This is a genomic window from Paenibacillus sp. FSL P4-0127, assembly GCF_038007325.1.
Lineage (GTDB): Bacteria > Bacillota > Bacilli > Paenibacillales > Paenibacillaceae > Fontibacillus > Fontibacillus macerans.
In genome coordinates, this window is sequence record NZ_JBBOWY010000001.1 from 5,219,375 (window position 1) to 5,277,045 (window position 57,671).

At 52.9% G+C, this 57,671-nt stretch carries 42 protein-coding genes (1 of these 42 cut by a window edge); 8 read left to right on the plus strand and 34 right to left on the minus strand.

The features are described from left to right. Positions 1-150: 150 nt before the first annotated feature. From pgmB to NYE74_RS23365, 4 genes are all read right to left on the minus strand, one after another. On the minus strand, positions 151-792 hold the full coding sequence (pgmB, locus tag NYE74_RS23350; protein WP_341005192.1) for a beta-phosphoglucomutase: 642 nt from the start codon (positions 790-792) through the stop codon (positions 151-153). 101 nt (positions 793-893) lie between these two features. Further along, positions 894-2,600, minus strand: coding sequence for a glycoside hydrolase family 3 protein (locus NYE74_RS23355; RefSeq protein WP_341005193.1), 1,707 nt, complete (start codon positions 2,598-2,600; stop codon positions 894-896). Positions 2,601-2,650: 50 nt separating this feature from the next. Then, positions 2,651-4,105: a sulfatase gene (locus NYE74_RS23360; RefSeq protein WP_213509998.1), complete on the minus strand. Its 1,455-nt coding sequence runs from the start codon at positions 4,103-4,105 to the stop codon at positions 2,651-2,653. Between the two features lie 69 nt (positions 4,106-4,174). Beyond that, on the minus strand, positions 4,175-5,542 hold the full coding sequence (locus NYE74_RS23365; protein ID WP_051985536.1) for an MFS transporter: 1,368 nt from the start codon (positions 5,540-5,542) through the stop codon (positions 4,175-4,177). 589 nt (positions 5,543-6,131) lie between these two features. Between NYE74_RS23365 and NYE74_RS23370 the strand changes: the two genes are divergently transcribed. Then, positions 6,132-7,169: a LacI family DNA-binding transcriptional regulator gene (locus NYE74_RS23370; RefSeq protein ID WP_170179956.1), complete on the plus strand. Its 1,038-nt coding sequence runs from the start codon at positions 6,132-6,134 to the stop codon at positions 7,167-7,169. A 16-nt stretch (positions 7,170-7,185) separates the two neighbouring features. Here the strand turns inward: NYE74_RS23370 and NYE74_RS23375 are convergent, their stop codons facing one another. The 7 genes from NYE74_RS23375 to NYE74_RS23405 all read right to left on the minus strand — a co-directional run bounded on the left by NYE74_RS23375 (position 7,186) and on the right by NYE74_RS23405 (position 17,289). Then, complete coding sequence (locus NYE74_RS23375) at positions 7,186-8,652, minus strand: sulfatase family protein (protein ID WP_036623976.1); 1,467 nt, start codon at positions 8,650-8,652, stop codon at positions 7,186-7,188. A 255-nt stretch (positions 8,653-8,907) separates the two neighbouring features. Beyond that, positions 8,908-10,371 carry a sulfatase gene (locus tag NYE74_RS23380; RefSeq protein WP_036623977.1) on the minus strand — a complete coding sequence of 488 codons (1,464 nt, stop codon included), beginning with the start codon at positions 10,369-10,371 and terminating at the stop codon, positions 8,908-8,910. Between the two features lie 27 nt (positions 10,372-10,398). Next, positions 10,399-11,250: a carbohydrate ABC transporter permease gene (locus NYE74_RS23385; protein ID WP_213509999.1), complete on the minus strand. Its 852-nt coding sequence runs from the start codon at positions 11,248-11,250 to the stop codon at positions 10,399-10,401. 37 nt (positions 11,251-11,287) lie between these two features. Further along, complete coding sequence (locus NYE74_RS23390; protein ID WP_051985538.1) at positions 11,288-12,178, minus strand: carbohydrate ABC transporter permease; 891 nt, start codon at positions 12,176-12,178, stop codon at positions 11,288-11,290. 51 nt (positions 12,179-12,229) lie between these two features. After that, positions 12,230-13,546, minus strand: a complete 1,317-nt coding sequence (locus NYE74_RS23395) for an ABC transporter substrate-binding protein (RefSeq protein WP_036623978.1) — start codon at positions 13,544-13,546, stop codon at positions 12,230-12,232. Positions 13,547-13,748: 202 nt separating this feature from the next. After that, on the minus strand, positions 13,749-16,067 hold the full coding sequence (locus NYE74_RS23400; RefSeq protein ID WP_316561211.1) for a helix-turn-helix transcriptional regulator: 2,319 nt from the start codon (positions 16,065-16,067) through the stop codon (positions 13,749-13,751). 190 nt (positions 16,068-16,257) lie between these two features. Then, a complete protein-coding gene (locus tag NYE74_RS23405) occupies positions 16,258-17,289 on the minus strand; it encodes a hypothetical protein (RefSeq protein WP_036623980.1) in 1,032 nt (343 codons plus the stop codon). A gap of 246 nt (positions 17,290-17,535) precedes the next feature. On the opposite strand from NYE74_RS23405, the gene NYE74_RS23410 reads away from it, so the two are divergent. Both NYE74_RS23410 and NYE74_RS23415 read left to right on the plus strand, forming a co-directional pair. Beyond that, on the plus strand, positions 17,536-18,075 hold the full coding sequence (locus NYE74_RS23410) for an RNA polymerase sigma factor (protein WP_155620183.1): 540 nt from the start codon (positions 17,536-17,538) through the stop codon (positions 18,073-18,075). Next, a complete protein-coding gene (locus NYE74_RS23415) occupies positions 18,062-19,165 on the plus strand; it encodes a DUF4179 domain-containing protein (protein WP_036623982.1) in 1,104 nt (367 codons plus the stop codon). Before NYE74_RS23410 ends, NYE74_RS23415 begins: the two co-directional genes overlap by 14 nt. A gap of 74 nt (positions 19,166-19,239) precedes the next feature. Here NYE74_RS23415 and NYE74_RS23420 read toward each other — a convergent pair whose 3' ends face one another. Both NYE74_RS23420 and NYE74_RS23425 read right to left on the minus strand, forming a co-directional pair. Continuing rightward, a complete protein-coding gene (locus NYE74_RS23420; protein WP_316561210.1) occupies positions 19,240-21,705 on the minus strand; it encodes a family 43 glycosylhydrolase in 2,466 nt (821 codons plus the stop codon). A gap of 451 nt (positions 21,706-22,156) precedes the next feature. Then, a complete protein-coding gene (locus NYE74_RS23425; protein ID WP_227872637.1) occupies positions 22,157-23,149 on the minus strand; it encodes a LacI family DNA-binding transcriptional regulator in 993 nt (330 codons plus the stop codon). A gap of 88 nt (positions 23,150-23,237) precedes the next feature. On the opposite strand from NYE74_RS23425, the gene NYE74_RS23430 reads away from it, so the two are divergent. Further along, a complete protein-coding gene (locus NYE74_RS23430) occupies positions 23,238-24,083 on the plus strand; it encodes an HAD-IIB family hydrolase (protein ID WP_036623983.1) in 846 nt (281 codons plus the stop codon). 6 nt (positions 24,084-24,089) lie between these two features. Here the strand turns inward: NYE74_RS23430 and NYE74_RS23435 are convergent, their stop codons facing one another. From NYE74_RS23435 to NYE74_RS23460, 6 genes are all read right to left on the minus strand, one after another. Further along, positions 24,090-25,355, minus strand: coding sequence for an Nramp family divalent metal transporter (locus NYE74_RS23435; protein ID WP_036628385.1), 1,266 nt, complete (start codon positions 25,353-25,355; stop codon positions 24,090-24,092). A gap of 235 nt (positions 25,356-25,590) precedes the next feature. Then, the gene (locus NYE74_RS23440) at positions 25,591-26,820 is read right to left on the minus strand and encodes an MFS transporter (protein WP_124331505.1); all 1,230 of its coding nucleotides are present in this window, start codon (positions 26,818-26,820) and stop codon (positions 25,591-25,593) included. A gap of 90 nt (positions 26,821-26,910) precedes the next feature. Continuing rightward, positions 26,911-27,504, minus strand: coding sequence for a TetR/AcrR family transcriptional regulator (locus NYE74_RS23445; RefSeq protein WP_036623985.1), 594 nt, complete (start codon positions 27,502-27,504; stop codon positions 26,911-26,913). 187 nt (positions 27,505-27,691) lie between these two features. After that, positions 27,692-30,919, minus strand: coding sequence for a cellobiose phosphorylase (locus NYE74_RS23450; protein WP_341005194.1), 3,228 nt, complete (start codon positions 30,917-30,919; stop codon positions 27,692-27,694). A gap of 27 nt (positions 30,920-30,946) precedes the next feature. Then, complete coding sequence (locus NYE74_RS23455) at positions 30,947-31,186, minus strand: glycoside hydrolase family 30 beta sandwich domain-containing protein (protein WP_316561043.1); 240 nt, start codon at positions 31,184-31,186, stop codon at positions 30,947-30,949. After that, positions 31,138-32,181 (minus strand): LacI family DNA-binding transcriptional regulator, encoded by a 1,044-nt coding sequence (locus tag NYE74_RS23460; RefSeq protein WP_316561044.1) that lies wholly within the window; start codon positions 32,179-32,181, stop codon positions 31,138-31,140. Before NYE74_RS23460 ends, NYE74_RS23455 begins: the two co-directional genes overlap by 49 nt. Before the next feature lie 115 nt (positions 32,182-32,296). On the opposite strand from NYE74_RS23460, the gene NYE74_RS23465 reads away from it, so the two are divergent. After that, positions 32,297-32,758: a hypothetical protein gene (locus NYE74_RS23465; protein WP_316561045.1), complete on the plus strand. Its 462-nt coding sequence runs from the start codon at positions 32,297-32,299 to the stop codon at positions 32,756-32,758. Positions 32,759-32,786: 28 nt separating this feature from the next. On the opposite strand, the gene NYE74_RS23470 is transcribed toward NYE74_RS23465, so the two are convergent. The 6 genes from NYE74_RS23470 to NYE74_RS23495 all read right to left on the minus strand — a co-directional run bounded on the left by NYE74_RS23470 (position 32,787) and on the right by NYE74_RS23495 (position 41,295). After that, positions 32,787-35,900: a X2-like carbohydrate binding domain-containing protein gene (locus NYE74_RS23470; RefSeq protein WP_341005195.1), complete on the minus strand. Its 3,114-nt coding sequence runs from the start codon at positions 35,898-35,900 to the stop codon at positions 32,787-32,789. A 340-nt stretch (positions 35,901-36,240) separates the two neighbouring features. Then, positions 36,241-37,203, minus strand: coding sequence for a DUF5643 domain-containing protein (locus tag NYE74_RS23475; RefSeq protein WP_341005196.1), 963 nt, complete (start codon positions 37,201-37,203; stop codon positions 36,241-36,243). 150 nt (positions 37,204-37,353) lie between these two features. After that, complete coding sequence (locus NYE74_RS23480; RefSeq protein WP_341005197.1) at positions 37,354-38,340, minus strand: DUF5643 domain-containing protein; 987 nt, start codon at positions 38,338-38,340, stop codon at positions 37,354-37,356. A 162-nt stretch (positions 38,341-38,502) separates the two neighbouring features. Then, entirely contained in the window at positions 38,503-39,498 is a 996-nt protein-coding gene (locus NYE74_RS23485; protein WP_341005198.1) for a DUF5643 domain-containing protein, read from the minus strand. 26 nt (positions 39,499-39,524) lie between these two features. After that, the gene (locus tag NYE74_RS23490; protein WP_124331511.1) at positions 39,525-40,751 is read right to left on the minus strand and encodes a DUF4179 domain-containing protein; all 1,227 of its coding nucleotides are present in this window, start codon (positions 40,749-40,751) and stop codon (positions 39,525-39,527) included. Beyond that, positions 40,738-41,295, minus strand: a complete 558-nt coding sequence (locus NYE74_RS23495; RefSeq protein ID WP_227872639.1) for a sigma-70 family RNA polymerase sigma factor — start codon at positions 41,293-41,295, stop codon at positions 40,738-40,740. Before NYE74_RS23495 ends, NYE74_RS23490 begins: the two co-directional genes overlap by 14 nt. A gap of 198 nt (positions 41,296-41,493) precedes the next feature. Here NYE74_RS23495 and hcp point away from each other — a divergent pair, with 198 nt between their 5' ends. Further along, positions 41,494-43,179 (plus strand): hydroxylamine reductase, encoded by a 1,686-nt coding sequence (gene hcp, locus NYE74_RS23500; RefSeq protein ID WP_082207839.1) that lies wholly within the window; start codon positions 41,494-41,496, stop codon positions 43,177-43,179. 434 nt (positions 43,180-43,613) lie between these two features. Here hcp and NYE74_RS23505 read toward each other — a convergent pair whose 3' ends face one another. Further along, complete coding sequence (locus tag NYE74_RS23505) at positions 43,614-45,140, minus strand: ABC-F family ATP-binding cassette domain-containing protein (RefSeq protein ID WP_036623995.1); 1,527 nt, start codon at positions 45,138-45,140, stop codon at positions 43,614-43,616. A gap of 714 nt (positions 45,141-45,854) precedes the next feature. Beyond that, positions 45,855-46,286 (minus strand): Lrp/AsnC family transcriptional regulator, encoded by a 432-nt coding sequence (locus NYE74_RS23510; RefSeq protein WP_036623996.1) that lies wholly within the window; start codon positions 46,284-46,286, stop codon positions 45,855-45,857. 156 nt (positions 46,287-46,442) lie between these two features. Between NYE74_RS23510 and NYE74_RS23515 the strand changes: the two genes are divergently transcribed. After that, on the plus strand, positions 46,443-46,898 hold the full coding sequence (locus NYE74_RS23515) for a VOC family protein (protein WP_036623997.1): 456 nt from the start codon (positions 46,443-46,445) through the stop codon (positions 46,896-46,898). Between the two features lie 5 nt (positions 46,899-46,903). On the opposite strand, the gene NYE74_RS23520 is transcribed toward NYE74_RS23515, so the two are convergent. Further along, the gene (locus NYE74_RS23520) at positions 46,904-47,779 is read right to left on the minus strand and encodes a helix-turn-helix transcriptional regulator (RefSeq protein ID WP_036623998.1); all 876 of its coding nucleotides are present in this window, start codon (positions 47,777-47,779) and stop codon (positions 46,904-46,906) included. 177 nt (positions 47,780-47,956) lie between these two features. On the opposite strand from NYE74_RS23520, the gene NYE74_RS23525 reads away from it, so the two are divergent. After that, complete coding sequence (locus tag NYE74_RS23525) at positions 47,957-49,255, plus strand: alpha-glucosidase/alpha-galactosidase (protein WP_341005199.1); 1,299 nt, start codon at positions 47,957-47,959, stop codon at positions 49,253-49,255. Positions 49,256-49,344: 89 nt separating this feature from the next. Here the strand turns inward: NYE74_RS23525 and NYE74_RS23530 are convergent, their stop codons facing one another. From NYE74_RS23530 to NYE74_RS23555, 6 genes are all read right to left on the minus strand, one after another. Next, positions 49,345-50,766: a hypothetical protein gene (locus NYE74_RS23530; RefSeq protein WP_170179957.1), complete on the minus strand. Its 1,422-nt coding sequence runs from the start codon at positions 50,764-50,766 to the stop codon at positions 49,345-49,347. Positions 50,767-50,782: 16 nt separating this feature from the next. Beyond that, positions 50,783-52,495, minus strand: a complete 1,713-nt coding sequence (locus tag NYE74_RS23535) for an extracellular solute-binding protein (protein ID WP_051985539.1) — start codon at positions 52,493-52,495, stop codon at positions 50,783-50,785. 50 nt (positions 52,496-52,545) lie between these two features. After that, positions 52,546-53,433 (minus strand): carbohydrate ABC transporter permease, encoded by an 888-nt coding sequence (locus NYE74_RS23540; RefSeq protein WP_036624001.1) that lies wholly within the window; start codon positions 53,431-53,433, stop codon positions 52,546-52,548. Positions 53,434-53,460: 27 nt separating this feature from the next. Continuing rightward, a complete protein-coding gene (locus NYE74_RS23545; protein ID WP_051985540.1) occupies positions 53,461-54,318 on the minus strand; it encodes an ABC transporter permease in 858 nt (285 codons plus the stop codon). Positions 54,319-54,515: 197 nt separating this feature from the next. Then, on the minus strand, positions 54,516-56,153 hold the full coding sequence (locus tag NYE74_RS23550) for a response regulator (protein WP_036624003.1): 1,638 nt from the start codon (positions 56,151-56,153) through the stop codon (positions 54,516-54,518). Further along, positions 56,150-57,671, minus strand: partial view of a sensor histidine kinase gene (locus NYE74_RS23555; RefSeq protein ID WP_124331514.1) — the 3' portion only. 221 nt of this gene lie beyond the right edge of the window; 1,522 of the gene's 1,743 nt are visible here — the last part of the coding sequence; the start codon falls outside the window, past its right edge — the gene reads right to left on this strand; its stop codon occupies positions 56,150-56,152. The genes NYE74_RS23550 and NYE74_RS23555 overlap by 4 nt, the downstream gene beginning before the upstream one ends.

The window sequence follows — 57,671 nt, forward strand, 5'->3', positions numbered from 1 at the left end:
AAATATGAAAATAATTTTCGTCAAGAAAAATATAAATCGCTTTCATGGCGTGTAATATATTACGTTACTTCTCAAACTATAGTCCAAAAAAACTAAAAGATGCCCGAGGCGCTGTACAAGCGTCCTCTGGCATCATTTTTTGCACTCTATTTACACGATCAGCAACAAATCTTCGATCTTCGTCAATGAATAATCCGCTTCGTGGCAGCTTCGCGCCTCGCCGATGGCCGCTGCCGCCATGCCGCCGCGTTTGGCCGCGATGATTCCTGCCTCCGCGTCCTCAACGACAAGGCATTCTGCGGGCGGAACGCCCAGCTTGCCGGCCGCCAGCAGGAACACCTCCGGGTCCGGTTTGCTGTTTTTGATCCCGTTTCCGTCCGCCACCGCGTCGAAATAACCGGACAAGCCGATCCGCTCCAAAATGATAGGCGTATTTTTGCTGGACGAACCGATGGCGATTTTGTATCCCCGCTCGCGGAGAACGGACAGAGTATCCGCCACCCCCGGCAGCATGTCACCATCGGTCAGGTTGCCCAGCAAACCGCGGTAAACCTCGTTTTTCCGCTCGGCCAGCTCCAGCTTCTCCACCGGCGTATAACGCTTGCTTGCTTTCTCTAAGATAATCTCCAAACTTTCCATGCGGCTGACGCCGCGCAGCCGGTGATTGATTTGCTCGTTGAATGCGATCCCCTCCTGCCGGGCCAGCTCGGACCACGCCTGAAAGTGATAATGATCCGTCGAGACGATCACCCCGTCCAAATCGAAAATGACCGCCTGATACCGCCGATTCATGCTTCTCCCTCCTCCTGCTCCGCTTTCTCTCTTGATTCCTGCAGCTCTATCATCTCCGCAGCGAATTGCGGCAGCTTCCTGTCGCGATAGCCTGATCCTGCTTACAATCTGGCGTCCCACAGGCCGCAAAACGCATCGACCGGGCTTGTCCCTTTGAACTCCGACCGGCCCATCAGCTTGTCGAGCAGCGCCTGCAGCACATTGTCGTTCGAATTGTAGGCGTTAATATAGGTTTTTACCCGCGGCACGTCCAACAGGTGGTACGGATTCTCGACCGAAAGGAATAGCGTCGGAATGGTGGTCATAAAGGTCGGGACGTTGGCGCCCATCGGCTGCTTCCATTCGATGCGGACCACCGTCTGATTGCTTTTGGTCACCATATTGGCCAAATAGATGATCAGATCGTATTTGCCGAGCACTTCGCTTTGCGCCGACATCATGCCTTCAAACCCGGGATTCACCTCGAACGTGGTCACCTCGAAGCCTTCGTTCTTCAGCTTCTCCTTGAACAGTTCGGCGGCCCCGACGCGCGCGCTGTACGCCACTCCCTGTTGGGATTCAATATCATAGAAAAGGACGCGTTTGTATTTGTCGGGATGAATCGGCAGCACTCCGGGTTCTTCTTTGACCAAGGTGACCGCCTTATCCGCGCACTCCACCGACCATTGCCGGTGTTCCTCCGCGCCCAGCACCTTGAGCGCTTCCTCCAGCTTGGGCGCGAGCGTCCCCTCCGCCTGCTTGCGGTGCAGCTTCAAGGCCGCTTTCAGCCCCAAAATCCGGGTCAGCGCTTCATTCAAGCGCTCTTCGGTGATGATCCCGTCCTCGATGCCCTGCTTCATATAGCTGAAATCCTCTTCCAGACTGCGGCAGAACAGGAACATATCGCAGCCCGCGGCGATTGCCCGCGGAACGGCTTGCGATCTTGGCATCGAAATCATCATTCCCGCCATCGTTGAAGCATCCGTCACCACCAGACCGTTAAAGCCGAGCCGTTCTTTCAGCAGCTTCGTCACCAATTCGTAGGATAAAGAGGCCGGCAAAATCTCCTCATCTTTTAGTGCCGGATTAAGCCTCCGGCTGTAGGCCGGCTGCAGGATATGACCGACCATCACCGTCATCGCGCCTTCCTCGATGCAGGCCTTGTACACGGCGCCGTAGGTGGCGTCCCATTCTTCGCAGGATAAGGAATTGATGCTTTCCACCAGATGCTGGTCGCGCTCGTCGACCCCGTCGCCCGGGAAGTGCTTGATGGAAGCCGCGACGCCGTTTTGCTGCACGCCTTTCACATACTGGATGCCCATGCGGCGGACCCGCTCCGGATCGGAGCCGAATGTGCGCGTATTGGTAATCGGATTGCGGAAATTGTAATCGATGTCGATGATCGGCGCAAATGCCCAGTTGCAGCCGACCGCCGCGCCTTCGCGGCCGCAGACAACGCCGAGCTTGTAGGCCATGTCGTCGTCATCGGTGGCGGCCACCTGCATCACCGATCCGACGGTGGTGCCCTCTTCGGCAATGCCGGAGCCGCCCTTCTCCAAATTGGCCGCGATCAGCATTGGAATTTTGGCGTTCCGCTGCAGCGTTTGCACCGTATTCAGAATATCCCGCGCCGGCATGGGCCGGCACATCAAACCCCCGGCCTTGTATTCCGCCGCCAGCCGCTTCAAATATTCTTCTTCATCGGAATAGCCAACCAGGCAAAACAGCTGCCCGACCTTCTCGTCCAGCGTCATGCCGGCAAGCGTCCGCTCCACCCAATCGATATCTTCAGCGGACAAATTAAACGGTTTGGCTTTCAAATCAACCATGTTTCTCAGCTCCTCAAGAAATAAAATTTTTCGTGCATCTGCCCACCGGGCTATATTCCTAACCGCACATACTGTTCGGCCGGCGCTTCGTTCGCCTCCATTCGCTCCTTGAGCAGGCCGATCATTTTTTGTTCCAACTCCGGATCCTGAATAGGCTGCTGCTGCAAAGGATCTGCCTCCGTATCGAACAGAAGCGTGCCGAAGGAATGCCAATGCCCGGAACCGGAAGCTTTTATTTTCAGCGTCTGCAGTCCTTTGGTAAACGAAAAAGGCTCCTGCAGGCTCAGCTCCTGCAGCTCCTCAACCGAAAACCGGCTGCGCATATGCGTCGGCATGAGCGTATAGTTGTACAGCGGCGAATTGTCCTTGGACACCGGCGCCCGCATATAAACGTAACGTCCATCGGTCACATTCACATGCCCGCCGTGGATCCCGTACAATGCCGCATTCCGGATCGGCCGGTCCTGATCGATCGTATCCTTCAGATCCTGTCCCTGCATATCCGGCGGAACATCCAGACCGAAGTACTTCAGCAGCGTCGGAGCCATGTCGATCATCTGCACCAGGCTGTTCCTCCGCTCCCCGCGCTTCCGGCTGCGCGGATCCCAAATAAACAACGGCATATGCGCGATCTCATGGTAAAAAGGCATGATCGATTTGGCCCACCAGTCATGTTCTCCCAGCAAATAGCCGTGATCGGTGTTGACGATCAGCATCGTGTCCTTCCACAAATCAAGTTCATCCATGGTATCCAGCACTTTGCCCAAATAATGATCGCACATGCTAAGCAAAGCCGCATACTCGTACCGTACGTGATCGATTTCTTCCTTCGTCTCCCGCACCGGGCCGTAAGGCGGCCAATCGAAATGCTTGCCGTTGTACTCGTGCGGATACAAATCACGGTACTTTTGCGGGGCGAAAAACGGCTCATGCGGGTCAAAGGTTTCGATTTGCAGGAACCAGCGATCCTGGCCGCAGTTTTGCCGGATAAACTCCAGACCTTTTTCCATCGTTTGCGCCTGCGGAAAATCCTTTTCTTCGCGCATGTACTTCCGGTTAACCCAGTCTTGCCGGACTAAACCGTGCTGCATCCCGAGCATATCCGGCATTTCCGGATCGGCCACCTCGCCTTTCCAGGGATCGCCTTCCTGCCCGCGAATCAGTTCGTACGAACTGTAACGGGGGTGGTATGTGCCTCCTCCGTCTTCCCAATAATGCTGATGATCGGTCACCATATGGGAATAAACACCGTTATTCTTCAGGAGTTCCGGCATCGAGTCGTCGAACGGCTCCATCGGCCCCCAACTGCGGTGAAGAAAATTGTGTCTTCCCGTGTGCAGTTCCCGGCGCGCCGGCATACAGGGCATACTGCCGACATAAGCGTGATCGAAAACTACGGTTTTCTCGGCCAATCTTTGGAAATTGGGGGCATGCACCCAATCGCACCCGTAAGGGGGAAGCATTCTCCGGTTTAACGTGTCAAACATAAGCATAATGGCTTTCATTGCAAAATCCTCTCCTTCCAAAATACATACGAGATATCTATATATTTAAGTTTGTAAGACCAATGGAACCTAAACGGTTACCCCGGAAGCTGGGTCCTCTGGTTGATCCGCTGAAGACGCTTGAAAAACCTCCGGCGGGATATGATAAAATTTCAGCACGATGATCGTGCCGATGTATGCGATCAGCGGTACGCCCGCAAACAGATAAAGAATCGTCCGCAGCACCTCGGGATTTTGCGCCTGCCCGGCCACGTATCCTACGGCGCCTAGAATGAACCCCGCCAGCACACCGCCGATCGCCGATCCCAGCTTATTTACGAATACGCAGGAAGAGGTTACGGTTCCGGCTCCCTGAATGCCCGTTTTCCAAATTCCATACTGAACGCAATCCGGAATCATCGCCCACACGATCGCTCCGGCGAAAGGTCCCAATACCGTCTTTACGACTGTGGCGATAAATAAAGCCGTGACGTTTTCATACGGAGTTATCAAGATGACTGCGGTCGGCACAATGGACGCGAGACTGCCGTACAGAAACACGTTTTTCTTGCCGATCTTTCTCGCGATATACGGTGTAAGGGCATACATAGGCACGGACAAAATTAGCCCCCATAAGGAGATCTGCGAGTACAAGCTGACGTCGTTTACGTTATACTGCCAGAAATACACGGCGACTGAAGCGTTCGTCGTCGTGGCAACCAGGTTCAGGAACATAGAGAACATTAAAATCTGCAGCGGTCTGTTTTTGGCGACAAGGCTTAGCTGTGTTTTGAGCGGTGGATGCAAATGTCCGCTATCCCCGTCCAGGGTATCATAACGTTTGGTACCGCTCGCGCAAATCCAATAGGAAAATAGAGAGATCACCCCAAGGAGGATCGCCGTGATCAGCCAGCCCTGTTGTCCTTTTCCGAAAAAAGCGACCATCGGCAGCACCGCCGCGTTAACGAGGATCTGAGCCGGCAGCGCCATAAATTGCTTGGCGGTGGAAATCGTCGTCGTTTGATTCGGATCCTTGCTCATGACCGCCGTTAAGGAGTGGAACGGAACATTCACAAGGGAGGATACTAACGAGTAGCAGAGATAAGTAAATGCCGCGTAGACGATTTTGCCCGACGGGCTCAAATCCGGAGCCGTAAATAGCAGTATGGTTACGGTCGCCAGCAAAGGAGAACCAAAAATCAGATAAGGGCGATATTTCCCCCATTTCGTTCTCGTACGGTCGGACAGTATTCCTATCATCGGATCGAATATGGCATCAAGCAGCCTGACTCCCAAAAACAGCGACCCGACGGCGGCCGGGGAAACACCGAAGACATCGGTGTAAAAATACATCAAGAAAGACAACTGAAGAAAAAACAGAATATTGGAACCAAACCCGCCCAATGAATATTGAAAAATATTCCCTTTGCTGGCTGTTTGCGGTTTTGTTGCATTCATCGTTTCAACCCCCAAATTTTGGATAGGAATACATTCGTTTCAGTGTTGCCGATTATCCGCTTTGCAATGCGCTTTATGTCGAATCCGGTTTATAGAAGCGCTTCCACATTGGGCTGAACACCTCCTTTCTTTCACACCTGCTATACCATTAATTTTTCCAAACACCTCCTTAAAGCAGGCGTTTCGCGACCTGATCTCAATATAGAAGCGCTTCCACATCAGAAATAACAAAGCGCTTGACAAATAAACATTTCGCTTGTTTCCGAGTTTCCGCTTTCAGGCCATGGCCATGCCTCATTTCAGCCGACAGACAATATAGAAGCGCTTCCACATTTAACGAACCTCATTAGGGTTAATCCGGCTGCCGGATTAATCTATACCCTTTGGTAAAGCGCTTTCCCAGATTATACATGGGAACCGCCTTCTTTTCAATCCAAAAATGATTGCCAAAATATGGTTCACTTGAAAAGACAGCGAATTGACTTAGCTTCGCCCATTATGCTAACTTAAATTCGAGAAGCGCTACCACATCTTTAGTACGGCTCCATTTCTCAAATACATGCAGATTTGCACCTGCGGGGATTTAATGATGAAAGTATCAATATACGATGTAGCCCATTTAGCCGGAGTTTCCATCTCCACGGTCTCCCGCGTATTGAACCGAAGCGGTTATGTGAGCAAAAAAACCGAAAAAAAAGTCATCGACGCGATGAACAAACTGAACTTCGTTCCCAATGTCGTCGCCCAAAATTTGGCCAACAGCGAAACCAAATTAATCGGCCTGTATTTTTCCATGCCCCTTGACTCTACCCGGTCCTTATACAGCACCTATCTGCTGGAGTTCATCAATGGAGTTAACTCCGTCCTGGTTCAGCACGGTTTTCACCTTCTTTTAATCAATGAAACGAACGAAGCCGACCGGATTTTAGCGAATCAAACTCCCCCGCAATATTATGCTTTTATCAAGCAGAAACGGATTGACGGGCTCATTTTGGGAAGCGCCCCTATTGCATGTTCTTCCTTGTTTGAGCTGCTTACCATGCAACTGCCCGTCGTCTATATCGGGGAGAAGCTGTTTGACCAGGCCGGAATGAACGTTTATGCGCGTTATAAGCAGTATCATCGCGAGATACTGGACTATTTTTACGAACGCAACCATAGGAGAATTGCCGTGCTTACGGCGGAAACGGCCCCGATTAAGCCGGTAATCCGCGAGTTTGAAGCAGAGCACAGCGGTGATGATTTGATCGTTAAACACTTTACTTATGCCGGTGATTTGAAATCCTATCTGGAATTAATAGGAACGGTTTTTTCGCAACAAGGCGACAAACCGACCGCTCTACTTCTCGACGATATATCCAAAGCTCAGCAAACGATTAATTTCCTCAATAATTTGGGTCTTGATGTGCCGAACGACGTTTCCCTCATCACCATCGAGCACAGCAAAAACGACGGGAACCAATGCGTTCCCGCCGTGACCAGCGTTTATGTGCCCGTTTATCGGATGGCTGTCGAAGCGGCCACCCTGCTATTCGAATATTTTCAAGGCAATCAGGCGGCCAACCGAGAGGTTATTGTCAACCCTACGATCATCGAACGAAATTCCGTAAAGACATTGACTCTATGAAAGCGGGCTCTCCAGCCTACCCCTGCCGAAATTCCCGCGGATGCCGCTTCTTCAGTTCGGGTATGGCGTCGGCGCGGCCCGTTTGTTCCAAATGCTTGACATAATACGGAAGGTGGCCTTTCGCATGATAAGGGCCGCCTTCTTGAATGACGGTCCATAACGGATCGACGTCGTAAGTCATGGATGCCATCATCTCGTCATGCCAATCGTTTAGCCGATAGACGGCCTGCATGCAGACATCCGAATGCTCAGCTGCCACGTCCTGCTGCTCGAACGGATCCGACTTCAGGTTATACAGCATTTCTTTTGGGAACAAATGATAACCGTCGTGATACGTCCTCATGTACAGCCAATCCCCGAAGCGCACGCTGCGTTGGCAGACATGAACGCATTGGGACAAGACCAGATAATCCCTTCCGCAGTCCGTTCCCGCGGTTAAAGCGGGCGCATAACTCCGGCCGTCCCAGGTCGGGGAAGGTTTCTTGCCAAGCAGTTCGGCTATGGTCGGCAAAAAGTCCAGATGATAGTGCAGTCCTTCGTCGACGTTCGGCCGGGTAACGCCCGGCCAGCAAATGATCATCGGGATTCGGCATGTGCCTTGATCCGCCGTGGCATGTTCGCCGTAAATGCCGAGTTGTCCCTGATTTTCGCCGTGATCCGCGGAGATGATGATAACTAGTTCCTCCAGCACGCCCTTGCGGCCGAGCGCGTCGATAAGCTGGCCGATGTGTGAATCCACGTAGCGGATTCCGCAGTCATAGCCGTCGATCATTTGCCGCAAGCCTTCCATGTCGAGAAACTCGCCGGGTTGGCGCGGCCATTTGGGGTTCGTCCGATTGTCGAACATGTTGATTTCCCGCGGGCTATGCGGACCGACTTTCCTCAGGTGACGTTCCAGCATCTCCTCCGTCATCCACTCGGGCAGCGGTTCACCGGCGAACGGGTTCCCAAATTCCTCCGGTGCCCGGTAAGGGGTATGGGGGTCCCAATAATTTACATACAGAAACCAATTGTCGTCCTGCGAATTGCGGTCGATCCAATCCAGTACGCTTGGCGTTACTTCCTCCGCCGATTCCATGCCGCTTTGGCCCGAATTGTGGATTTCCGAGAAACCCGCATAGAAGGTCCATTGCGAATGTCTTTCTCCGAAAGGGCTGAACAGCACGGTCTTCATGCCCGCTGACCGCAGGAATCCCGGAAGGCTTTCGGTCGTCAGCAAATCGCGGAATTGCCGGGGCTCCCCTTCTCGCCGGAAGTCCGCCGCCGTTCCCCCATGGCCCACGAGTCCCGAATGGATACCGAAACGGCCGGACATGAACGCGGCGCGGGAAGGCGCACACGGAGCGTCGGACGTGTAATAATTGGTGAACCGGACGCCTTGTTTCGCGATGCGGTCGATATTCGGGGATGTATTTCTGGGGTACCCGTAGCATCCCAAATGGTCGGGCGACGTCGAATCGAGATCCAAAAACAAGATGCGCATCTTTTAGCTCGCTCCTTCATCCATGGATTTTATATATGTTGAACTAATCATTGTACGGAATGGGGCAGCCGTGTGAAATGTTCTTACGATCGCTGTTGTTCGCGGATTTCTTTTATTAAGTAGATTCAGATACTGTAGAAATCCGCTCACAAAGGCGACCACTGCCGTTTCTTCAGAATCATTTCACACTTTTGCCTAACCCCCGACTTTTTTTAGTTCAACTTATTTAGATAATAAATGATGGTGGCGCTTGATCTATAAACCTAGCCGTACATACTGCTCGGGCGGGGCTTCGTTCGCTTCCATGTTCCGCTTCAACAACTGAATCATCGCTCGTTCCAAAGCCTCGTCCTGAATCGTGTGCTCCTGCCGGGGGTCCTGCTGCAAATCGAACAACAGAGTGCCGAACGCATGGGCCCGATTGTAGAGACCGACACCTTGGACTTTCAGCGTTGGGACGCCCTTCGTGAACGTAAACGGCGGATGGAGTTCCGAGCCGCGAAGTTCCTCCACGGAGAAGCGGCTGCGCATATGTGTGGGCATCAACGTATAGTTGTATAGCGGCATGTTCGATTCGGTCATCGGCGCGCGCATATAGACATAACGCCCGTCCGTCACGTTCACATGCCCGCCGTGCATGCCGAAGATCGCGGAATCGCGGACAGGCCGATCGCTGGCGATCGTGGCTTCGAGGTCTTTCCCTTGCATGTCCTTCGGCACGTGGGCCCCGAAGTAGCGGAGCAGCGTCGGCGCCAAATCGATCGTCTGCACAAGACTTTGCCTGCGCTCGCCCTGCTTCCCGCTGCGGGGATCCCAGATGAACATCGGCATATGCGCGATCTCATCGTAATAAGGCATCACCGATTTGGCCCACCAATCGTGCTCGCCCAGCAGAAACCCGTGATCAGTATTCACGATCAGCAAGGTGTCCTGCCACATGTCAAACTCATCCATGACATCCAGCACTTTCCCCAAGTAGTGGTCGCACATGCTGAGCAGCGCCGCGTATTCGTACCGCAGATGCTCCACTTCCTCCCTTGTCTCGGTAACCGGCCCGTACGGCGGCCAATCGAAATGCTTGCCCGCGTAATCGTGGGGATAGAGGTCGCGGTATTTTTGCGGAGCATAAAACGGCTCGTGCGGATCGAACGTTTCGATCTGCAGGAACCAGCGATCCTCGTTCCGGTTCGTCCGTATGAATTCCAACCCGTTTTCCATCGTACGCGCTTGCGGAAAATCCTGCTCTTCGCGAATGTATTTACGGTTGATCCAGTCATGGCGGACGAGCCGGCCCATCGCCTTCATCCCGATCGATTCGGGGTGTTCCGGGTCGGCGACCTCCCCTTTCCAGGGATCGCCTTCCTGGCCGCGAATCAACTCGCACGAGCTATACCGGGTATGATAAGTCGCGCCGCCGTCCTCCCAGTAATGCTGGTGATCGGTGACGAGATGGGTGTATACGCCGTTTTCGCTCAATAGTTCGGGCATCGAGTCGTCGAAAGGCTCGATCGGCCCCCAGCTGCGATGCAGGAAATTATGACGTCCCGTATGGAGTTCCCGCCGCGCGGGCATGCAAGGCATGCTCCCCACGTAGGCATGATCGAAAACGACGGTTTTCTCGGCCAACCTTTTGAAGTTTGGCGCGTGGACCCAATCGCATCCATAAGGGGGCAGCATGTGCCGATTTAACGTATCGAACATCAGCATGATTGCTTTCATCACATTTACCTCGCTTTCTTTCGTAATTTAACCTTTGACGCCGGACGAGACGATGCTGCCGACGAACTGTTTCTGGAACAACAGGAAGGCGACGAGCATCGGCAACGACACCAGCACGGTGGCGGCCATCAGCAAGTTGTATTGGATCGTAAACTCTCCTTTGAACAGCGATAACGCCAATTGGATGGTCCGCATCGATTCCGTGTTCGTGAAGATCAGCGGCTGGAAGAATTCATTCCAGACGGAAACGATTTTCAAAATGCCGAGTGTCGCCATCAATGGACCGCTTAACGGCAAGAAAATTCTCAGATAAGTTCCGAAATAACCCAACCCGTCCATATAACCCGCCTCATCCAAGTCTTTTGGAAACCCCGAGAAAAATTGTCTGGCCATAAAGATGCCGATCGACCCGGACAAAGCGGGAATGATCAAAGCGTAATACGTGTTCAGCCAGCCCGTTCCGCCCTGGCCCCAAATGTCGTTATGGCCGAACAGCGGAATGCTTTTCATAATGATGAACTGCGGAACCACAATCGACTGCGCGGGCACCATCATCCCGGCCAGCAAGCACACGAAGATGATCGTGCTGCCCCGAAAGCGGATTCTGGCAAACGTATACCCCGCTAGCGTGTTGAATAAGAGACTGCCGGCCGTCACGACCAGGGTGACGATCAAGGAATTTTTGAAATAAAGCCCCCATTTCCCGCTCTCCATCGCTTTCAGATAATTTTCGAAATGCCAATCGCGGGGCAGCAGGGAGAACGCTCCCGAAATGAGTTCATCGTTCCCCTTCAGCGAAGTAAAAATCATGACCACAACGGGAAATAAATTGAGCAGTGTAATCACGATCAAAAATACGTAGACTAGAATCTTTGCCATGCCGAGCTTCTTCAACGGTCTCTCTCCCTTCTTCCGTTCAGCTATCCAGCGTTTTCGTTCCGACTCGGTAGTTGATCAAAGTAATGACCAGCGTAATGACGAGCAAGAAAATGGAGAGCGCCGAAGCATATCCCATTTCATACTGCGCGAAAGAGGTATCCACAATGCTGTTGACGATCGTATTCGTCGCGTTCAGCGGCCCGCCTTTGGTCATCACGTAAACGTAATCGAAGACTTGGAACGAGCGGATCGTCGCGGTCACGAAAATGAAAAACGTCATCGGATTCAAGAGCGGCACGGTGATCCGGAAAAAAATGCGCAGTTTCGAAGCCCCGTCGATGCTGGCCGCCTCGTACAATTCCTGCGAGATCGATTGCAGACCCGCCAAGTATACGATCAACGCGTATCCGGTCCCGACCCAGATGCCGAGAATACTGATCGACATCAAGGCGTACTGCGCATCCCCCAGCCAATTGACCGGATTCAGATGCAGCCCCTTTAGCACCGCATTAAACGGACCGCTCTGAAAGTCATACAAGTAGAGCCATGTCATGGATACCGCGACCCCGGAGATGACGCTCGGCAAATACAACCCCGCACGGAAAAAAGAAAGCCCTTTAATTTTCGAATTCAACAAAACGGCCAGAACCAAACCGAGCGCCATCTGCGGCAGGACCGACACGATCCAAAACACAAACGTATTTTTGACGGCGCCCATAAACAATTGATCTTCCAGCATCCGTTCGTAATTGGACAACCCCACCCAATGGCCGGGGGACAAGATGCTGTAGTTGGTGAAACTTAAATAGATGACGCATAAAAGGGGAACAAAAATAAAAATGAAGTAGATAAGCACGTTTGGCAATATCAATAGATAGGGCGTTAGTTTTCTTCTCCAGGTCGCGTTCATGCGTTTTCCCCTTTCCATAAAGGCCCCCTGAGCATAACAGCAGCACATAGGGGCCCCGGAATTCGCTTTTTACTTTTTGGCGCTTTCTTGCCGGGCCGCTTCCGCGGCATCCTCCATCGCTTGCTCCGGCGATTTTTTCCCGAAGTAGGCTTCTTCCAAGCCGATCCGCAGGTACTTGACGATCGTATTCCAGTTGGCCGAAGGCAAATAGCTGCTGGCGTCGTTCATCGATTCAAAAATAACTTCATTAGCTGGATCCAGTTTCACGAACTCGTCTTGGAGCGATTTCAGCGGCGGGATGTAGCCGGATGCTTTGGAGAACGGCAGCATTTCTTCCGGCGAGAACATAAATTTCAGGAATTCCCAAGCTTCTTGCGGGTGTTCGGTTTTCTTGGCCATGGTCATGAACGTTCCCAGCATCAGCGAGGTTTGCTCGCCGTTTGGCCCTTTCGGCGGCAGGGAATACCCGAGATTCTCCGCGCCGATCGACTTGCTTAACTGCGTCAATGAATAGGAGCTGGCAAAAGACATGGCCGCCAAATTGTTTTGGAACAAGGTTCCCGTTACGTTCACATCCGTCTGAAACACGATATCTTTATCTTTCACGAGATCCATGACCTGCTCCAGAACCTTAATCGACTCCGGCGAATCGAATGTCGGATTGCCTTTCTCGTCATACAAGTTCAAACCGTTAAGCAGCAGCAGGCTTAAGTACGATTGTTCCGAGTTCGCGTTGTTGACGGTGCTCGTCGTAATATCGAGTCCGGAGCGCACGGCTTTTCCGTTCTCTTTCTTGGCCAGCTTCTTGGCGAATTCAAACAATTCGGCATAAGTCTTTGGCGGTTGTTCGGGATCAAGTCCTGCTTCCCGGAAATAGTCCTTTCTCCAAACAAACGGACGGATCTCGGGAATCAGCAGGCCGTACAGTCCGCCGTTCCATTCCCCGGCTTTCAGGATGTCCGGAAAGAAATCGTCTTTGCCGGACCAACTGTCATTTTGGATCAAGGTGTTCAAATCCATATAATTGCCCTGGTCGACCGTCGAGATCAATTGGCCGAATCCGAGCCCGTGGACGTCCGGCTGAATGCCGCCGGCGTAGGCCACCGATAATTTTTGGAAGTAATCGGAGAAAGGGATGGTCGTGATTTCCACCTTAATGTTCTCGTGCGTTTTCTCGAAGTCGGCGCCGATTTGCTTATACACCGCGTCGAGTTCCGGCGTATTGATCGGTACCCATACCTTTAGCGTCACCTGCTCCCCCGCGGTGTTTCCCCCTTTGCTTCCGCTTGTTTCCGCGTTTCCGCCGCCAGACGAACACGCGGAAACCAACAGGACGAGCGTGGCCATGAATAACGATAGAAAAGCTTTTCCCCTTTTTTGCAACATCGGATCTTCCCCCCGATTTTAAATTTGATCCGCCGATCGAAGCGGCTGATCTTGGCTTTGAATATAATCTGCCCGAATCAAAAAAAATAGCGTGCATTTTTGATCCGATGATCATCATTTGCACGCCAGCCCAAATGGTCTTTTTTCGGCGGATGAACCTTTTTTGAACGATGAATGATTTTTGCTAGTAGAGGTTGTCTCACTAGTAGACCTTGCCCGCATCCAAGCGCTTTACGGTCTCGCGGGTTTTGCTTTCCCGGTATTGGCCCGGCGTTACGCCGACGTTTTTTTTGAAGATGCGAATGAAACTTTGGGTGTTTATATACCCGACTTTCTCTCCGATCCGCTGTACCGTCTCCGGCGAATCCGTCAACATTTGTTTGGCCCGTTCGATCCGTAAATCAATCAAATAGTCCATGAAATTTTTGCCCGTGCTTTTTTTGAACAGCCGGCTTAAATACGCGATACTCAGCTGCAATTCGGCAGCGATGCCGCCAAGCGAAATCTCCCGGTCGTAATTGGCGTTCACGTATTCAAGCACATGCGGCATTAATCCGGTGTGATCGGCACGCTCCTCTTCCATGGTTTCAAGCCAATAGGACAGTTTGCTCCTGAACCAGGCCACGGCTTCCTCAATGCTTTCGATGCGCTGCATGGCCAAATGCATCTCCGCGAATACTTTTTCGACCTGCAGCTTCGAGCCCATCTCCATTAACGCATAGGCGGCCGACATCACGAAATCGATCAATAACTGTTGAACAAACATCATCGGATAACCGTCCAAAGACTCCAAAAACAACTTCGTCCGCTCCAGCTCTTCATCGATTTGCCGGATATCGTTGCTTTTGACGGCTTGAAGCAAGGCGTCTTTCCGCCCCCGCGAGACTTCGAGCATATCCGCAAAAAACGGGGTTTCATCGTCTTGATCCCAGCACTTCAGCACGTGACAGCCGCCGCCATATCTTTTACTTTCCATAAAATTGCCGACCCGATTCCAGCTATCCGGAATATGCCGAACATCTTGGACCGGATGGCCGATAACGGCGGTAATGGTAATTTTCAAGTAACTGTTGATTTGGTCGACGATTGAATGGATTGCGCTTTCAAGTTGGGCTTTGAAAACTTCTTCCTCCATAGGAACGAAGGCGTTGGCGATCATGACGATATCCCGGCTTTCGGTATTCCACATCAAAACTTTGAAGGACTGACCGCCCATCTCTTCAGCCATTTTATAAGCAAAAAAGCGCAGCAAGCTTTGATCCGCCTTGTTATAAGTCTGCAGAAAGTCGTAATATTTATCGATGCGAAACAAAATAACCGAGAACAGGGAAGTGGAAAACGTGAATCCGAGTTGCGCCATCTGTTCTTGAATATCCGGCCATTCCCCCCGATCGTGATGAAGCAGCCGATAACAAAGGGCTTTTTTCAAGATCGGGATGTTTTTCTGATACATCCATTCGATATTTTCCCGGTGATCCTTCAAAGCGGCTACGCTGTTAATCAGCACGTTAAGGGAGAAACTTCTGCCGTTCTTGACGCCCGTAACGTTCGAGCTCCCAACGACTTCTTGAATCGTGCGTATTTTTCCGAAGACACTGCGCATCAGGGTGAACGTATAGAAAATTAACAGGATAAACAGAAGGAAAAACGCGAGCCACAGGGCGGAACCGAAATAGATCCCATTCGTTACGCTTCCCTCGGGAACCGCATAAACAAAATTCCATCCCGATAACCGGGCAGGCAAAACATCGTAAAAGTAATTTTTGCCGTCCAAAGAAATGGAGTCGGAAGCGCCTGGCTCGAACCGGGGGACGCTGGCCATGGCCTCCTGATCGAGTTGCCCCGTACTTAACGAAAATAATAAATGCGAGGGCGACTCCAGCCACATCTTTTCCTGCTGGCCGCTCTGAAACGGATTTTGGAACAGTGACTGGCTGTTTAAATTGATTTTGATAAAACCGATCGGCTCCGCCGCAATATTGGGAATGCTGCGCAGGATATGCACAGCCGGAGGAGACGAGGAGGCAGCCGCAGCAGTGTCATCTATTCTCCAATTAGCGCCCTTTATGATGTCCGCTCTGCTCGCCGACCATTCCTCATCGCTCATCAGCGGGATATTGACGATTTGGCCATGGTTGTAACGAAACGCCTGATCGCGCGTGTAGATATCGATGGAGATCATACAGCAAAAATCGGCGCCGCTATTGATGATGTCGGTGAGGCTGATGTCCCCGCCTCGTTCCGTACCCTTTAATATATTCATCAATTTCTTGTTATTGGATAGATCGACGGACTTCTTGTCCACATCTTGAAATAAATTATTATAGTAATTCTTGAAAAGTGTCTCCGATTTTTTGCTTAAATCCTCCAGCCTGGCCTTTTGCTGAAGGTGATTGTAAGCGCTGTTAAAAATGACAAAACCTAAAGCGGCCAGCACAACCAACAGGCCCAGCGCGGCGGATAAACGATAGAACAAAGACCGGTATTTATCGTTAAAAAGAAGCTCCATCAAACTTTTCATGATCCCGTGCCCCCCGTTGTCGATGGATAATGTGACAAATCTGTGTCTTTACTTTATTCATCATACCACATTTGTACCGGACGGGAAGGTGAGTGGCGCCATATCTATGGAAAAAGCCTGCAATTTATTTGCAGGCTCAAATTGATCGAGAAAAAATGAGAATTCAATGCGGCGGTCGGCGCTAGCTAGTCTAGTCCACCCAGTACAGTTCTCCCTTGGAATTATACGAAACCTTGACCGACGGCGCGCCGCTTTTGGTAAAGACCGCATTGCCTGGCTCATTCGCAACCTTGGTCAGCTTGTAGCCGGATAGATCCATCCCCAGCCATTTTTTAATTTGGGGAACGGCTGTCTTTTTAAGTTTATCCATGTTTGCATTTTTCAGAGTTTGCATGACTTTATTGATTTGCGCCTCGCTCTTGTTGGCAGGTTTGTCCTCAAGAAACCCCAAATAAAGTCCTGTTGGTTTATTGGTCTTTTTGTCGATATTCACACTAACCGGGTATTTGGAGGTCGGTGTCCCAAAACGCAGTTCATATTGGACGGCATTCGGTTCGGTAATCAGGAATGCTTGGGTCAGCGCCTCCGTTTTTTTGACGTGATCCACCTTCGCGATGACGGCTTTGGCGGATTTGACCGCTGCCTCAGGGACATCTTGTATCTTCAGGATTTCCAGAGCCATACTCAATTTTCCGTCCAGCACATTTATTGTGGTGTTCTGAACCTCCGCCGTCATTTGAAGCTTATTTTTGAGCTTCGGATCGGTATCATTGTAGTCCATTCTCAGCCTCACGTGTTCCGCCTGTGCCGAGCCTCCGGAAATTACGGTATCCAGCGCTTTTTGCATAGCTTCCTGATGGGAAGCGCTCAGGTCGCTCCATTTCATTTTTACACTGATACTATCGATCTCTCCGTTCTTGTTGAAGGTCACCTCGCCTCCTTCCGCTCCCTGAACATCCAGGATCCAACCGGCAGGGAAGCTCACGGCCTTACCCAATGTAAGTGATTTCCCCGTCAGTTCCTCCAGCTTCTTTTCAGCCTTTTGAATAGAGGGCGAACTCAATGATGTACCTGCGGCGAAAGCCGGGTTGCTTGAAGAATCCATCCGTGCGCTCGCCTGAACTTCCGCTTGCTGCACGCATGCAGCAAGCGTCCCTGCCAATACCGTTATTCCCACGGCTTTCATGATAGTGCTATACTTAGATGCTCCAGTTCTGTTCATACAATGCTCCTCCTAAATCGTAAGTAAGGTGTCGAATTAATGTTACATAGAGTTAGATCACCTTTTTTCCGGGAACGTTACATCCTTATTCAATTTATTTTCATAAGTCCGTCAATATCTTGGCCCTCTTTAGTTTATTGCTTCCTTATATGTACTTGATAGTACGGCATTTTTAAAAATTTAGTATGTAACGTTTATCTTCCGCAATGTCATCTAACTAATATAAACCGAAAGGAGGTTGCCGTTTTGAAACTCGAATCCGATGTCATCAAGGCCCAGGCCGGAGACCGGCATGCTTTCGTTCTGCTCATGCGCAGCATCGAGACGGACATGTACGGAATGGCTTACAGCATTCTTCAAAATGACGACGATTGTGCCGACGCCTTGCAAGAGACGATGATCCAGGCCTACCAATCCTTATCTTCATTGCGCGAGCCCAAATTTTTTAAAACCTGGATTTTTCGGATATTGATTAACAAGTGCAATCAGATGCACCGCAAAAGAAAAGCAACCGTAGATATGGCTTCCTTACATTACGAGCCTTCCGTATCAGGGGATGAATATGGGCAGGTTGAATTGCGGCAAGTTGTGGACCAGCTCGATGAGTCTATGAGGGTTGTAGTAACGTTGCGTTACTTCCAGGACATGCAGATCAGAGAAATCTCGGACTGTCTCGACATTTCCGAGAGTGCGGTCAAAACCCGGCTGCACCGTGCACGTAAGGCATTGATCAATATGCTCCAATATTCCGGGGAAGGGAAGGCGAAGTTAAATGAAAGCTATTGATTTGAACAAGCAATTGGCTATGGAAATGTCGAAAATGGGGGGGGAACGTAAAATACCCGAGCAAGTGAGACAACGACTGGAAGAGACCTACACCAGTATAGAGTTGGGTTTACCGTTGATGGAAACAACCGCTGATTTGAAACGCCGGAAAAACACGAATCATCCGTGGCGCAGATTTTCGGTCGCGGCCGCCTCAGCAGTTGTATTAAGTGCCAGTATCCTTGGAACGGCCTTTGTTTCACCCGCCATGGCCCAATCGCTGAAGCAAGTGCCGGGAATGGGACACGTATTTAACCTGATCGGTGATTTAGGGCTTCAAACGGCCGACGAGAAAGGCATCCTGCAAGCCTCACGAGCCGAAGCGAGTCAGGATCGTCTGAAATTGAAAATCTCCGGAATTGTCTTTGACGGTGCGCGTTTGTCCATGGCCTTGGAGCGTGAAGGAGATGCCGGTGCCAGCGAGCCGCTGAGTGCCCAGCTTGCAAAAACCGAGTTGTTTGTTGACGGGAAACCGTTGGAAGCCGAACCCGGGAGTTTAGGAGGACCTATTGGTTCAGCGAACGCTACCGTGATGAATTTCACCGATATGAAGGACTTACCCGATCAATTTGAACTGACAGTCAACCTGTATTTGCAGGGGAATGAAAAACCGTTTCAACTGGTTACGCCCGTTGTCAAAACAGCCGGCCAGAACGTCGTACTGAAGCCGGAAGCCCAATCCGAAAATAAGATCCTTCGCTTCCGCGTCGATCAAGTGGAGATCACTCCATCCACCGTTGCCGTTGAAACGACCTATACCCAGCTGGTTGACAAGCTGCCGGATAAGTACTTGGACCCCGCCACATCCGCTCAAACCTTTGACTATGACGTAACGGATGGCCAGGGACATGCGCTGGAGTTCATCAGCGGCAAAGGAGAGACCCTGGAAGCCAACCAACCGAAGGGCCTTAGGACTTTGTTTACTCCTTTTGAGAAAGTTCCGGACACGATTGTCATCAAACCTTACGTTTTTCAGTACAGTTCGGATGGAGGAATTCAAAAGGAATACCTGCCTGAGCTTGAGTTAAGCCTTCCGGTGGATAGGAAGTAATCTGGCGCCAGCAGTAAAAAAGGACTGCCCGTCTGTGGGCAGTCCTCTGCAGTTTATTTGCAGGCTCTTTGTCATCATTGTGACACCGAAATGTTATCGAAATGCGCATGCTTGTTTAAGGTTCTAACCCCGATTTTACCGTGCGTGAACGGATTCAAGCTGGTGTCGGTGTAGTCGATCTTTGGACTTGCCATATCTCCCGCAAACACTTTGATGTTCGTGCCGCTAACGACAACTTTTATATGATGCCAGGTATTCGTGGAATACGACTGCGCGGAGCCGGCGAGGAACTTCCAGTTATAATTCATTTTGCCCAGGTTTACTCCGCTTGTCGTTAAATAGACGTAGTATCCTTGAAGGGCATCCAAATTATTCTGGCCTCTTTCGGTGCCATGCGAAGGATTGGACACTCGAACGAGCAGCCCTGCGTCGCCCCCGGAATCGATCATCTTGAGATCGGCCTCCACCGTATAATCCGCCCATCCCGCGTCTCCGAACACGGCTTTGGCCGGCCCCGATCCGCCTGAACTGTACTCCCCGTTCTCCACCGCCCATGTGCCTTCGAAGCGGGTCCACCCGTTGTCATTGCCATCATCGAAATGATCGCTTGTCGCCGGGACGGTAGCACGTTTATGGAACGTCATCCGCGAAAAATCCGCTTCCCCGGTGACAAACTCCACTTTCAGCTCCCGCTCTCCGGCGTTAAGATACACCCTTTTCTTCGTGACGATCCGCCAGTTCTCCCAGTCTCCCGTATTCGGCACACCGATCAGGCCTGTTAAATCCGTGGCACCGTCCCACACGCGGATTTGCACGCCGTCCATCGTCGTGGCCATGCGGAAGTCGATATCATAATATCCGCTCGCCGCCACATTCACTTTATATTTGTACCATTCTCCGGTTTGATTCCAGCCTAAATTGAACAGCCCTTCGCTGTTCAGGCGGATGTCGCCGGCATCGGACCGGTAAGCGCCGCCTATGTTATTGCCCGTCGTGTCGTGATAGGCGATTCCCTCGCCGCCTTTCATATAATGCACCGCTTCGATTGTGCCTGGAACCGGTTTATAAGCGTCCCAGGCGCTGCTACCGTTGACGTCGTTGCTAAAAGCGACAAAGCCGAAATCCGCATGCGTATCTTCCGTCATCACGCCGATTTTGCCTGCTCCCAAATTAGCGGTTCGCGTCCCTTTATGCATGCCGTCCACAAAATACTTAAACGTGGATCCGGACTTTTCGACACGAATGCTGTGCCATTTTGAATAATCGAAGCCGGCCGGCAGAGAGAACGTCTGCCAAGCTTGATCCACACCGCCGATGCGGAAAAACGTCTCCAGCCGGTTATTTTTCGAGCTGAGCAGCGCGACGCCGTAATTGTTCTCATCCGTATAGGAAAAGACAGCGCCGAATTTCGGATTGGCGGAGGTCCCCCGGTTCATTTCCTTCATGTTGAATTCGGCCGTATAATCCGCCGCGCTGGCCGCCGCTGTCACTTGTTTGTACCAGGTTGTATTGCCGAGCGCATTTTGCCACATTAACTGCTGATTATAAATGCCCCAATTGCCGCCGCCCACATTGGTCCAATTGCTCCCGATCGCGGAGCGGTCAAAATAGTCGTAGAAATCCGGCATTTCCGGATCGCGCTGCGGCGTCGTCGTGGGGCCAAGCACCATCATCCTGTCATTGTTCCAAACGATCCGGTCCATGTTCAAATGGCGCAGCGGTCCGACAATGCCCGGCCCCTCCAAATTATGATAAAGCATATAATGCGTATCCAAATCCGGGCCGACGGTCACCGTATTATGGCCGAGCCCCACCGTCAGTCCCTCCGTGCTGATTAAAGCGGGATTGAGGCCGTCAGCAACATAACCTGATCTCGGCCCCGACGTGCTCACCGCGTAGTCCACCCGGTACCCTTTGCTGAACACATGGTTTCCGGTATAAGTCATATAGTATTTTCCGTTGCGTTTAAAAACCGTTGCTCCCTCCGTCCATCCCCCCATCCCGACCCTTGTTGACGCACTTGCCCCGATCGTGGTCGGACTGCTCATCGGCGCGGCGTCGATACGGCCTGGAGCGGCATGGTAAAAACTGAACGAACCGTCATCATCAATAAAGACATGGCCGTCGATCGATTTCCCGAGATTGCCGGTGACAACTTGAAACGGTCCGGTAGGACTTGTGCTGCTCAGCACATAATGGCCGTTCCCGGCGGGCGAGGTGTACATATAAAACGTTCCGTTCCAGTAAATGACCTCAGGCGCGTATGCCCCGTGCGTAATCGGGTCCGTCGCAGCCAGTCCGCGATAGTTCCAGTTCACCAGGTCCCGGGAGCTCCAAACTTTTACCCCGTCGTCCGTATCTCTCGTACTCACATACAAGTAGTAATAGCCGTTAAATTTCAGAACATAGGGATCCCCCAGCCCATACTGCCCCCATTCATCCGGCAAGGTTCGCGGATTTTGATAGGCTGATGCCGCGAACGGAACCGCCGCAAGAGACAGGATGACGATCAGCGTGAACAGCCATCGATACGTTCTCACCACATGATAACCTCCTCATCTTCGCAAATGAATGCCTGACATTGCAGAGTGGCCTTGTGCTGTAAACGCTTAATTATATGAAGCAGGAGGAGCCCTTAATCCTCATGAGCAGAAGCACCGAGGACTTCTGCTCTTTCTAAACTTTGGACGCTGCTCTAACGGACTCCAGCGACCTTATTCGCCTATTTCCCGGGTATTTCCCAGCCTAACGGACCACATTGGATATAATCCAATAGATTAGGGGAAATCGAATGCGATTTGCAGCTCCCATTGGAAAAGTCCAATAGAATTCGCTCAATTCGCCCGTTTTGAACCCTGCAGAGCTCGATCTATTGGAAAATATTCAATCTAACCACTACATTTTCCACCCAATTTCCAATTCTATTGGATAAATCCAATGACAATGCCGATAATGGCCAGCCAAGGGAGGCAAAGCCGCAGCTTAAGTGCTTTACGACGAACCGCGCTCAATCAGCACGGCCTTATAAGATCGCAACATCGGCGCGAACGCTTCTCCCCGCAGCCGCCGGTTCAAGCAGTCCGTAACATCCCGGACCATGTCGGCAATCCGGTTTTGAACGGTCGTTAATTCCGGCGTGGTCACCAGGCAGATCGGATGGTCGTCGAAGCCGATGACGGCCGTTTCCTCCGGAACGATGACGCCGCAAGTTTTCGCCGCGCGCAGGAAACCGGCCGCCGCCTCATCGCTTCCGGCCACGATTCCGTCCGGCTTTTGCTCAGAAGCAAACAACTCAAGTCCGAGTGCAAAGCCGTCCTGAACTTGATGGATGCCGCCGAATCTCTGCGCCTCCGTACACGGAAGTCCAAAATGGCGATGGGCGCTTTTAAACCCTTCCCACCTTTTATCCTGCAACGGCGTGCGGTGATCCATACAGAAAATCAAGTTCCGCCGCCCCTTGGCCAACAAATGGGCTGCGGCTTGATAAATGGCGTCTGCTTCATCCAAGGCGAACACATCCAGCCATTTCCCCGGAAATGGTTCATTGCAAACCAGGGCAACGCTGGATCCCGCCAGTTCTCTGACCTCTTGCTCCGTAAAAAGAGAATGCGTAATAATCACCGCGTCCATTTCCTGGCGGACCAATTTGCCGTACACTTCCCATTCCAGTTCGCGTGAAAAATACGTCTGATGGACAACCACCTTCAAGCCGTGCTCACTGAAAGATTTGCCCAGCGCGCTCACCAGTTCGCTGAAATAGGGGCGGTTCAAATCGGGGACAATCACGCCGATCATACGATTCGACTGCAGCCGCAGCTGAACCCCGTGCGCATTTCTGACATAGGCGAGCTCCCGCACCGCCCGCAGCACTTTATCCCTGCTTTCTTTCGAAACGTGAGGATGATCGTTCAAGACGCGGGATACGGTCGATTTGGAGACCCCGCTACGGCGGGAAATATCGTGAATGGTTGGAATAAAAACCACTCCTTATTTAAGCTATTGACCTGGGAACGTTCCCGGCATGTATCCTAAGTCTAACCCAATTACTTACCGGGAGGAAGCATATAGAATCATGCGTACATTTCAAACCTCACAGGAAACGTTTCATCTTATTTTGTTCGACTTCGACGAAACCTATTTTCCCCATGAACGGACACCGGAGCAGCTTCGGATGCTGCATGAGCTAGAGGAATATCTGCAGTTGCTTGCCTGGCGTCACCTTGTCAAAATCGGCTTTGTAACCGGAAGCAGCCTCTCGCATATCGAACACAAGATGTCCTTGGCCGGTCTGTCATACCTTCCCCATTTCATCGGCAGCAACCTGGGCACGGAGCTTTGGCAGGCGGAGCCTGACGGGCAGTTCCGGCATAGCCCTGCGTGGGAGAAGATCATCCGGCTGTCAGGCTTTTCCCGCCGCGGCGTGGAAGACCTGATCAGTGAACTGAAGTCGGTATACGGCATCCTGCTGCATGAACAAACCCAGTTTGGCCAAGCCAGGTACAAAATGAACTATTATTACTATTCCGAGTCGCAAGCGAAAACGGCATACGACTTGAATATCATTAGACAATTGGCCTTTAACCTGGGCGTCGGGCTCAACGTCAACGCGTGCAATCCGAAAGCGGGCGACCCCGAAGGGGCTTACGACGTTGATTTTATCCCGAAAGGAACGGGGAAAAAAGCGGTTGCGGACTTTCTGATATCTTCCACAAAAGTTCCCTTCGACAGAACGATCGCTTTCGGCGACAGCGGGAACGATCTTGAGATGTTAAAAGCGGTAAAGCACGGGTACCTGCTGCAAAACGCAACCCGGGAAGCGAAGTCGCTTTATTCCCGGGTTGCTCCATATCCGTATGCGCAGGGAATCCTGCATGTATTAAGCGAGCTTTTTTCGCAGGAAACAAACAATAACTCGTAGCCGAACTCACAACAGCATTTGCGCCAACAGGAACAGATTCAGGCCGACGACCAGGGCGGAGATCAGCCATCCCAATATGCTGGTGAAACGCCGGTTGACCAGACCGCCCATAATGTCCCGGTTTGAAGTAAACATAATAAGCGGAATCAGGGCAAAAGCGATGCCGAACGAGAGAACGACCTGGCTCAACACAAGCGCGTTGGTAGGATTAATCCCCGAAATAATGATCGCCAGCGGCGGTACGATGGTAATGGCCCGGCGGAGATACAGATTGATCCGCTTGTTGATGAATCCCTGCATCACCACGTCCCCGGCCATCGTGCCCACCGAAGAGCTGGACAGGCCGGCGATCAGCAGGCCAAGCCCGAAGGAAATGGCGGTAACCGGTCCGGACAAGCGCGCGAACTCGCGAAAAGCCACGTCCAGGTCCTCGACCACCAGTCCATTTTTGAAAAACAGCCCCGCGGAGACGATAACCATCGCCATATTAACCGCTCCGGCGATAATCATCGCCAGCACGATATCTATGAACTCCAGCTTGAAAATCTTCTTCTTCTCCGCTTCGTTGCGGCCGACGATCCGGTTTTGCGTCAGCGAAGAATGCAAATAAATCGCATGAGGCATTACGGTGGCGCCCAGGATGCCCGCGGCTAGGAGTACGCTGTCCACGCCCTCGAAGCGGGGAGTGACGATGCCCGCGGCGACCGCGCCGAGATCCGGTTTGGCGGCGACCACCTGGAAAGCGAACGCCAATACGACGATCATCACCATGCCGGCGATCCCGGCTTCCAGCGTCCGGTAGCCCCGGCGCTGCAGTTCCAGTATCGCGAACGAACCGATCGCGGTAATGATGGCGGCCGGCAGCATCGGGATGCCGAACAGCAGGTAAAGCCCCAGCGCCGCTCCGATAAATTCGGCCAAATCGGTGGCGATGATGACCAGTTCGCTTTGAATCCACAAAAAGATCGAAACGCCTTTGGGGAACCGGGCATGCGCGACCTCGGGCAAATTTTTGCCGGTGGCGATGCCCAGCTTGGCGGACAACGTCTGGATCAGCACCGCCATCAGGTTGGAAGCGGCGATCACCCATAACAGAAGATATCCGTATTTGGAACCCGCGGTAATATTGGTCGCAAAATTCCCGGGATCAAGATAGGCCACTGCGGCGATAAACGCCGGGCCCAGAAAGGGCAGCAGACGCTTCAGCCCCTTAACCTTCCCGTCCAGTGCGGCATGCGCGGATGCATTAGTCTTTTTCGCTCTATGGTCCATTTTAGCCGGTTGTTGCTGTACAACACCTTGCTCTATCATGTCAATCCCTCCTTAAATGCACATGGGATTTGCCTCTATACATTAAAGTTTCCTCAGTGCAACTTTCTGATTAGAGTATAGTCCTCTTTTTGAAAAATGTAAATACACATTCATGAAATAAAAAAAGCCGGCGGACTGTTTCCTAGTCCACACCGGCTTTTTTAGCCAAATGACATATCAATCGCAGGGCGCTATTTTAATGTTCGAAATCCGCCTGCCGCCCCGCAGTACCGGCGGTCCGCCCCGAAACGGGCCTTAGCGCCAAGAAAAAGCAGATAATCAGGACGATTGCGGCGGAGACGTACGGATAATTGATATTGATATCGAACAAGTAACCGGCGACCAGCGGACCCGCGATATTGCCGAGGCTGGTATACGCCGAGTTAAGACCGGCGACATATCCCTGCTGATCCTCGGCCATTTTGGATAATTGCGTGCCGACCGCCGGCCGCACAATATCGATGGACAAAAACACCAGGAACGTCACCAGGAAAATCAGCCAATATTTGTGGACAAACAGGGTCAGCAAGATGCACAGCCCGCACGTTATCAAGCTGACGGCGATCACCCGCTTCTCCCCGAACCGGTTGAGAATCGCACTGAACACGGTCGCTTGCACGACAGCGCCGGAGATGGAGCCGAACGTGATGATCAGGGCGATATCCCGCGGCGTGAAGCCGAATTTATGATCAACGAACAAGCCGAACACTGTTTCGTAATTGGATACGCCGAACGATAGCACGAAAACGATAATCAGGCTGATAAAATAGGGCTGCCGGTACGAACGAAGCAGTTGCACGAGCAGACTCTCCCGCTTCGGCTGCGGCAAATTTTCCGCCGTTTCCCGCCGCTGCTTGGCGATGTTAAGCGATTCGGGCAGCAAAATAGTCGTAACCACGGCGGCGATAAGCCCGGCAACGGCAGCGGCATAAAAGGGCACGCGGATCCCGAACTCGGCGATAAAGCCGCCGATCCCCGGGCCGATAATAAAGCCCGTCGTAATGGCCGCGTTGATCAGTCCCAACCCTTTGGCTCTTTCTTCGCCCGTCGTGACATCCGCCGCATAGGCCATAACGGCCGGCATAATGAGCGCCGCCCCGATGCCTCCCAGCATTCGCGCCGCAAACAGCAGCACCGGGGAGCTGACCGCCCCGAAGAGCCATTCCGACACGGCGAAAACAAGCATCCCGGCGATGATGATTTTTTTGCGGCCAAGCGAGTCGGACAACCGGCCGGCAAACGGCGAGAACACCAGCTGAGTCAGCGAAAACGCGGCAACCAGCATCCCAACGATGCTGCCGCTGATATGAAGCTCGTTCATGTAAGTCGGCATGATCGGAACGACGAGCCCGATTCCCGTAAAAACCAGGAAAATGTTGATCATCAGCAGCAGAATCGCCCCGTTATTTCGAATCAACAAAGACATACAGTTTTCCTCCAATGATGAATGATAATGCAGGTTTATCTTTTCAATATACTGAACGTTCGGTCTGTATTCCGACAAAAAAACTTAAGTTTATCTCGGGGTTATGCCGCGAAGAAACACGGTCACCGCATCATGATACAACCGTTGCACATCCGCGAATTTAACGACCCGGGTCATCTCGCTTAATCCTGCCAAAAGACTTTCCAGAACAACGCTGAGGGTTTCCGTGTCGCCAGGCGCAAATTCACCGGCAGCGATGCCCTGCTGAAGCAGTTGCTTATTGAAAGCAAAATGGCTTGCGAAAATCTCCGCCATTTTGGTTTTTACATCTTCAGCCAAATCTTCGCTGTTCATAAATTCATCGATCGCTTTCGAAATCGGGTGGTTCAACTCGTCTAGCGCCAGTTGGTCGGCCATCCCGTACAGTTTATCCATCGCCGTAGGATACAAATGCTCCTTCTCTCCCCAGCGCTGCTCCCATTCCTCGTCCCATTCCTTTATTATATGCAGGAATAGGCCTTCCTTACTCTTAAAATGGTAATAGATATTCCCTTTGCTGCTGCCGGAGGCCTCCACGATATCCTCAATGGAAGTCGCCTTGTACCCTTTATTAAAAATGAGCGTTTTGGCCGCGTCGGCAATCCGCTTTTTGGTTTCAAGGGTCTGCTGCAGCTTTTTGTTCATCAGGAACACCCCCTTCTATACTGAACGTTCGTTCTATATCTTAGCAAAAGCAGGCCTGAAATTCAAACATCGCCGGAGGCTCTTTAGGCTTCACTTTTGCCGCTCTGCTTGCCGTTCGCCTTCCCTCATCTCTGCCGGAAAAACGGAAAGGGCCGGGATTCCCCAGCCCCTTCCCATTATTAAACCGCTAGCCCAGCTCAATTTCGATGCGTTGAACCTGGCCGCTGCGGACCGCTTCAGCCAGCGGACCGGCAAGGACCGGACCGTCGACCACAGTCCGGGTCCCGCCCTGTTCTAGCACGGTCAGCCGCCGGATTTCCGCGCGATCGGCTCCGTACGTATTCTTCTTCTGCGGATTGACGTACGTTACGTCCGTCGTGCCGAGGAACCGGAACGAGAGCTCGCCCCGCTCATCGAACAGCCAGCCCGGCAGCTGCGGATTAAACGCCAGGACAAGTTCGTTTCCGTTCATGCGGAAGACGCGTTTTCCGGCCATCATCGCCGTCCACATGCTGAGGAATTCGGCGGTAGAGCCGCTGAGCCGTGCGACATAGCCGCGGCCGTGGGTCTGCGGGTCCGGGTTGACGCTCGTCGCGATAAACGACGAATTTTCCAGCGTGCTGCGCCCGTAGACGGCCGGATCGAGAAACGGAATCAACGACGTGCGCAGCTCGGCGAAAAACTGCTCCGTCAGGCCGCTTTTGAGCAGCGCCAGCAGGTATTTGTAGCTCATGTGCAAAAATACCGACTCCCGCTCCAGCCAGCCCGGCGTAAAGGCGCGAATCCGCCCGATCTCATGGGATTCGCCGTCAAGGCTGACCGAGGTTTTGTACATGCCCAGCCGTTCGTCGAACAAATCGCTTGCGCGGATTTTTTCATAGGCCTGCTTGGCTTCGTTTACGTCCTCCACCGTTTTCAGCCAGCGGGCCGGGCCCTCTAGAAAATGCGGCAAAGCCCGGACCGCGAACTTGTTCACGCGCGCCTTCGGCAGGCCGTAGCCGCTGATGACCGGCTCGCCCTGCCCGTTCAGCACCGGCTCGTACTCCGCGGCTTCAAAAGCAAAATACGTCGGCGTCAGCCCGCCGCCAAGCCGAATGGCCTCGCGGATGCCGCGCTCGATTTTCCCGAGCATCGACCGCAGCGTTCCGCCAAGACCGCCCAGCCGCACCTTGCGCTCGCTGCCCGCAATGCCAAAGCGGATCGCCTCCCGGTAGCGCTCGCGGGCCGCGGCGACCCGGTCCCAGTAATCGAACTGGGCCAGCGTCCCGTTCAGATGCTCCGCCAGCAGCCGCTCCACCTCTTCAAGCAGGTCCGCGATCTCCTCAGGCACGGCGATTTCGCGATCCGCCGCCCCCTCCTCCGCGCACGCCGCTTCGATAAACCGCAACAGCCGTTTCAGCTCGAACGTTTCGCTCATCCCCGAGCCGAACAAGCCCGGCAGGCCGTTCATCGCGTCGTTCCAGCCCGGCTTGTTGGCTTCCATCTCCACGCCCATCCCGAACGGATCAAGCGTGGCGAACTTAATCAGCCCAAGCGACAACAGCTTCACGAACAAGTTGGTGCGGTAAATTTCACCGGTTCCATGGCCAGTTCTCAGCCAGTTCGTGTCTTTTAAGGTCAGCCCGAACTTTTCCATCTTCTCCTCGTCATGCACCAGCGCGCCGTACTGGCGAACGCCGCCCGCGGCGATGACATATTTCTCGCTTCGCGGCAGCACGCGGGCCGGGCTGTCGAAGAAGGCGTACTCTTGCTCCTCAAACAGCAGCCACTCCTTGCGGTCCGGAAAAATATCCAGATAGCTGTCGACCAAATCCATATTGTACGTCCAGTGATCCGACCAGTATCCTTCTCCAAAGGAAGCTTCGATATGCTGATCGGCCAAGGTTAAAATTCCGCTAAGAAATTCGTTTTCAGTCACGTTTAAAGCAATGCCGCGCCCGTTCACGAACGAGCTCAGCTTGCCCGGCGTAAATTTGCCCAGGCACAACTCAGCCAACTCCTCCCGGCTGCCGGTTGCGGCCGTGTCCAGGTAGGCGGTCAGCGCGTCCTTGTTAGCGGCCGGAACCCGGAAGCTGGTGCCTTCCACGCCGAGCGGGTTGTAACCGTCCGCTTGAATCAGGCTGAAAAACATACGGATATTAAACGTCCCGACGCGCGGATTGAAATAGATGTCGCTGCGGCGGTTCTGGTTGGCGTCGCGGAAGTTGCCGTTTCCCTGCGAATAATATTCCGGGGCGATCGAGAAAAAGTTGTAATCCCGCTCCAGATCCCCGTGTTTTCGGGAATACAGATGAATCACGAAGCCTTCCCGGCCGTTTTCGAAAATAAACGGATACCCGCCGCGCAGGAAATTGTCCAGATAGCTTTGCCGGCAGTAAGCGTCGAATAGCGGCAAGGCGGTTTTGGTGGCGATATCCGCGGTCAGGCTCTCCGTAAGCGCGCCGGCTTCGCCGTATTTTTGCGCGAAGTAGGCCGGGCTGGCGATCGCGGGAGCCTTGGCGTTCAGCCGCTCGACGCTGTCGATATGCCCGATCAGCGTATAAACGCAGCGGCTTTCCCCCGGAGCAAGCTCGGCGGATAGGGCCGAAAACGCGCACGGCACCTTGTTCGTGCAGTACTGCGGCTGCGCGGTCAGCGCCGCGAGCGGCTCCGCCGCAAAGCGGTCGGGGTGGGCGAGCGACGTGTTGCCGCCAAAGATGAGCTCGAAGTCGGCAATCGCCGGCAGCTTCCCGCCGTCATCGCCAAAGGACAAATAGAAATGGCCGCTTTGCACCTCGCTGACCTCCGCCTCGTCATGCGTGCTGGAGCGGACGCGGTAATAAGGGATGCCCCGGTCCAGGTTGCCGACCTCCATCCAGCTGCGCAGCAGATTGCCGATCTCCTTGTAGCCCGCGTTCTCCACGCCGTACGGCAGAATCTCCGGCATCCCGTCCAGCAGTTCCAGTTTCAGCGGCGAGCCGGATATATTCGTAATTTCCACCTTGCGCGCCAGCGCGGCGTAATCGTCATTCGGAATGTGAAAATAAGTCACTTTTACCTTGAGCCCCTGCGCTTCATGCGCTTCTTCGATCACAAGCTCATTGGGCAGAATCCGCATGCTCCGTTTGGCCGCCGTATCGGGGAACGCGCTTTGAAACGGCTCGTAGACCCCTTTTTTTTCATCGATTTTCACAAAGGTCCGGAACCCCTTCATCGCCACCGACTGGTAAGTAATGCTCGCCGGGGAAAACTCCATGATCGGGCTGTTTTTGTCCCGGATGCCGAAGCTGCACACCGCCTGACCGCGGTTGACGTAAAACGTCCACATCGGAATCCCCTTCAGGCCGGCCAGGCCGGGCAAAAAACTGGAAAATGGCTTGGCCTGATCAAACTGTTCAATCACAAACGCATTTTGCTCAAAAGAATATATAGACATATGGCATATCCCTCCATGTTGGCCGATTTAGCCTTTGATGATGTAAGTAGCGATCGAGTGCGCCGGCAAAGTTTCCGTGACGTTTTCCCCGCCCAGCTCCAGGACGAAGGACTGCGCCGTTTCGGTTTCGTTCTGCACAACTACGGCCATACCGCCGTAGGAATTGCGAAAAGGAACGAAACCGGTTTCGATTTTTTCGAAAAAAAATGGAGCTGGCTTTAAAGCGCACGGCAGGAATCGCGAACGACCAGCTCCACCGGAACACAATCGCTTTGGATACCGGCCCCGCCTTCTATCGTATAGATTAACATGTCGGCGGCCCTGCTGCCAAGCAAATATGTATTTTGCCTTACCGTGGTCAAAGCGGGCGTTAAGTATTTCGCCATTTGGATATCGTCGAAGCCAACGATGGAAATATGCTCCGGTACGCTAAGCCCATGCGCCTTGATCGCGATCATGGCGCCTACGGCCAAATTGTCGCCGGCAGCAAACACCGCGGTCGGCAGTTCCTCGGCCTGAAGCAGTTCCTCCATCGCTTTTTTGCCGCTTTCGACCGTAAAATCGTAGCTTCCTTGCACGACATACCCGGGATGAACCGGCAGCCCCAGCCGTTCCATCGCCTGCAGATAGCCCGCCAGCCGCTGCTTCCCGGCAAACGTCGGCCCGCCGCCGATATGCGCGATCTTCCGGTGCCCGAGCGAATGCAAATATTCCACCGCCAGCCGGGTTCCCTCCGCGTTATCGGAGCAGATCGTGCTTTTTTGGGCGGTTTCCTGATCCAGCAGAAGGCACGGGAGGCTCGAATCCAGCAGCTCCTGGTAATAGGGATCAGCCGCGTCCGGCAAAATCACGACAACCCCGTCGATGCCGCGAATCTTGCAGTGCTCCAGGTACCCGCTTTTTTTGCCGCCGATGTCCTTGGAAATAAACATCAAATCGTAGCCCCTTGAAGTCGCCACTTGCTTAAAGCTCTCGATCACCCCGCCAAAATACGGATGCAGAATCCCCGCACCGGAAGGCTCGATAAACAGCATGCCGATCGTCCATGAGCGTTTGGTCGTGAGGGAGCGCGCATGCGCATTCGGCACATAACCAAGCTGCTCGGCCGTATCCAGAATTTTGCGGCGTGTCTTCTCGCTAACATCGGAATACCCATTAAACACCTTCGATACGGTCGTAGGCGACAACCCGGTTTTCCGGGCAATATCATATATCGTGATCATGGCTTCGCCCCTCCTTGTCGAAATGCTTGCAAGACTCATGGAAATTGTAGCCGTCCTGTCCCCGGAAAGTCAACCTTGGATCATGTCGTAACTTTATGAAAGAAGCCGATCATAATAGTCCCGAGTAACGACAAAACCGCAGCTTCTCACAACGATGAACAACCGGTTCGCAAAAATAACGGTAATTTATGGCGCTATTATTGTAGTTTTACCCCTCGCTCAAAAAATAGCGGAACTTTTAGTACCTATTTGGGAACCATACTTGGAAAAAGCGTCTCTTTCCCCTCATATGCCAACAATAGCGGTAAAAAATTCCTTTATTTTGGCGGTACCCCTTATTTTTGGAGAAAATAACGCCCTTTTTTCCGTTATTCCACGGCTTTGGGAAGCCTTGACCATCTGTGGGCTCCACAACTTAACCGGGTCAACTCCTCTTCTCAAAAAACAGGCCGGCAAGTGGGCGTTTTTTTCCCATGCCGGCCTGCCTCTATATGACTGCAACCATTGGTTGTGGAGTAAAAAGCGGATCGGCTGCTGCCCATACTCCATTTTTCAGGCATCAACTTCTTGCCTCATGCTCCACTTTTCACGTTTCACTCAATATGCTTCATACTGATTATCCCTTGCCTCTTACCTCTTGCCGCTTAAGGCTCAAGCCCCCATTGCAGGGCCCCGCCAACGTATCCGGTAATTTTGAGCGTTTCCGCATAAGACGTGGAATCAGGGTTGAAGGAATAGTCGTCGCTTTGGTTGTAATTGCTCCAATCTTCCTTGGAGATGCGAATATGCAGGTCGATGGTCTGGCCTGGAGCCAGCGTGCCGGATGCCTCCGCAAAACCGATCTCCGCATAATAGTCGGCCCCATTAGCGGCTTCCGGCAATTTGACAAAGCTTCCGGTTACATTGCCGCTGCCAACTTGAGTCCAGTCGCAGAACAAGTTTTGCCCCTTTTCTCCGTCAACCGTGTAATAATAACGCAAAGTAACGTCTTTCAGCGCGAGCTCCTCCGTCCCGGTGTTGGTTAGCCTGATGCGCGGATTCAGCGTGTTGGCCGTAGACTGCAGCGTTCCGTTGACCGCTTCAATCCGCAGGCTGCCACTTGGCGCCTTAGTTGAATCCACGATCGCAATATTTAGCTGGGCATCGGCCCCGGCGCTGAAGCGGAAGGTCAGCTTCAATGCGCCTGTCGGCTGCGCAGCCAAAAATTCTTGAAGAATCGTCACCTTCGAATCGGTGACGGTGTAGTCTTCGCCTTCCTTCAACTGAGTCGTCCCGTTATAAATGCCGGCAAACGTCTTCTCGTTGAGCGTCAACGCCACAGAGATATCAGCCTGGTTGCCTGGCTTAAGATCGAAAGTGGCCGAGGTTGGCGAAATCGTAGCATTTTGCCCTGGTTCTTCCGGCTCCTGCGGTTCTTCTGGTTCCTCCGGTTCCTGCGGCGTCACCGTCGAATCGCCATAGACGATACCGTAGCCATTGGTTCCAACATAGACGCGCCCGAAAATGCGCGGATCGCCGGTAATGGCCGAATTGGTGGTGCCGTACTGGTGCTGGTCGTCGTTAATGCGCACCCAGCTATCGCCGCCGTCATCGGACCGGAAAAAGCCGCGTTCACCGCCGATTTTCCCGCTTGTATACAGCGCCATGACGTTACGTCCCGGGGCGGGCTTACCAAACCCGATAACGCTCGCTTCTTCCACGCTCGTTAACTTTGTGAAAGTAGCGCCGGCATCGCTGGAATGCCAGAGACCCGAGTTGCCGTCAAATGCTCTGCCGCCGGCCACCCAAACATCCCCTTCCCGACCAGGCATCGCTTTCAGATCGAGATCGCCGGATGCCGGAAGTCCTGTGGCGCTTGTTTTCGTAAAGCTGGCGCCGCCGTCACGGCTGACGTATAGGCTCCCTCCGGACAAAGCGTAAAATAGATTGGAATTGACGCGGTCGGAGGCGACAAGCGCTCCGGCAGGCACGCCGCTGCTGGCGGTCCAGGAATTGCCGCCCTTCGAATAGTGTACGCCGACGTCGGAGGTGCTCCAGACGAGGCTCTCTCCGCGAGCGGCCAGGGCAATCGTGCCTCCGCCGGAAGTGCCGGACGGCTCGCCGCCGGTGTACCAATTCCCGCCGCCGTCGCGGGAGAAGCCGATCGCTTTATCGTTTGGTTTTTCCGACCGGTTTACCGTGGCGACGCGGACGATGAAGCCCGGGTCGAGTTCGGCGTAATCCATATCCACGGTCCCGGCCGGATTCGTAAACATTTTTGCCGGCGCTTGGGTAAGGTCGTCATGCCGGAAGCCGGTCACATCAAGGTTTCCGCTGAGCAGATGAGCGCCCGATGGCGGACTGATCAGGGCGGTGACCGAGGTTTCTTCGATTCCCTCGGCCTTCACTTCCAGGTCGATTTTGCCGCCTTTATCCCATTCCGTTAAATTGTCGGTCCCGTAAATGGTCGCCCCGGTTCCGTACATCATGCGGTCGGAATTAAACGGATCGATCTCCAGATCGCCGATCATCCAGCCGAGTTTCGGGGTGATTTCCGGAGGAATCGGATAGTTCCCGAAGTCAAGCCAAGGAGCGGCGGAAATATCATGGTTGTAACGCAAGGTGCGGCTCGGATAGCCGTTCCAGTCCCAAATGCGGCTCCAGGTCGCTCCGCCGTCAGTGCTGCGGAAAATAATCGCGTCCGGCCACCAGGAATTGAGCGTAGCTACCATGACGGTACCCGGATTCTGCGCGTCGACGGCGAGACCGCCGTATCCGTAATAGTTATCGTCGCTGCTGCTCGGTACCGGGCTGATATTGGTCCATTCGCCAGTGGATGTATTCAGCTTCCACACCTCGCCCTTGGTGCCGTCGTACGGTCCTGCGCCGTTGCTATAGGTAATATACAAGAAGCCATCGGACGATAGGACGCCGTGATGCGGCAAATACCCGCTCGGCTGCCCCGGAACCGCTTCCCAGGTCTCCCCTCCGTCCGTGGAGCGGTATACGCTTTCATTCTTATCCGCTACCCCGACGTAAATCGTCTGCGTCGCTTGTCCGCGCGAGCCCGTTGCAGGATCAAAAGTGATCCAGGCCAATCCGGTGATATCGCTTTGATATTCGTTGTCGGGATTTTCCACATAAGTGCCGGGATTCGGGAACTGGCTTACTTTGCTCCAGGTTTCCCCGTAGTCGGTGCTCTTCCATAAACCGTTTCCGCTGCGGGCGCCAAAATAAAGAACGTTGTTCTGGTTCGGATCAATGACCAGCCGTTCTCCCAACGACCGGCCCGGCATATTGCCGCCGACCTTGAACGGCAGCTCCGTCTCCTCCCACGTTTCGCCGCGGTCGGTGGAGCGCAGGATGCGCCCGTTATGGGGATCCCAGCTGTTCGTATACGTCCCGACCGCCAAATAGAGCCGATCCGGGTCGACCGGGTCCGTGGCGAGCGCGTCGACGCCGCTCTTGCTCCAATCATCCATGCCAACCCAGCCCAGGAGCTGCTTCCAAGTCCCGGTGCCTTGTTCCCAGCGATAAGCGCCCCCGATGTCCGTCCGGGCATAGATGAGGTTGGGTTCGCTGGCGTTAAACACGATCCCCGGAATAAAGCCGCCTCCGCCTCCGGTCATAACGTTTTTCCACACGTAAGGTTCGCTGGCTGCAGGCTCACCTGCAGCCGCCAGCGCCGGGGACGTAAATCCCGAATAAGAGGTTCCGGCGATCATAAACGCAACCGCCAGCACGGACAGTTTTTTTAAGCGATGTTTACTCTTTCCCATAAAATATCCCTCCCAAGTGAGTTATTTTGCCGTCTCTCGTAGTCTCGTTAATATTCGGCAGACAGCAAGCACGCAATCTTTGTTTTTCGACATCCCTCCTTTGGCGAATACCGTCGGGTTTTGTCATACCCGATCCGATAGAGTCTAGTATTGTTTAAATCTTCCAATCATAGATTACCTTATTATGTAATATAATTCAATGTTATATATTACTTTGAAATCATTTCTATTTTTAAGAATTTCCTGGTTTACTCTATTCCAACAGAATGTTATGTAATCTAAAAAAGCTTGCTCTGCGCCACAACACTCGGCGCACAGAGCAAGCCAATAAAGACGACGATTATTTTACTTTTACGGTCATTTCCAAATCCTTGATATAGTTTTTGATGGTTTCACCGTTGCTGTCCTCTTTTGCTGTCCCGTTTGGCTCGAGTTCGTACTGGTAAGCTTTGACCGTGATCGACATGGCGTTTTTACTCAAGGCATCGGTCACAAAATCGTAATATATAACGCCATTATTGTCATTATCGTCACTTCCGTGACCGAAGATCTTTTTAAGTTCTTTGCCTTGATCGTCCACAAGCTCATAATTGATAGGAGAAGGCTTACCCTTTTCCAGCCCTTTTATGATCAGTTGAATTCGGGAGGAGCTGGAAGTCAGATTAAGTTTGCCCAGCGAGACGTTTAGTTTTCCGGATTTTTTGGTCAGATTAGGTTTCAAGGCCTTTCCCTTGGTTTTCTGCAACGTCATATCCAGTGTATACGGCTTGTCCACGCCTTCCAGGGTCACTTTGGCGGTAAGCTTGAACTTGTCCGGAAACGCTTTAAGATTGCCGCCAATCCAGGATGGATCGGCCATTCTAATGTCAAACATGTCCTTTGTGGAACCCTTTCCCTGAGTGATCTGCGTTTTTTGGGCCATAGACTTTCCGCCGCCGTACTCGTGGGCGGGTTTACCATCAATAAAGAGATCGAGGTCTTTAATTGCACCTTTCTCATAAATATCTTCCCCCGTCTTTTCATCATATTTTCCAGTTATTTCGCCAGTAAGCCCTTCGCCGCTCCGCTTCAGGGTAATGCCGACATAGTTGCCGTCATAGATTGCTTGGGAAATCTCCAGCGTGATGCCTTGCTGAGTTACACTTGGAGCTTTGGCCTTGGCCGCACTTAGTGTCCCGCCGCTTTTCGCTGTTGAATTCGCTGCCGCCATAGGTCCGGCCGCTTCGGCAGCCCCCCAGGCCGTACCGAACAACAGTGCGCCGGCCAGCGCCGCAGAAGACATTACCTTGTATGTATTTTTCATTGAAATCCCTCCATTAAATTTTTCCTTTCCTTATATGAGCACGCTATTGGATTAGATGGATAAGTACAACCGAAACGTTATATTTTGAGCGTAAAAAATTAAAAGCCTGCAGCGACTAGCTGCAGGCTCGCCCACTGCCGGATTTGACTTTTACTTAATATTAACCGTCATTTCCAGGTCCTTGATATAGTTTTTAATCAATTTGCCGTTGCTGTCCGTTTTAAATATACCGGGAGAATTTGGATCGTTTGGATCATCGGGTACGAAACCGGGCTCGAAAGCTTTGATTGTAATCGACTTGGCGTCTTTCCCCGAAGCACTGAACACAAAGTCATTATACGTATCGCCATTTTTGTTATTCTCGTCACTTCCATGACCTGAAATCATCGCCATCTCGTTCCCTTGATCATCCACAGCTTCATACATGATATGCGAAGACTTGTTTTTGTCCAACCCTTTCTCAATCAACTGAACTCGGGTAGAGGTCGATGTCACATTAAGTTTACTTAAGGTAACGCTATAATCCCCGCGTTTTTTCGTTAGATTTGGTTTCAAAGCCTTTCCCTTGGTTTTTTGCAACGTCATAGTAAGCGTATACGGTTTGTCCACACCCTCCAAAGTCACTTTGGCGGTAAGCTTGAACTTGTCCGGAAACGCTTTGAGGCTGCCGCCAAGCCAGGATGGATCGACCATTGAAATTTTCATCGTGTCCGGTGTAGCGCCCGGCCCCCGTACGATGCTTGGTCTTTGGGACATAGACTTTCCACCACCATACTGGTAGGCGGATTTACCGTCGATAAAGAGATCGAGGTCTTTAATTGCGCCTTTCTCATAAATATAATCCTCGGTCTTTTCATCATATTTTCCAGTTATGCTGCCGGTAAGCCCTTTGCCGCTCCGCTTTAGGGTAATGCCGACATAGTTGCCGTCATAGATTGCTTGGGAAACCTCCAGCGTGATGCCTTGCTGAGTTACGCTTGGAGCTTTGCCCTTGGCCGCACTCAGCGTCCCGCCGCTTTTCGCCGCTGAAGTCGCTGCCGCCGTCGGCCCGGCCGCTTCCGCAGCCCCCCAGGCCGTACCGAGCAACAGCGCGCCGACCAGCGCCGCGGAAGACATCACCTTATATGCTTTTTTCATTCGAAAAACCCCTCCATGAAATTTGATTTTCGAGAATCTTCTCTTCATTGAGCACTCTATTGGATTAGATGAATAAGTACATCAAAACGTTATATTTTGAGCGTGAAAATTTTAAAGCCCGCAGCAATTCGCTGCGGGCCCACCCACTGCCGAATATGACTTTTACTTAATATTAACTGTCATTTCCAGCTCTTTGATATAGTTCTTAATCGTTTCGCCGTTGCTGTCCGTTTTATAGATGCCGGGAGATGATGGATCGCCTGGATTATCGGGTACGAAATCGGGCTCGAAAGCTCTGATCGTAATCGACTTAGCTTCTTTCGCCGGAGGACTGAACACATAGTCAGTATACATATCGCCATTTTTGTTATTCTCGTCGGTTCCGAAACCGGACTTTAGGTCCAGCAGGTTACCTTGATCATCTACAACTTCATACAAGATACGCGAATGCTCGCCTTTTTTCAGCCCTTTCTCGATCAACTGAAAGCGAGTGGAGGTCGATGTCACATTAAGTTTGCTTAAGGTGACGCTGTAATCCCCATGTTTTTTCGTCAAATTCGGCTTTAGGGCTTGCAGATTGTCCGCGTTTTTTTGCAGTGAAAAATCAAAAGTATACGGCTTATCCACGCCTTCCAGGGTGATCTTCGCGGTTAACTTGAACTTGTCCGGGAAAGCCGGGGAAACCATATCGTCGCTGCCGAGCCAAGAAGGATCGATCAGTTGAACTTCCACCGTATCCGGTGCGGAAGGCGGTCCCCAGCCGAGATTTGGTCTTTTGCCTAGGCCTCCCCCGCCGAACTCGTAGATGGATTTGCCGTCGATAAACATTTCAATGTTTTTAATCGCGCCTTTGGGCCGCTCGTATTCCTCGGTCGCTTCATTAAACTTCCCATCGGTGATGCCGCCGTTATACCCTGTACCGCTCCGCTGCAGCGTAAGGCTGACGTAGTTGCCGTCATACAGCGCTTTGCTGACGGTCAGCGTAATGCCGTTCTGGGTAACGCTGTCGGCTTTGGCCGCGGAAGCTTGCGCCGCGCTGCTCACTGCCGGCGCTTTGGCCTTTGCCGAACCGGCTGCTTCCACTGTTCCCCAAGCCGTTCCACCGACCAGCATCCCCATTAAAGCTGCGGTTGTCATTACTTTATATATATTTTTCATCTCCTGCACCCTCCATATTTCCTTGTTTAATTCTGAAAATCATATAACTTTTCCAAACCCGTCCGGTTTACCGGAACGGTAATCTCCAGTTCCTTCACGTAGTTTCTAACGACTTCTCCGTTGCTGTCGACTTTATATTGCCCCGATTCTCCCGGCTTGGTCGACGGGTCAATATATTCAGGCTGAAACGACTTGAGCGTAACCGTATCCGGAACCTCCTGCAGCCGGTCAAACAGCATTTCATACCGCGCGTGCATCTGTCCGTTATCGTAGTAGATCCCCACGCCACCTACCAATCCCAGATTCCTGCCTTGATCGTCACACAGATCGAACAGTAAATTATTTCTAAGTGGTCTACTTGCTTTATCTTCTACATTGATGTCGAAAACCACCTTCGTCGTAATCGGCGTATATTGGATTTGCTGAAGCGTAAGCGTAATCCCGTTCCACTCTCTCGTTTCTCCAAAGGTTTCAACGAGACGACTCGTGTTTTTGCGAACGGGCAGTTCGAAAACGAACGGCTCCTCAACGCCTTCCAGCCAAAATTTGGCCGTCAGCACAAAACGATCGGGAAGAATCTGTGACGAATCGCCCGTTTCCGAAATGACCGACAACTCGTACAGCGCCGCATTGGGATCGGCTGTCGGCCCTCCTTTTGAACTAAATTTATGATTTTTAGAATTATAAGTTGGTTGGCCATCGATAAGCATCTCCCAATCGCGTACAGCCCCTCTTGGGTAAATCGCATCCCTCTCCCGGCCTTCACCTACGAACTTATGGTCCAGAATTCCCCCGGTAAACCCTTCCCCTTCGCGCTTGACCGCCAAAGTTAGGCGAATACCATCATAAACAACCTGGGGGATACGTAGGGTAATTCCATCATGGGTGACGCTTGCGTCCGTTTCCTCGGCCAGTCCGTGCTCCTCTGCCGTCTGCAGCCCCAGATCGCCGGCCAATTTGAAGATGCCGCCAAGTATGGGGACATTTTTGAGCGATTCGGCCATCGCCGGCGACACCACGGCACTGCCCAGCCCGATCGTCAAAACGGCGATTGCGGCGGCGGCTGCCGCGCCCACTTTAAAGGTCCTGGAGAATCGGGATTTCCGGCCGCTTCGGGTCTGCATCGGAAGATCGGCCAAGGAAGCGTAAACCTCATCCTGGCGGCGGCGAATGATATCGGGAACCTCCCTGACCTCAGTCAACCGTTCTTTGCCGATGTCGCTAAGCGCTTTTTCAAGATCACGCGTTTCCATAAGCCAACTCCTCCTTTCCCATTCGCTTAACCTTGTCGGCCAAAATTCCTCTGGCCCTGTGCAGGCGCGCCCGGACAGCTCCCTCCGAAATTTCCAGCACGCTCGCGACCTCTTTGATCGGCAAATCCTGATAATAAAAAAGATGGATAACGATTCTTAAAGTTTCGTCCAGGTTTTCCACCGCCTCGCGGAGATCCTGCTTGCGGTTCTCTTCATACTCCCCGGTAAACCGCGCCGCTCCCGCCGGTTCCGGCAGCTCCGCCATCACGACGGTTCTACTGCGCATGCGCAGCAATTGATTGCATTCATTGATTAAAATCCGAATTACCCAGGTTTTAAAATATTTCGGCTGCCGCAATGTCGACAATGATTTATACGCTTTAAGCGTTGTTTCCTGAAATGCGTCCGCACAATCTTCGTCACGTCTCACAATGGACTTCGCCAAGCCGTACAGTTCGGGTTCCAGCCTCCGGAAGAGCCGGATAAACGCCTCACGATCCCCCCGCTGCGCGCGCTTGACTTCCAGTACCATATCTTGTTGCACGAATTTCAACTCCTTTTGAGGGCCCTCTGCAAGATTAGATGGGTCAGCCTCTGAAAATGTTATATCTACTTCAAAAAAAGTTCAACGTTCGTTTAGACCCTAGCCCCAATTAGAGTGATTACAATCACCCGGCCGCGGCCGATCCGGCGGTATTCTTCTGTATATCCGTTAAATTCTCCCAAAGGAGGTTATTTTGAAATGAACCAAACAGCTTCGAATCCGGACATTTCGCAGCCGTCCATGTTTTGTTTTCAATGCCAGGAGTCGGCCGGCGGGACCGGCTGCACGATCAAGGGCGTCTGCGGCAAACCGCATGACGTGGCCAACCTGCAGGATTTGCTCATCTATGTGCTGAAAGGCATTTCCTTTTTCTCCGTGGGGACCGAGCTCCCCGAAGCTTTAGACCGGCGTGCATCGGTCTTTATTATGGATTCACTGTTCGCCACGATTACGAACGCCAACTTTGACCGCAACGTGTTCGTCGCCAAAATCCGCGAAGCGCTCGCTCTGCGCGACGAAGTAAGACGCCACTGGGAGGAACAGCGTATAGGCGCTGCGGCGGAGCTTCCCGACGCGGCGGTTTGGCAGGCGGACGACGAAGCGTCGTTTGACGCCAAAGCCAAGAGTGTCGGCGTGCTCGCCACGGCCGATCCGGACATCCGCTCCTTGCGCGAGCTGCTCACCTACGGTCTTAAAGGGATGGCCGCCTATACGTATCACGCCCTTCAGTTGGACCATTCGAACCCGCAAATCGACTTGTTTATGCGCCGGGCGCTGGCCGCCACTTTGGACGACTCCTTAACGGCGGATCATCTCGTCGGTTTGGTGATGGAGGCGGGCAAATATGGCGTTGAGGCCATGTCCCTGCTTGATGAGGCCAATACCGGCACCTACGGCCACCCCGAAGTGACCAAAGTGAATATCGGCGTGCGGAACCGGCCGGGGATTCTGATCAGCGGCCACGATTTGAAAGACCTGGAGGAACTGCTGCGGCAAACCGAAGGCACCGGAGTGGATGTGTACACCCACAGTGAAATGCTGCCGGCTCATTACTATCCGGCCTTTAAGAAATACGATCATTTCGTCGGCAACTACGGCAATGCCTGGTGGCTGCAAACGACGGAATTCGCCGCGTTCAACGGCCCGATTCTGATGACCACCAACTGTATCGTGCCGCCGAAGGCAAGCTACAAGGACCGCATGTATACGACCGGAAACACCGGATTTCCCGGCGTGCGGCATATCCCGGAAGGCCCGGAAGGCCAGCCGAAGGATTTTTCGGAAATCATCGCGCACGCCAAACGCTGCGAACCTCCGACCGAACTGGAGAGCGGCGAAATTGTCGGCGGTTTTGCCCACCACACCGTGACCGGCATCGCCGATCAAGTGGTGGAAGCCGTCAAAACCGGCGCGATCAAAAGATTTTTCGTGATGGCCGGCTGCGACGGACGGATGAAATCGCGCTCTTATTACACGGACTTTGCCCGGGAGCTTCCCCGCGATACGGTCATCCTGACTGCAGGCTGCGCCAAATATAAATACAACAAGCTCGACCTGGGCGATATCGGCGGGATTCCCCGCGTACTGGACGCCGGGCAATGCAACGACTCCTATTCGCTGGCCGTCATCGCCCTGAAATTAAAGGAAATTTTCGGCCTGGAAGATATCAACGACCTGCCGATTTCCTACAACATCGCCTGGTATGAGCAGAAGGCGGTTATCGTGCTGCTGGCCCTGCTGTACCTCGGGGTCAAAAACATCCACCTGGGGCCGACGCTGCCCGCGTTCCTGTCGCCGAACGTCGCCAAAGTATTAATCGAAAAATTCGGCATCGGCGGCATCACGACCGTGGAAGAGGACATGAAGATGTTCCTTGGAGCGTAAAGTATTACGAGAAAGACCTGACCGGCGGTCAGGTCTTTTGTTTATGCAACTTGAGGCGCAACTCCCGCAAAGCGCAAAAGTGCAGGCGATTTTCGTCGAAACGGGAAATCCCTCGAAATAGGCTCGTCAAATGCAAATGCCGAATGTGCAGTTCATTTCCGGTCAAAAGATACTTTTTTGCCGAATAGCTCCAAGTCAGATGTATTTTTGCATTTCATCACTCCAAAATGGCATCTGCCAGGGAAATCAAATGCACTTTTGCAGTTGATCCCGTGTGGCGGCCGGTTCAGGATACATCATCCTGATAGAACGCGAACCCGGGAGCTTATGCCTCCCGCCGCCCGCGTTTTGGGGCTGAACTTTTTGATGGCGCATCCGCACTTAACCTCGTCCCTGCTCTGACCGTTTAACGGTTCCAAAGCTTGATCCGTGGTTTATCCCAAACTAATGACCTTATCCGCCCACTCCCGGTAAAACCGCTCCTCATGGGACACGAGGATGACGCTGCCTTGAAATTGGCGCAAAGCGTCCTGTAAAGCCGCTTTCGTTTCCGCATCCAGATGGTTCGTCGGTTCGTCCAGGATCAGAAAATTGCAAGGCGAAAGCACCATGCCGCACAATTTGACTTTGGATTGCTCGCCGCCGCTTAAAGTGCTGATTTCCTGGGTAACCAGCTCGTCCTTCAAGCCGCATTGCGCCAGGTAACGGCGGATTTCCTTCGTCCCGAGGCCCGGAAACCGCTCCGAAATGATTTGCAGCGGGGTAAGCGCGCCGTTTGCCCATTTCAAATCCTGTTCGAAATACCCGACTTTGGCCTGCTCCGAAAACCGGAACCGCCCGGAAACCGCGGCAATCCGCCCAACCAGCGTATTCAGCAGCGTCGATTTGCCGATCCCGTTGAACCCGGTAATCACGAGCTTTTGTCCCCCCATTACGGAAAAATGGATTTTCGGCAACAGCGGAGCGCCATACCCGACCTCAAGATCGCTGACTTTGAGCGAGGTTTGCGCGGACAGCGGCAGCTCGCGGAAACGGATCGATGGCTTATGGGTAAACGCGGGCGGAGCCAGCTTTTCCATCCGTTCGAGCTGCTTCCTGCGCCCCTGGGCAATTTTGGAGTTGACGCCGGCGATATTCCGGCGGATATACTCCTCCGTTTTTTCGATCTTTTTCTGCTGAGCATGATACCGGCGCACGTAATCCTCCCGCAGATGCTCCTTTTGCCGCAGGAAGTCGGAGTATTTGCCGTAATATTTTTTGATCGTTCCGAACTCGATGTCACAGATACAGGTCGTCACTTTCTCCAAAAACTCGAAGTCATGGGACACAACGATAAAGGCGCCGGCAAAATCCGCCAGATAACCTGCGAGCCACGCGACATGCTCCTTATCCAGAAAATTCGTCGGTTCATCCAGCAGCAAAACGTCCGGTTCTTCAATTAAAAGTTTGGCCAATATTACCTTCGCCCGCTGTCCACCGCTTAGCTCCCCGATTTGGCGCTGTAAGCCGATAGCGTCGAGGCCAAGTCCTGAAGCGACCTTTAGAATCTGGCTGTCGATCAAGTAAAAATCCCGGGCCTCCAGCTTCTCCTGATATTCCGCAGCCTGGAGCAAAGCGGCGGTATCGCCGCTAGCCCCACATTCCTCGTACAACCGGTTCATGCGGCGCTCCATCTCGAACAAATCGGCATACGCCGTTTTCAGATATTCGGCAATCGTATCGTTTCCGTCGATTTCGGCATATTGGTCCAAGTGTCCAATCTGAATCTGCGACTGCCACTTGACGCTGCCTTGATCCGGCATGATTTCGCCCAGCAAGACGCGGATCAGCGTGCTTTTTCCGGCCCCGTTTTGGCCGACGATCCCCATGTGTTCGCCTTTAAATAATTCAAAGGAAGCATTGTCGTACAACTTTTTGTCTCCAAAACTATGCGATAGGTTTTCAACTTGAAGTAAGCTCATTTTTTATCCTCTTTTCTTGGCTCTGACCAGCACATTTTTACGCTAACGGTTGCCATTGCGCTTATTAGGCCGAAAAGATGGGGGGCCTTTTCTAATGGTTGTCGGCACGCTTATTGGTGCAAAACAGCCCCTTTTCCCAAGAAAAACCGGGAAATAAGCTACCTGGCAACCGCTACATTTCGAAACTCCCCATTTTGGCTCAATTAGCCGCGCTCACAACCGTTAGATTTTTCGCACCGTATAGCGAAATAAAAAAAAGCAGAGAGCGGCGTCCTTCGGACGCCGGCCCTCTGCTTGATGATTAAGGCGCAAGTTAGCCGAACGGTAAAAACGTACGGCGAACTCGCGGCCAAATACAAAGGGCCATCGACAAGCATTGTCGACGGCCCTTACGCTCAATCGGCTAATGGTCACACTTAAAGAAGCATAGTAAACCTACGCTTTTTAATAAAGACCATTCAGCCGATGAATATAGGAAGCTTTACGCTCCCCCATTAAGCTCCGCACAACGCTTCATCGTGTTCATTTGTACGGAGCGGCGTGTTCTGACGAGTTTTACCAGCTTGATATACAACATTTCAAGCACCTTCCTTATAGAGAACGTTCAAAAAGTCATCCGACTTTTTGAGCACGCATTTATACAGATGAAATATTAACATATGCCGGAGCACCGATGCAAACTTATGCCGGATTTTCCGTTTGAAAATATTCAGCCTAGAGAATAACTCTATTTTCGATAATATTTTTCGTACCTATATGCGATTTCGAAGGCCCAAACTTCATAATCGCATCCTGAAATTCGGCCAACTCTTTGACAGATGGAACCTGAAGCTTGATCAGGTAATTATACTCCCCGCTAATCCGCACCAAATCCGACACTTCGGGCGCCTGTTCGCAAAACGCTTCAAGCTGTCGGCACAGCTCCGTTTTCAGCAGAATAAAAGCGTTCGTTCCCCGTTCCATTTCCCGCAAGTTAAGCGTTATCGTATATCCGGAAATCACGTAGTTTTCTTCCAGTTTGACGATCCTTTCTTTAACGGAAGGCTGCGACATAGACACTTCTTTGCTGATTTGCGAGATCGGCGTCCGGGAATTGCGTTGCAGGATCCGCAAAATTTTTTTATCGACATCATCGATGGGTTTCATCGTCAAGTACCTCCTGGAGCTTATTGCGAAATTAAAGAAATCGGTGTGAAAAAACTTATATTTTGAAAATATAATACAAAAAACACTTACAATTTGCATGTTTTAATACGGCTAAGCCTTCGTATAATCAACTCATAACAATAAGGAGGGATGCAAATGAGCATCAAAGGACTCGCCCACGCGGCTATCCGCGCCAAGGATTATCAAGCAACCATCGCATTTTATACAGAGGTGTTCGGATTCAAGCTCGGCCACCATTGGAATCTTCCGGCTTTCCGGATTACCGACGCCTCCATGCTGATTTCGCCCGACGGGCGGACATGCATCGAGGTTTTCGACAACGAAGCGGCCGTTCCCGCACAAGGCAAAAATGCGCTCGCGGACGAAGATGCCGTTTCCGGAGCTTTGCTGCATATCGCCTTTTACGTCGACGATGTCGACGCTGTATACCGCAAAGCGCTCGACCATGGGGCCAAGCCCTATATCGAGCCGGATAACCTGACGCTTGGCGATCCGCCTCTGGTGATCAGAAGCGCCGTGATTCACAGCCCCAACGGAGAGGTCGTCGAAATCCTGGAGGACGTGGATTTTGATCTGTCCCAGCCAAAGTAAATGCTCTATCCGTCATCGCGGCGAACTTGGCGATAGACATAGCGGTATTCGCTTGGCGGCAGACCGGTCGCCTTTTTGAACTGGCGCGAGAAATAAAGGGCGTCGTTAAAGCCGACCGAAGCGGCGATCTGGTCCACGGTGAGCGGTCCGGCCAAAAGTTCCTTCGCCTTCTCGATCCGCACTTTCATTAAATACTGTTTCGGTGAAAGTCCCGTTCGCGCCTTGAAAGCATGAAACAGATGGGCGCGGTGGTAGCCGAGCCTACGTGACAGCTCGCCGATGCTGATCGGCTGGTAGTATTGCAGCGTAATCCAGCGGACCGCCTGCTCCACCTGCCGGTCGATCATCGCGGGCTCACTCGTTTCGGGGGCAGGCAGCAATTGCCGGTTCGCGAGTCCGAACTGATGGAACAACAGCGTCAGCCATCCCGACGCCTCCAGGCTCTCCAGCCTCGGGTCGTCCGCATGCCGGAACGCCGACCGAATCCGGGTGTAAGGGCGATGCAAGGCCGCGATGTCCCCGGAATGGCAAACAGGACTGCCCGGCGTAATGCCGACGTCGGCCAGCTGCCTGGAGACGCCCGCTCCTTTTAAGGCGACCCATGCATAATGCCACGGATTTTGCGAATCGGCCTCATACGAAAACAATACGCCCGGAAAAATGACGAAAGTATCACCGGGACAGCAGCGGCGGTATTGATCCTTCCAGCGAAACTCCCCTTCCCCCTCCAGGACGCTGTGGATGAGAAAATAGTCATGGACGGACGGTCCGATTTTATGAGCGGGATGAGGGCGGCCTTCTCCGCTGAACAGCAGGGTGACGTCTTTTTCCCGGAAATCGGGATTGATGTTGTCTTCAAACATGTAATGGTCGGAAATCATCACAAACCTCCGGATCAAGACATTTTCGGCTTCCTTGCCAGTTTACCGTATTCAAAATCCCCCATACAACATTTATCTATATCTATCTTCGATTCCTCCATACTTTTCCCCTTCCGCCTAGGCTATATTGAAGGCATGAATATAAGCTGGCTGCATACTCAAAAGGAGGAGTTTTTTATGTCGAAAATTACATTTATCGGGGCTGGAAGCACGGTTTTTGCCAAAAATGTGCTGGGCGACTGCATGCAAACGCCCGCTCTGCAGGGATTTGAACTGGCGTTGTACGATATCGACCTTGAGCGGCTGCGGGACTCGGAGAACATGCTGAACAATCTGAAGCGCAGCATCGGCAGCACCTGCGTCGTCAAAGCTTACAGCGACCGCAAAGAAGCCTTGCGGGGGGCAAAATACGTGATTAACGCCATCCAGGTCGGCGGCTACGATCCCTGCACCATCACGGATTTCGAAATCCCCAAAAAATACGGGCTGCGCCAGACGATCGCCGACACGGTCGGGATTGGCGGCATCTTCCGCAACCTCAGGACGATCCCGGTCATGCTGGAATTCGCGGCCGATATCCGTGAAGTCTGTCCCGACGCCTTATTTCTGAATTACACAAATCCGATGGCCGTGCTGACGAACGTCATGAACACGTACGGCCAAGTCCGCACCATCGGGCTGTGCCACAGCGTTCAAGCCTGCATCCCCGACCTGTTCAAAAGCTTGGAAATGGACAAAACCGGAGTGCAGGCGAAGATCGCCGGAATCAACCACATGGCCTGGCTGCTGGAGGTTACCCGGAACGGCGCGGATTTGTACCCCGAAATCAAACGGCGGGCGGCGGAAAAACAAAAACAGCCCCACAAGGACATGGTGCGCTTTGAGATGATGCTGAAATTTGGGTTTTACATCACGGAATCGTCGGAGCATAACGCCGAATATCACCCTTACTTTATCAAGCGCAATTATCCCGAGCTGATCGACCGCTTCCAAATCCCGCTGGACGAATACCCGCGCCGCTGTGTGAGTCAGATCGCTAACTGGGAAAAAATGCGGGAGGAGCTCGTGAACAACGCGGAATTGAAACATGAGCGTTCGCATGAATACGCATCCTATATTATGGAGGCGATTGAAACCGACGTGCCGTTCAAAATCGGCGGCAACGTGATGAACACTGGGTTGATTCCCAACCTACCGAAGGAAGCTTGCGTCGAAGTGCCTTGCCTGGTGGACGCCAGCGGCGTCACTCCGACTTATGTCGGCGATCTTCCGCCGCAGTGCGCGGCTTTGAACCGGACGAACATCAACACCCAGCTGTTAACGATCGAAGCGGCTATCACCGGCAAAAAAGAGCATATTTACCACGCGGCGATGCTGGACCCCCACACTTCGGCGGAGCTGTCCATGGACGATATCGTCGCGCTGTGCGACGACTTGATCGAAGCGCACGGCGACTGGCTGCCGGCTTACCGCTAAACCGTCTGCTATCTCCGATGCCGACTTCTCCGGAAAATCACCGAAAGCGCGCGGGAGAAAAATCTCCCGCGCGCTTACTTGGCGCTCGTCTATTCCAAGATATCAAGCTCCAAAAACTCCGCTTCCCCATGCTCGACAAAAATTCCGCAGCCGCCCGGCTCGTAATCATAGGCTCGCGTAGCCAGCGCTGTGTCGTTGACATAAATAATGATTGCATTGCCGTTTACGAACACCTTGACTTCCGCCTCATTCGTACCCGCCAGCGAAACATACCGTTCTTCGATAAACATTTGATCCCCGTCAAATTTGTTGGAGCGGTCGAAGACCACTCTGTTCCGCGCGGGCTCCAGCCGAACCTGGCACCATTTCTCCAGCCGCGGCCCGCCGATATGCAGCATGAGTCCGCATGCTAGAGTTCCCGGCGCCCAGCGAAGCTTCGCTTTAACCATACACGCTTCCCTCATGCTTCCGACCTCGGCCCAACCGAAGCCGTAAGGCTCGCTGCCGCGCACTCCGTTTTGAAACGTCCAGGTCCCGCGGTGAGCCACCGCGGCTTGGGGCCGCGCTCTACGGTAGGATTCCGCTAAAGCCTGCACCGGTTTTACGCCGAGCGTCCCGTCCGGGCGCTGCACGAGTTCGTGCACCAAGGCGCTTCCGCCCCACTGGTACGGCTTCTTGTCGTCCATCCCGGAGCGGATGGCCTGCCAGCCGACCAGGTAACGGTTTGTGCCGTTAGAGACCGTTTTCGCGGCATAAAAGGCCCGGCCGTCAAACATATCGTCTGCCGCCGGCGTGATCCACGGCCCCGCCGGACTATTGGCCATCCGGTAACGCGTTTCCCACCAGCGCGTATAATTGGAGAAGATCATGTACCACCATTCGCCCATTTGGAAAATATCGTGGCACTCATGGGTAGCAAAAGTTCCCGGAGCGTAAATTGCCGTACCGGGACGCCAGCTCTGTAAATCGGACGACTTCATAATATGGGTGCAGCCCCCGCGGTTATGATCTCCGTCCTTTTCGGTCGCCGTCACCGCCATCCAATATTCCCGCTCCCGGTCGTTCCAGAACACCTGGGGGTCTCTCCAATGCAAGCCGCCGTAATGCTCCGTGTCAGGCGTCACACAATACGAGGCGTCCTTCTCCCAATGGACGAGATCAGTGCTGACGGCCCGCATCAGCACCTGTTCATGCTTGCCCGCGCAATCCCGGTTGCTCTCGTTAAAGCCTGTATAGTAGAAATGGAACACGCCCTCGCGTTCGACGACGCTCCCCGTGCCGATATGCCAGTCCTGATCCTCCGGACTGCCGCACGGTATCGCCAGCCGCGGCTCTCCGTAATGGACGAAATCCGTAGTGGCGACCTCATACACGCAGTACTTATGCAAGTAGAACAAGTGATAAACTCCCTGATGAAAGAACGGCATAAAATCACCGCAAGTATCCGGTCCCGGCATGTCCCCCCGCTCTGCCTCATGCATGTAAAATCGGTATCTGCTTCCCTGCTTCATCCGATCTAACCCCCTCTTATTTCGCCTCAAAAGTGGCGTTGTACCATTCATTGACTTCTTTGGTGATTTGCTCTCCGCCAAGCTTCTTCCAGTTTTCCACGAACGCGTCGAAATCGGAGACCGGAGCGCTGCCCGTGATGATCTTAATGAACGTCTCCTCCTGGAGTTTATCCAGCGTGGCTCCTTTCTGGCTCATCGTCGGCGTCGGCAGTCCGAACCAGGCCGACCGTTCAAGCAGATCGTTGTCGCGGTAGTATCCGATTACCTTCCAGGAGCCTTCGGGACCGAGGAATTTGTAATAATTCCAGCCCAGCGGATCGGCTCCTTTATCCATCCCGTTGTCCATATAGTTCTTGATCGTGTTGTAGTAACGGATCGCCTCCGGATGAATATTTTCCAGCTTCTCCTTGCCCTGCAGCACGTCGTTGATTTGTTTGAAGTATTTATTCGGTTTGTCCTCGGACGGATCGAGGCCGCCGAAGGCGTACGCGGCGAAGTTGATGCCGCTCTCCGGATCCACGCCGAAGGTATTGAGCGTTTCCATCGTCGTTTGCGGATTGTTGATTTTGTCCTGGAACAGGTTGATGATTTTCAGCAGCGCTTCCGGATGCGCGACATCGGCGCGGACGGCAAAATAGCGCTCCATCGTCACCGTGGTGACCGGTTTGGCCGGCTGGCCGTCGGCCGAGACGATCGGCACGCAAATCCATTCGGCCTGCGGATTGTTGACGATGGCGTCCTTGGCGCTCATCCAGGGCAATCCTTCCCTTCCGTAGAATAAGCCGATTTTGCCCGCGGCGATATCTTCGCCCGCTTTCTTCCAATCCTTGACTCCGAACTCTACGTCAATCAGATCATCGGCGAACATTTCTCTCAGCTTCGCCAGCGCGTCCTTCATCCCCGGCTTGACGGCTCCGTACGAAATCGTTCCGTCCTCCCCGCGAATCCAAGCTTTGCCATAGGCGTGATACGCCGCAAAAAAGCCCTCAAAGCTGGCGGTCGAACTGACCAGATCCTTCTGAAAACCGATGCCGAACGTGTCTTTGACGCCGTTGCCGTCAGGATCATCATTCCTGAACGCTTTGGCGATCTTCACGACGTCATCCAGCGTCTTGGGCACGGGAAGGTTCAGCTTCTCCAGCCAATCCTGGCGAATCCAGATCATATCCGCCGTCGCGTCGAAGCCGCCCGTCTGCGGAATCCCGTAGAGCTTTCCGTCCACGTAAGCGGTTTTCATCTGTTTTCCGCCGTCCGCGTTTAACGTCGATTTCAAAGTGTCCGAAGCGTATTTGTCGAAATACGGCGTCAGATCGGCCAATTTCCCCGCTTTGGCAAGCGTGAAGTAGTCTTTTGCCGGAAGCGTCATAATATCGGGCAGATCATCGGAGGCAACCGCCATGGTTACCTTTTGCTGAAAGCCTTCGCCGGCCACCGCCCATTTATAATTGATTTTGATGCCGAGTTCCTGCTCGTACGCCCGGGTCCAAACATTGTTGTTCAGATCATCGCCGGGAAGGTAACGTTCATCCCCGTAGAGGTTCTTCATTGCCGACAACTCGATGGCCGGCTCATACTTTACCAGCGGGCCGTCGTTCTCCGGCGCAGAAACGGCCCCGCCGCCGGTCCGCTCCGGTTTTGCCGCGCCCCCGCAGGCCGATATGGAGGCCATCGCCAGCGCAAGCAATACAATAAGAGATCCTTTCAGCACGATCGTTTTCCGTTGTTTCAAATCTCTCTCCCCCTTTTATTGTTCCTGTCATGAGCCGAATACGGACTTGTCTACCCTTTGACGCTCCCGAGAAGCATCCCTTTGACGAAAAATTTCTGCAAAAACGGATAAACCAGCAAAATAGGCAGCGTACAGGCCAGAATCATAGCCGATCTGAGCGATCTGCCGGTAATTTCCAAAAGTTGCGGATTGTTCGCGAGCGCCGTCGACGAAAGCTGAGACAAATCCAGATTTAGCACCATCGTTTGCAAATAGGTCATCAGCGGATAACGGTCCGGCAAGTTCATGAAAATCAGCCCGTCAAACCAACTGTTCCAGTGGCGGACGAGAATGAACAGCGTGATCGTTGCCAGCGAAGGCAGACTAAGCGGCAAATAGACCCTGACCATCGTGACCAGCCACCCGGCTCCGTCGATCAGAGCCGCCTCCTCCAGTTCGCCGGGAATCGTACGGAAGAAATTCAGCATCAGCAGCACATTGAACATCGCCACCGCCTCCGGCAAAATCAGCGCCCAAACGGAATTGACCAGATGCAGTTCGTTGACCACAAGATACGTGGGAATCAGTCCGCCGTTGAACACCATCGTCACCATGAAAAACCAGACGTAGACGCCTCTTAGGCGAAATGCTTTTTTGGATTTGGACAAGGGATAAGCGACCAGGATCGTCAACGCCAGTTCGGCAGCCCAGCCCAGGAAGGTCCGTTCCACCGTAATCCACAGCGATTTGAAAAATTGCGGATTGGCAAAAATGTATTGAAACGAGCTGGTGTTGAAGCCTTTGGGCCAAAGCCCCACCTGATTGGCCTCCACGACTGAGCGGGAGCTGAATGAAACCGCGATCAAATTCAGAATTGGCAGCAGGCAGAGAAAGGCCATAAACGATAAAAGCAACACGTTAAACACGACAAACACTTTTCTGGATGCGTAATTTTCCATAGCCAGGCCCCCCTTTCGTATAAGCGGCTAGAACACCTTGTATCCCGCCCATTTGTTGGCCAGCTTATATCCGATAACGATCAGGACGAAGGATACGGCCGATTTGAAGAAGCCGACAGCGGTGGCGGGGCCGAACTGCACATCCACGATCCCGATGCGGTAGACCAGGGTGTCAATGATGTCGCCGGTACTGTACACCTGCGGACTGTACAGGTTGTAAACCTGGTCAAACCCGGCCTGAAGCACGTTGCCGATACCGAGCACCATCAGCAGCAAAATGACGGGCGCCAGCGCCGGCAAAGTGACGTGAAGCGTCTGCTTCCATCTGCCCGCCCCGTCGATAATCGCCGCCTCGTATTGAGTCGGGTCGATCGTGGTGATCGCCGCCAGGTAAATGATCGTTCCCCAGCCGAATTCTTTCCAAACATCGGTGATGACGAGCGTGTACGGGAAAGTTTCCGGGTTGCCGAGAAAAAAGATCGGCTTTATCCCTAACGCGGCCAGCGTGTTGTTGATGATTCCCGACGAAGGGGACAAAATATCGATGAGCACCCCGGCCAGCGCCACCCATGACAAGAAGTGAGGCAAATACAGCATGGTCTGCACCGACTGCTTGAACAGGCGGTTGCGCACTTCGTTAAGCAGCAGGGCGAACACAACCGGCACGATCAGATTGCCGATGATTTTCATCACGGCGATAAACAAGGTGTTCCACAGAACATTGAAAAATCCGGGCAAATTGAAAACGTACTCAAAATTGTCCCAGCCTATCCATCTCTGATCGAAAAAACCGAAAACGGGCTGATAATCCATAAATGCGATGGACAATCCCGCGATGGGAACATAGCGGAAAATGATCGTCAGGACGACCGCCGGCAAAAGCATGACATGGAACGGAAGCTCCTTGAGAAACCATTTTTTCTTTGATTTGCCGGATGTTGCGATTCTAATCTCCCCCTTTTAAAGCGCTTACTTTGCGATCGCAATTTCATTATCCGGCTTTTCCGCGCTGTTTCCCATGCTAATCTTTAGACTTTTATCTCCATTCCTTTACTTATTTTTGCGGTTTCGAGCCTTCCTTTTTAAGCATGACGGTTTCTGTATTCTTGCGGCGTCAGCCCCACCGTCAACTTGAAGATGCGGATAAAATAGTTGGTGTTGTCGTATCCGCATTTTTGCGCGACTTCGTAAATTTTCATTTTCGTGTGGGTCAACAGCGACCGGGCCAGTTCCATTCTGCGCCGGGTGATATAGTCGTGAAGTCCGATTCCCACATCCCGCTTGAATATCCGCGAAAGATAGCTGGGGTTGAAGCCCGTCGCCCTGCCCAGCGCGTTTAAGGACAAATCCGACGCCAAATGCTGGCCGATATAGTCTTTGATCCGGCAAATCGTCGCCTCCGCGTTGAACCGGCGTTCCGCGTCCGCCGCCTCGCACAGCGCCCGGCCCAGCTTTTCCAAATATCCGGCCCGTTCCGGCCAGCCCTGCATTCGGGTAGGCGTGTACAGCAGCGCCAAATCGATATCGCCCGGCAGCGCGGAATATAACCGGGTTTCGTTCAAATGCCCGAGCAGCGCCTTTCCGGCCGTCAGATAAAGCTCGATGGCATGAAGCGTGTACCCGCCGCGAACTCCGGACAGGACCCGGCACAACTCGTCCAGAAGACTGCGGAACGATTTCAGATTTCCGTTCTGCAGATGGGTCTTAAGCAATTCCACTCGCGGCAGCAGACGCAGGATATCCGCACACTCTTCTTCCTCCGCCAAGGAAGACTCGGGATATCGTTCTCCCTCCATGGCGATTCCTTCCTGGCTGCACAGATCAAAGAGCGCCAGCGTTCTTTGGAGCGAGCGGTAAACGCGGCCGATCTCCATCCAGTTAACCTGCTCTCTCGCCAGCACAAAGGAAAACTTGCATCCCGCCCGTTCCGCTAAAATCGTCTGAATATCCTCCAGCAGCGGCACCGGTACCGCCGGCAAGCCGGGCCCGCTGTCGCGTCCGGCCAGAAACCAGAGAATATCCTCCCGATGACTTGCGCTGAAAATTTGCCAGGGCGACGGATGAAGCTGTGCCCGCAAAATTTGCTCCACGGTCAATTGCACGAGCCCTCTAACCGGCAACGGCAATTGATCCGTGCAGCTTCTCCCGAGGAGAACCAGCACGGGCTGGGCGGGCGTTAACGATTCGTCCAATTCGGCCATCGCCCGAAACATCGCGCCCGCATCGGGCGAAGATTCGTTAAGCAACGCCGCCAGCAAATGATCCCTAAATACCGGAAGCAGCGTGGCAAGACGCGCTTGGGCCTCCGTATACTGGTTTTGCAAACCTTGCTCGTAGGCGATCCGGTCCAAGGCCGCAGCGACCGCGGCGATGACTTTGTCGTCCCCCTCGGTTTTCAGAATATAATCGGTGGCGTCTTGCTTGATGGCCTTGTAGGCATACTCGAAATAGTCGTAACCGGTCAGGAAAATAATTTTGACGGCAGGGTGCAGCGCGCGCATGCGCCCGGCCAATTCAAGCCCGGTGACGCCCGGGATTTGGATGTCGAGCAGAACCACGTCCGGGCCAAACTCCGCAAATACGCCGAGCGCCTCTTTGGACGAATAGGCGGCCTTCACCTCCAGCCCCAATTCCTCCCGCTCCCGAAACAGCATTTGCAATCCGTCGGCAATCGTGGGCTCGTCGTCCACGATCAACAGCTTCCGGCCAGATTCGTTCATGTTACCCCCTCGCTTTCTTCGTTCAAAATGCGAATTTCGACGCAAAGTCCGCCGAACCGCGATTTGGAAATGGATAGTCCGGCCCGCGTTTTGAAATAAATTTGCAGCCGTCTGTGAATATTCGTTAACGCCGTGATCTGTCCGTCCTTGCTCCCCGTCTCGACTAGAGTGCGGATATGCTGCACCGTTTCCGTATCGAGCTCCCCGCTGTTCTCGACGCGGATGGCCAGTTCCCCGCCGCATTCACGGAAGGAGACGCTCAAGCAGCCGGACGAGTCCGAAGAAACTTTTTCAAAAACGTACTGAAAGGCGTTTTCCAACAAAGGCTGGAGAATCAGGCGGGGAACGGGGGTGTCCGCCCAGCGCTCAGGCAGTTCGGCAATGTCGATCTTAACGCGCTGTTTGAAGCGGTAGCCCTGAATGGCCGCGTAGTTCCGCGCATGCTCCACCTCCTCCCGAAGCCTCTTCTCGTCCTCGCCGTCACGAGTAATGTACTCGTAAAATTTGCCGAGATGCTCACAGAAAGCGACGCTGTTCTCGTAGTCTTTCATTTTGATCATGCGATAAAGAAGATAATAGCTGTTGTACATAAAATGAGGATTGATCTGAGCCTGCAAATGCTTCAATTGGGCATGGCTGATCAGAAGCTGCTGTTTTAAATCTTGTTCGATCAGAAAATCGATTTGGCCGACCATTCCGTTGAAGCTGTCGTACAGCTTGGCAAAATACGATGGCTCGTCCCGGGTAATCCGGTACTTGAAGTTTCCGGCCCGAACCTGCTCGAAGGCATCCTCCAGCAGAAGCTTCAGCGGATGATACACTCGGCGGTAGGATTCCAGAAAACCGGACAGCACGACGGCCGCGATGATCGCGATAAAGCTCAGCAGCAGCGTCAGGGCGATCCCGATCACCACCTGATTCGTGTTATCTACGTAAAGCCACAGCAGTTGGGTCTCAAGGGCCTCGGATTCGCTCCGGATAACATCGAACCGCCTGCCGCCAAGCATAACCTGCTGTCCGGCCGCCGCATCAACCGTCAGGGTGTCTCCCGCACGCGCGCTGGAGACGATAAATTGCCGTTCGCCGCCGGTCAGCACGATGATATCCTCGTCGGTCAACTGGGCGTTCTTCAGTTGTTCTTCGATCGCCCGTTGATCCAGCTCCACAATCAGGACGCAGTCAAGATCCCGGCTGTCCGCCGCATTTGTAACCGCTTCCATAACAATCAAGCGGTTATGGTACGTCCGCAGCGTGGACGTATTCTTAGTATTTTTAAACAGCTCCTGCTGCATGTCATCCCAGGTCTTGGGGTTCATATCGTTTATTTCGTCGGTGCCGATCACTTTGCCGATGGACTTGAAGTAAATTTCCGCATTAGACACCAGGCGGCTGCTGTTCTTGAGCGATTTCATTTGATCCATCATGGCGCGGATCATTTGATAACGCTGGAAATAAGGGCTGGACGCATAAAGATAGCGTATATTGTCCACATTCTCGTCCATCATGACGCCGTACTGG

Bases quoted from the DNA above. Each gene is read 5' to 3' on its own strand.
- pgmB (WP_341005192.1), bottom strand. From the start codon at position 792: ATGAATCGGCGGTATCAGGCGGTCATTTTCGATTTGGACGGGGTGATC.
- NYE74_RS23355 (WP_341005193.1), bottom strand. From the start codon at position 2,600: ATGGTTGATTTGAAAGCCAAACCGTTTAATTTGTCCGCTGAAGATATC.
- NYE74_RS23360 (WP_213509998.1), bottom strand. From the start codon at position 4,105: ATGAAAGCCATTATGCTTATGTTTGACACGTTAAACCGGAGAATGCTT.
- NYE74_RS23365 (WP_051985536.1), bottom strand. From the start codon at position 5,542: ATGAATGCAACAAAACCGCAAACAGCCAGCAAAGGGAATATTTTTCAA.
- NYE74_RS23370 (WP_170179956.1), top strand. From the start codon at position 6,132: ATGAAAGTATCAATATACGATGTAGCCCATTTAGCCGGAGTTTCCATC.
- NYE74_RS23375 (WP_036623976.1), bottom strand. From the start codon at position 8,652: ATGCGCATCTTGTTTTTGGATCTCGATTCGACGTCGCCCGACCATTTG.
- NYE74_RS23380 (WP_036623977.1), bottom strand. From the start codon at position 10,371: ATGAAAGCAATCATGCTGATGTTCGATACGTTAAATCGGCACATGCTG.
- NYE74_RS23385 (WP_213509999.1), bottom strand. From the start codon at position 11,250: ATGGCAAAGATTCTAGTCTACGTATTTTTGATCGTGATTACACTGCTC.
- NYE74_RS23390 (WP_051985538.1), bottom strand. From the start codon at position 12,178: ATGGAAAGGGGAAAACGCATGAACGCGACCTGGAGAAGAAAACTAACG.
- NYE74_RS23395 (WP_036623978.1), bottom strand. From the start codon at position 13,546: ATGTTGCAAAAAAGGGGAAAAGCTTTTCTATCGTTATTCATGGCCACG.
- NYE74_RS23400 (WP_316561211.1), bottom strand. From the start codon at position 16,067: ATGAAAAGTTTGATGGAGCTTCTTTTTAACGATAAATACCGGTCTTTG.
- NYE74_RS23405 (WP_036623980.1), bottom strand. From the start codon at position 17,289: ATGAACAGAACTGGAGCATCTAAGTATAGCACTATCATGAAAGCCGTG.
- NYE74_RS23415 (WP_036623982.1), top strand. From the start codon at position 18,062: ATGAAAGCTATTGATTTGAACAAGCAATTGGCTATGGAAATGTCGAAA.
- NYE74_RS23430 (WP_036623983.1), top strand. From the start codon at position 23,238: ATGCGTACATTTCAAACCTCACAGGAAACGTTTCATCTTATTTTGTTC.
- NYE74_RS23435 (WP_036628385.1), bottom strand. From the start codon at position 25,355: ATGGACCATAGAGCGAAAAAGACTAATGCATCCGCGCATGCCGCACTG.
- NYE74_RS23440 (WP_124331505.1), bottom strand. From the start codon at position 26,820: ATGTCTTTGTTGATTCGAAATAACGGGGCGATTCTGCTGCTGATGATC.
- NYE74_RS23445 (WP_036623985.1), bottom strand. From the start codon at position 27,504: ATGAACAAAAAGCTGCAGCAGACCCTTGAAACCAAAAAGCGGATTGCC.
- NYE74_RS23450 (WP_341005194.1), bottom strand. From the start codon at position 30,919: ATGTCTATATATTCTTTTGAGCAAAATGCGTTTGTGATTGAACAGTTT.
- NYE74_RS23460 (WP_316561044.1), bottom strand. From the start codon at position 32,181: ATGAGTCTTGCAAGCATTTCGACAAGGAGGGGCGAAGCCATGATCACG.
- NYE74_RS23465 (WP_316561045.1), top strand. From the start codon at position 32,297: ATGAACAACCGGTTCGCAAAAATAACGGTAATTTATGGCGCTATTATT.
- NYE74_RS23470 (WP_341005195.1), bottom strand. From the start codon at position 35,900: ATGGGAAAGAGTAAACATCGCTTAAAAAAACTGTCCGTGCTGGCGGTT.
- NYE74_RS23475 (WP_341005196.1), bottom strand. From the start codon at position 37,203: ATGAAAAATACATACAAGGTAATGTCTTCTGCGGCGCTGGCCGGCGCA.
- NYE74_RS23480 (WP_341005197.1), bottom strand. From the start codon at position 38,340: ATGAAAAAAGCATATAAGGTGATGTCTTCCGCGGCGCTGGTCGGCGCG.
- NYE74_RS23485 (WP_341005198.1), bottom strand. From the start codon at position 39,498: ATGAAAAATATATATAAAGTAATGACAACCGCAGCTTTAATGGGGATG.
- NYE74_RS23490 (WP_124331511.1), bottom strand. From the start codon at position 40,751: ATGGAAACGCGTGATCTTGAAAAAGCGCTTAGCGACATCGGCAAAGAA.
- hcp (WP_082207839.1), top strand. From the start codon at position 41,494: ATGAACCAAACAGCTTCGAATCCGGACATTTCGCAGCCGTCCATGTTT.
- NYE74_RS23505 (WP_036623995.1), bottom strand. From the start codon at position 45,140: ATGAGCTTACTTCAAGTTGAAAACCTATCGCATAGTTTTGGAGACAAA.
- NYE74_RS23510 (WP_036623996.1), bottom strand. From the start codon at position 46,286: ATGAAACCCATCGATGATGTCGATAAAAAAATTTTGCGGATCCTGCAA.
- NYE74_RS23515 (WP_036623997.1), top strand. From the start codon at position 46,443: ATGAGCATCAAAGGACTCGCCCACGCGGCTATCCGCGCCAAGGATTAT.
- NYE74_RS23520 (WP_036623998.1), bottom strand. From the start codon at position 47,779: ATGATTTCCGACCATTACATGTTTGAAGACAACATCAATCCCGATTTC.
- NYE74_RS23525 (WP_341005199.1), top strand. From the start codon at position 47,957: ATGTCGAAAATTACATTTATCGGGGCTGGAAGCACGGTTTTTGCCAAA.
- NYE74_RS23530 (WP_170179957.1), bottom strand. From the start codon at position 50,766: ATGAAGCAGGGAAGCAGATACCGATTTTACATGCATGAGGCAGAGCGG.
- NYE74_RS23540 (WP_036624001.1), bottom strand. From the start codon at position 53,433: ATGGAAAATTACGCATCCAGAAAAGTGTTTGTCGTGTTTAACGTGTTG.
- NYE74_RS23545 (WP_051985540.1), bottom strand. From the start codon at position 54,318: ATGCTTTTGCCGGCGGTCGTCCTGACGATCATTTTCCGCTATGTTCCC.
- NYE74_RS23550 (WP_036624003.1), bottom strand. From the start codon at position 56,153: ATGAACGAATCTGGCCGGAAGCTGTTGATCGTGGACGACGAGCCCACG.